Consider the following 57,671-nt stretch of genomic DNA (forward strand, 5'->3'; position numbering starts at 1 on the left):
ATGCCCTGCTACTCAGCCTACTTGCCTATAATGTGGGTGTGGGGCGATTGCTTGGATATGGTAAGCACCCAAAGAGTAAGCTACTGTGAAAGATAGAGGCTGGAGATAGAAACTTCTATTGGGAGTATGTTTCGTTTTGCCGATATAAGGGTAAAGTTTTGAATGGGTTAGTCAAACGCCGAAAGGTTGAGTTTGCGTTGTTCTTTATCATCTGACTATATTAAACCAAGAATTATTCCTATGATGTTGTTTCTATTTTGCTGAAAAATTGTAACTTTGTATTACGATTAAATAGGATAAGCAATGAATAAAGAAACAAAAAAGGTACTCTTCGTCTTATTGAATGAGTACACAGATTGGGAAGGTGCTTTTCTCTCTACAGCCCTTCATGTTGGCGTAATACCAGGTAGTGAAATCAAGTACAGAGTGCATACAGTTGCTCCGACATTAGATGCAGTCTGTTCCATTGGTGGATTCAAAACGTTACCTGATTATTCTTTTGAGAATATGCCCAAAGACTATGCAGCCTTAGTCCTTATCGGTGGCAATCGATGGGATTCACCTGAAGCAGAACTTGTTGCGCCATTGGTACAAGAAGCATTGGATAAGGGTAAAATAGTAGGAGCGATATGCAACGGAGCATCGTTTCTGTGTGCTCATGGCTTCTTGAACAACGTAAAACATACGGGTAATGGTCTCGACCAACTTAAACAATGGGGTGGTGAAAGATACACGAACGAAACAGGATATGTGAACGCACAGGCTGTAAGTGATAAAAACATCGTTACAGCAAATATTACTGGTCACTTGGAGTTCACTCGTGAAATGCTCTTACTTCTGAAAGCCAATACCTCGGAAAAGATTGCAGCTTGGTATGACTTTTATAAGAATGGATTTGTAAAATAGTAGTCATACTACTAAATAAAATTGATACGTGGAGTACATCGTCTCCACGCATCAATTTTATAGTTAGCAATCACACATACATCTTATTTTATGGATGCGGTTCTGGCTGAGGTCCTGGATTGGGATGTTCCTCACCAGACTTCTTGTCAGGTGCTGAAACACGTTCGTAGCTCACGCCAGTAAGTGTAAAATACTTCTTTGAAGGGGTGAGATGTACCACAGGTTTCGTAATATGAACCTTTGGGTTGAACTCCGTTTTTCCCTTCTCAACCAATTTACTCTGGAAAGAAGGTGTAAGTGTCCCGATGTCTCCGAAGTCTACAATGTCTCCGTTCTCAACGTGCTTCTTTGCTATCTCAGCTGCAAGTCTGAGAACAGCCTCGACTTCTGCACCTGTGAACGTTGTAGCGTGTGCCACTTCATCACAGAAACTACGATGATCAACTCTCTTTCGTCCTGTAGGATGAGCCTGCACAACGATTTTCCCTTTCAAATTTCCAACTGTTCCTTTACGCTCCTTTAGCGTATAAGCAATGGGTCTGTTCGCCATAGTCATTAGTGTTGCCCCCGATTGTTAAGCCTTTGGAGGCTGGGGCTTTATCCTCCTCAACTTGTTAGTAGATTTATATCACAAAGGTAAGAAAACATTTGACTATCTCCAAGAAAAGCACATACTTTTTTTGACACTTATCAACCCTTTTTCGCAAAGGGGTTCACCTAAATGAGTAAAAACATCTACCTATTATCAGAAAACCGTCTACCTTTTCCGCCAAAAGGGTCTACCTTTTCTTTTAAAAAGGTCTACCTTTTTCGCCGAAAAGGTAGACCCTTTTTGAAGAAACTGACAAACCTCTTCTGTAGATTTGGATATGGTTAATTAATAACCCTAATGAGAATATGCAGTATTTGGCTTTCACCTTGTCCGCCAATTTTCAATTCATCCGCATAGTTGTAGATGATGTCCTCAATCTCTGTCTTCATATCTCTGATAATTTAATGGTTCATACTTTATGCTGTTGCTTTCATTCTTCGGCTTATAAGACCTCGATTGGCATTGACAAGGTTTACAATTTGCTCGTGATATTCCGTATTCTTGTTGCATACCCCACGACTTTGCACCACTTCCAATGTTCGTAATGATACTTCAATGGTTTCTATTCGCTTGCCTTCAATGGTAGCCGAAAGGATAAGGGAGTCCTCCTTGAGGTAATATGCATTTGAAAATACGCAATGGTGCATTGATACACCTTCATCTAAATGCTCCTGCACGCTCTCTAATACGTGGACTTGGATTGTGCCGTCCGTGAAAGCGATACCAAAAAACTTGGATTTGAGTTCCTTGAAACGCTTTTCATCTTCCATTGCTTTTTTTTGCTTCTGTTCTATCTCCTCCCTTTCACGCACTCTGAGAAGTTCCTCGTGTCTGCGGTCGTGTTCGCCTTTAAGGTCTGTTGGGCATAAATATTTTGGATTATGAATATCCTTTCCTAATCTTCTAAGTGTATCTATATAATCACTCCAAAGAGAAATGTCTACTATCTCATAGCCATTACGGACTGCAATCTTGTAGGACTGCCATAGTTCCTCAAAAGTCCTCCTGTTGCCAAGAAAATAAAGCAAATGGTCTGTACGACCTGCCTTTAGCAATGTTTCCACACGGCTGTCTGTAAGCAATGCAGGAATAAGATGGGTAGGCACGATGCCATAGAAATTATCCTTAAAACCATTTCTGCGAAGTATGTCTGTAACCTTGAACTTCGGATATATGGGTGAGTAGGCAATATACTGATAGGCTTCATTATCGTTGCGTATCGCCATAGGACTATAATAGGAAAAGGTATCAACATAGTGTCCCAATACCCTCTGTATGCCAACCACAGTTTTTCGTCCCTGCATATTCCACCAATACTGCCCAATCTCAATTATAGAAGTCTGTGCTTTGTAACCTTTCTCCATACCCACAATAAGTAGGAACATACGTAATACTTGAAACTCTCCACAAGTAGTAAGTATGGTGAAATACTGCTTCTGCTGCAACTTGCGCTCGTATGTTTCCTTGACCTGCAACTTTGCCCTGCAATGAGGGCAAGTGCAAGTTTCTCTTTGTTTGTCCATTACCCAACTATGCCCACAATCCATACAAGTGGTGCGACCTTTTGGCAAGCGGTAGGCGAAGTGGTCTATACACTCACGGAATGCCCACTTGTCTTGTGTCTTGGTTATTGGACGAAGATACTTACTTTGTTCCAAAACTGCCTTCTCAAATTTGTTTCTCGGTTTCATAGGCTTAAAAATCAAATAGTGATGGTTGTACTTGGGTTGCTATGCTCTCGGTCTTTTTAACTCGTGCGTTACGGCTCTGTAACTTGGCAAGTTCCTCACGCTGATATTGCTTAATAGCTTCCTGCCTTGCTTCGGCTTTTTCTTCCTCTGTGAGTTCTACAATGTGATTGACGGCAACTTGGCAGGAAACAGACTTACCTACTTCTATATCGTCCTCATCGTAGTAGTGAATAGCCATAGAGAAGATTTCATCATCATCAAAGCCGTTGCAACCGCTTTTCTGTACTTCATTAAGAATGTAGGTGATGCACTCCTCGATATTCTTGTTTGGCTTCAATAAGTTAGGGGCAAATAATGGGTCTGTCATAGCACGCTGATTAAGATACTCGGCTATTGTCCGTGTGAAATGTTCTGTTCCTTTCATATTGCTTAGTATTTTGGGATTTCTACTATCTGATTGATGCGTCCATATAGGTAGGCTCTTAGGCTTGTTCTGTCGGGTGCGTAATACTCTGTCCATTGTCCGTACTGATTGACAAGGTATTTCTTCAGTACATCAAAGAAGTCAAAGCGATAGCCTTGTAGGGGAACGGCTGTGCGGAAATAGGTGTTTGAGTTTACCGCTTCACATAGCCAATTCTTTTCTTCACGGCTCATACACTCGCCACGATTGAGTTTTGCACGCAGGAGATATACTTTGCTATTACAAAGGCTCTCCAAAGGGGGAACGTCCCATTGTACAAACTTAATTGCCAACACTTGCTCACTTTTTTCAGCCACAGGGTTAATGCGGTAATGAGAGGAGGAGCTATATCCTTTTCTGTTCATCGAAGATGTTGTATTTACTTTTTGCTTATCCATAGCGACATTTTTTTTATGCGTCCAAAGATCGGAGTATGCTGATTCCTTTTTGTAGCAAAAAAGAGGTAGCGGGGCGGGCTTGCACAAGGTTTTGGCGGAAAATACAACCCGTAGGTGTGGAGATTTTCCAGACAAACCAAGCGGCACAGACCTTTTGAAAGCCACAAGCCCCGTACTACCTTTGCGGATAAAAAGGGAACAGCATCCGTCTCCTTGTCATCGCATATCGTGGAGCATTGGAAAAGAAGCGAAAGTGCAACGCTCGTAGTGGGAAATAGAAAAGGTGGCTATCTCAATATGCGAGATAACCACCTGATGAAATAACATGAAAGGTTTTACAGAGCTGTGCTTCTCAAAGCACGCATAGCAGGATGGCACAGAGAATTGCCAGCCAGAAGAGAATGCTCAGCAGCGTAATTGTCACTTTTAGAATTACCCTGACTATAAAGCGTAGTATCAGAAAACCTGCAATGACAGAAACGGCAGTTACGACTTGCGGCGTTACTATCTTCGAGATAAGCCAAATGGCACCGATAACGACGGAAAGCAGGATAGCGAGTTCGATGAAGCGTGTCCAACCGAAGCAGCGAACTTGCTTGGGAGAAGTCGGCTGCTGCTTGATATTATCGGTTTTGTTCGATGCGTCTGCCTTGATGAAGGCAGGTGTGTGAACGTCTTGATTCATGATGATTGTATTCATATCGGAGCTTTTAATAGTTCAAGAGCAGTTACAAGATACTCTTCCACACAAAGCCAAGTGTTTGTAAAACTATTGGTGTGTGGGGAAGAATAGTTATCTTGGCTCTTGACACTACAAAAGCTTCCGATGGTATTACATCAAGTCATGTTCTCACTATCGACAGTTGGCAGACCATTAACCTCGATGATCAGAACGATTGTCCCTGTCAGTTCGGTGTAGAGTTTCTCATAATCTGGACTTGTACCAAAATCGTCCGTCAGTTCATACTTATCGAAAACGCTTTGTACAGCCTTATTCTTCAGAAGCATTGGTGTTAGTCTTTCAGGAAGAGGAGAAGGGAGTTCTTTCTCGAACTCATTCTCTAAGACAGATACAAGCGTGTCATACTTGGAAAAGTGCAAACCCTGGTATAAGACTTCACTTGCCATTGTCTCAGCTTCGGGATGCGAGAAGCCCTGTGCCACTGCATCACAATAGGTAGTAAGGGATTCATCTGCTCTTGCCGTTATGAATGGGTTGTCACTCATCATTTCTGGGAAATGCTCACTGAGGTAGTTCTCTAACTTCAAACGGAAGTAGGAAAGCTCTTTCTTTGTTGTTGTCATAATCTTCTTGGTTTAGGATTGTACATTATTTTGAGTTGATGCCCATAGCAACTTTGAACTTGTCTAACTTGCCAGCCAACTGTTCCATATCGTGTTCTATTTTCTTATTGGTAATACGGGCATAGATTTGTGTGGTTTTAATGTTGGTATGTCCCAGCATCTTAGAAACTGATTCCATTGAAACACCTTTACTCAATGACATTGTTGCAAATGTGTGGCGAGCCATGTGAAAGGTTAGGTCCTTTTTAATGCCACAAATATCTGCAATTTCCTTCAGATATGAATTAGTTCGCTGATTAGTTAGCATTGGGAAGAGTTTACCATCACGATAGGTCTTGACACTATACTTTTCAATGATAGTCTTCGGAATATCCAACAAGAGAACATTAGTTGCTACGCTTGTTTTCTGACGCTTCGTCATTATCCATTGTTTGTCGTCGAGGGTAACAATGTTATCGGGAGTAAGGTTGGCCACATCAATGTAAGCCAAGCCTGTGAAGCATGAGAATACGAATAAGTCGCGAACAAGTTCCAAACGCTGGATGCCCAGATCCTTATTGGCTATCTTCAAAATTTCTTCATCTGTCAAGAAACCACGATTGACAGGTTCAAGGTGAAATCGGTGATTGAGGAATGGATCGTGATGTATTACGCCCATCTTTCTTCCTAAAATCGTAATAGTCTTAAAAGTCTTCATAGTCTTAGTGGCTGTATTCGGATTTTGCCCAACCACTGTGCGAAGATAAATATCGAAGTCGTGTATGATAATATAGGTAAGTTCTGATAAGCGTATATCTGAACGCTTGTACTTGTCCTGCAAGAAGGTTGTGAAATGGCGTTTGCAGACATTATATTTCTGCCAGGTGGCTGCACTTACAGATATACCCACTTGCTTAGCAATATCTTTGTTATGTTTATCGAAGAGTGTCATCATCGTTTCTACCTCTTCTTTCTTGCCGAGATACTCCGACTTGATACGTTCCAAAGAAATGGCATCTGTCATTTCCAACTTTTTGAAGATAGTCTGCAATCCGCTTTGGATGTTATCCAACTCGAGATTGGTAGAAAGGACCTCTGTAGTCCTTCCCTTCAGTCGTTCTTTTTCACTATCCCATTGCGACTGCTGAACGGCAATGCCTGTTGAGCCAATGGAAAGTCGTTCGTTGTTGAGATAGATTCTCAACATCACGGGTGTTTTACCCTCCTTGTTCACATAGTTGCTTCTTAAATAGAAGACTGCTCTGAAAATGGTTTTCATTTGCGCTGCTGTTGTTTAATTGTAGCCATGGCAAGGAAAGTTGTAGCCAAAATCCAATAATTGTAGCCAGCTTCTAATAGAATTGTAGCCAAAAAATTGAATTATTAGCAGGATAAACTTCTGTAACCACGCTGCAAAGTTCGACATATTTATTTGAATAGCAGCAATTTGCGTGTACTCTATGCGTACTCTGTACGAACTCTTGGCTACAATTTTTATTTTGCCTCAAAAAGTGTAGCCAGATTGTAGCCATTGTAGAGTATTTAGGGAGTATTTACCCCCTCTGTACGTACTCTGAGAAGAAGAATGTATATAAAAGAAAAGTATCATAACTACTTGTAGCTATGATACTTACGTTTTTGTTAGGATTTCTCTGTTGGTCTGTTCAGAGTACCTAAAGCGGAGAGAGAGGGATTCGAACCCCCGATACCCTTTAGAGGTATACACGCTTTCCAGGCGTGCCTCTTCAACCACTCGAGCATCTTTCCTATTCTCCTCACATATAGAAAAGCATCCACATATGAAATATATGTGTACAAAATTACTCCTTTCGTTTGATAAATTCACATAAAGGAGTTACTATTTAATATTCTTTAAGATGGCAATATCCATTATATTGGAATCTTATCACCATCTCCAAAAACAGATTCCTGAGTTTCAAGTATTATGTTCGATAATAGAATCTTACACCCTAATACCAAAGATACGCTCTACATTGGCATTCGTCTGACGTGCTATTTCTTCTTCATCAACGCCATAACTCATTGCTAATGTATGCATTACCTCTATAATAAATGAACTTTCGTTCCGTTTACCACGATATGGTACTGGTGCCATGTAAGGGCTATCGGTCTCTAAAACAATACGATCCAAAGGAACAGCAGCAGGCAAATCTTCCCTCAAATGACTACTCTTAAAGGTTGAAACGCCCCCTATACCCAATGCAAAATGCTCAAAACGAAGGAAGGCTTCAGCCTCTTTTTGATTACCAGTAAAGCAATGAAAGACACCACCTGGTAATTCTTTTTCATACAATCGCATGATATGCAACATCTCATTCTGTGCTTTCCTACAATGTATCATCAAGGGTAGTTGCGTCTCAACACTCCATTTGACAGCTTCCTCAAAAGCAGCAAGTTGCTCTTGTTCATACTCACGTGACCAATAGAAATCAAGCCCAACCTCCCCTATGGCAATGAATGTTTCGCCAGGTAAAGCTGTACCATCAGCCTGCTTCTTAATAGATTCTTTCAATCGAGCATACATCTTTTCAAGTACTATCTGCCAATCTTGACGTACCTCTTCTGGCTGTAATCCAATCATTGGATAGCACACATCAGGATATTGTCGACATACAGCTAAAGTCGTATCTACAGACTTTAAGTCTATTGCTGGTAGGAATATCTTCCCCACTCCAGCCTGCCGTGCTCGCAAAATAACCTCTGGTAAATCCTCAGAGAAATCTTCAACATCTAAATGAGCATGTGTATCTATTATCATTATAATCAACTAGTTATCGTTTACGATGCAACATTCTTTGTGCATAAGTGACCAATTCTTGCTTACGAGCATCACTCACATTCACAGCAGCAAGATACTTATTTGCTTCTTCAAAATAGTAATTAATTCGATCAATAGCCATCTTGTCAACACCTATCTTATTATAGAGTTTGGTCACAGCTTCAACCTTTTCATCCCGCACGAAATGCTCACATGTAATCCATTTCTCCAATTCTTTACGTTGGCGAACATTAGCTTTGTTGAAGGCATTAATTAGCATGTATGTCTTCTTGTTAGACGTTATATCCCCCCCAATCTTCTTACCGAATACCTTTGGATCACCATACACATCAAGGTAATCATCTTGTAATTGAAAGGCCAAACCAACCTGTTCTCCAAACTTATAAAGGTTCTCTGCATCCTCTTGTGGGGCGTCTGCTAAGATAGCACCAATCTTCATTGCACATGCCAGAAGAACACTTGTCTTCAGGCGAATCATCTCTATATACTCCTCTTCCTTGACGTCATTTCGTGTCTCAAACTCCATATCATACTGCTGACCTTCGCCTATTTCTAAAGCAGTAGTAGTAAATAGTTTCAACACTTCACGCAGGTGTTTATCATTACACTTAGCCATCCGCTCAAAGGCTAGAACAAGCATGGAATCGCCCGAAAGAACGGCAGTATTCGCATCCCAACGCACATGTACAGTTTGCTGTCCACGCCTAAGTGGAGCATCATCCATCAAATCATCATGTAATAAGGTATAATTGTGATACGTCTCAAGGGCGCATGCTGGTGAGAGAATCGACTCTGGATCATCCTTAAAGAGATTGTAAGAAAGAAGCATTAATATCGGTCGGATTCGTTTCCCACCCAGTGACAATACATATTTAATAGGCTCATATAAGCTCCAAGGTTTACGATTATATGAGATGTTATTTATATAATCATTTACTTTAAATAGGATTTCATCAGCAGTAAACATATAGGATTGTTTTAAGTTGGTTGATTACAAATATTAATTCACTTTATAGGTAAACTTCAATGGATATTGACGCTTTCTAGATGAAAGACATGTTTATCATGAAAGTTTAAAGACAACAGGAATCTCCACTAAAGACTGGCATTTTCTACCCTTCTGTATGCCTGGTTTCCATTTCCCCATGGTCTTCAAGACTCTCAAAACCTCTGCATTTAGCACAGGATAACGCCCACTCTTAATCGTAACATCATTCACAGAACCATCAACATTGATGATGAAAGTAATGTTTACAGTACCTTGCAGTTCTTGACTCTTCGCATCTGCAGGATATTGTAAAGTCTTTGTAAGCCATTTCATAAACTCAACCCAGCCACCAGGAGGTGTTGGAGTATCCGAGAGAATACGCTTACTAACCTTATCATCATAACGTTCCACCTCCACTTGTGATGGATCATCTGTCATCTTCTCCGTCACTTTTTTGGCATCTTCCTGCACCTTGGGTGGATCTGGCAAGGTGGTGACCATTGGCATAACGATAGGAACATCACTCACTTGCGGGGCGGCAGTTTTCTTGTCATTTGAGTTCATGCTACCTGCGTCGTGAGGTGTCACCTTATTAGGGACATCCCTACGTTTAAGATTCAAAAGATCCTCAATTGTAGGTTTCTTATCGTCCTTTGTCTTTGCTAAGTCTTGCTGGTCAATGGCAGGCAACATATCCATATCGTGAAGAGTCACATTCTTAAAGGCTTTCACGTTAGTATCATCATCGCTTGAAGGATTGGCATTGTATTCCATAGCAACAAAGAAGATAGAGAGGGCAATGATGATTCCCAAAAGGAAACCAACCCATCGCTTATTCTCTAAATCTGCTTTTTTTGACTTCTTAATCTCCACTGTTAGATACTAAAACTATAGCTATTGCCGTTATATGAAATACTGCTCTATCCCCGAGAAGCCTACCTTCTACTATTTAAGCAGTTCCAAAGACAAAAGTAATAAGATATTCGGAAAAAGCTGTAACTTTGCCCGATAAATTAATTTAGATTAAATGAAAAAGTTTGTTTTAACGCTCATCTCAACCCTTTTCACTTGTATGTTATGGGCTCAAGAGAGCCAAACTGAATACAATTTCTTACGTCTTCCTGTTAGTGCACATGCTGCTGCTTTAGGTGGAGATAATATTACAATTATTGAAGATGACCCTGCTTTGATGTTCTCTAACCCTGCTCTTGCATCATCGGTAAGCGATAAGACGATAGGTTTGAGTTATATGAATTACATGAGTGGTGCCAATTACATGGGTGCTTCTTACACAAAGGCTTTGGGTGAGAAAGGGACAATTGCAGGAGGAGTCCAGTACATGAACTATGGAAAGATGAAGGAGTATGACCAGAACAACACACAGATAGGAACCTTTAATGCTAGTGAGATTGCAATAGAGGGGATATTTTCTTACGAATTAGCACATAATCTCGTGGGAGGTATAACAGCGAAGTTTATCAACTCATATATAGGTAATTACAGCTCCATGGCAGTAGGTGTTGACCTCGGTCTCAACTGGTTTGAACCTGATTACCAATGGTCTGTTTCGGTGGTAGCAAAGAACTTGGGCGGTCAGATTAAGGCTTACGAAGAAAACTACGGGAAGATGCCTATGGATGTACAAGTTGGTGTGAGTAAAACCTTTGCAGCCTTACCTGTACGACTATCTGCAACTCTCGTTGACTTAACTCATTATGATTACCGCTTTATCAATCACTTGAATCTTGGCGCAGACATCCTCTTGTCAGACAATATATGGGTCGGTGGTGGTTACAACTTCCGCCGAGCTGACGAGATGACCATCGGTACCAACGAGGATTCCAGTGCACATGGAGCAGGCTTTAGTGTGGGTGGTGGCATTAATCTCGAACGCTTCAAACTAAACTTAGCCTATGGTAAGTATCATGCAGCTAGCAGCTCCGTCTTAGTCAATCTTGCCTATTCATTTTAAGTAATAATTGTTTAATTAGATACAGATAACCTCATTTATCTTTGTAATTTCACATGATTTGAGTGATTGGAAACGATTTCTAGAATTTATCAAACATCCTCCAACTAACATTATAAACGCCTAGGAGCAGCTATCGAACAAATCTTTTCAAATTGAATATCCTTTCGCATAGACTTAAACAGGCACTCTTCTCTATTTAAAGAGAGCCTTTCTTTGGAATAAGAAGAGCCTCTCTTTACATTAAAGAAACGCCCTTCTCAAATGGAAGTAGACATTCCTTTCAACTCAATATATGAAATGAACACAATGACAAATAATCTATTTCGAACCATAAACATATTACTTTTTTTATTAACTTTGCACTCACTGCGCAAGAAAGCAGTACTAAATAGATAAAACAAAACACGGATTCAGAATGAAAAAGATAACTATCGCCATTGATGGATACTCCTCATGTGGTAAGAGTACAATGGCTAAAGACCTTGCAAAGAAGATTGGTTACATCTATGTAGATACTGGTGCAATGTACCGATCCGTTACGTTCTATGCTTTACGTAATCATCTATTCAATGCGGACGGCTCGATAAAAGAAGAGGAACTAAAGGCACAGATGGATAAAATTAAAATTAGTTTCCAGTTGAATAAAGCAACAGGACGACCTGACACCTATCTCAATGGAGAGAATATTGAGACCGAAATCCGAACAATGGAAGTATCTTCACATGTCAGCATTATCGCTGCCCTCCCCTTCGTTCGTACTGCTCTCGTGGAGCAACAACAGCAAATGGGCGCAGAGAAGGGTATCGTTATGGACGGAAGAGACATCGGGACTGTGGTCTTCCCACATGCAGAACTAAAAGTATTCGTCACAGCTTCAGCAGAAGTTCGTGCCCAACGACGCTACGACGAACTGAAGGGTAAAGGCATGGATGCTAACTTCAATGAGATTCTAAAGAATGTACAAGAACGCGATTATATCGATACCCATCGTGAGACGTCACCGCTCCGTAAGGCGGATGATGCTATCGAATTAGATAACAGCAACTTAACAATTACAGAACAACAGCAATGGCTTTACGATCAATATTGTAAAGTGGCTCAATCGTAAAAGGATTTCATCTACCCCAAAAGAGAGAACAAATCAAGCAATAGAAAGGCTAAGGTAACATTAATATTTATAGGTCAACTCTATTTTACGAATCACCTAAGAGAAAAAAAGCTATTCGCTTGTAATTCTCAAAAAATAGTCGTATTTTTGCAGAAAAGAATTATTAATAGTTGACTTCACGCTATTTTTTAAATGAAAAAAATCATCTTATCTCTCATAGCAGTAGCTATGATTATGGCAATGACAGGATGTGGTTCTAGCAAGGGCTTCACCTATGTGGAGAACATTGACTCAACCAGTCTTGCCGCTTCACGTGGTCTCTTTGATGCACGAATTATGCCTAAAGACGAATTAACCATCACAGTCAATACAACTAATCCAGAGGCTGCTGCACCCTTCAATCTGCAAGGTGGTGACAAAGGATCTACGGCTTTCAAGGGCTATCTAGTTGATAACACGGGATTCATTAACTTCCCTATTATCGGTAAGATACACGTTGTTGGCTTAACAAAAACAGAATGTGAGGACTTGATAAAGAGTAAGATTCAACCTTACCTTGCACGCACCGAGAACCCTGTTGTGACGGTTCGCATGAGTAGTTATCACATTACTGTCATGGGTGAAGTAGGTCGTCCTAGCGTGATACCAGTATCGACTGAGAAGATTAGTGTTCTAGAAGCTATTGCGCAGGCAGGCGATTTAGGTGTATATGGTAAGCGTAATAATATTCTGTTGATACGTGAGGATGCAAGAGGAGAAAAGCATGCAGTACGTCTGAATTTGAATGATGCTAACATCATCAACTCACCTTATTATTATCTACAACAGAATGACGTGTTGTACGTTCAACCAAACTCTGTGAAGGCAAAGACCTCTGGTGTGGGTAGTTCCACTACCATTTGGTTCTCCTTTATAGGTATTGTTACATCAGTAGCATCACTATTGGTTAACATTTTAAGAAAGTAAGATTCTATCTTTAAATGGGGACTTATATCCTCATTAAAGAGGCAAATATTAAAAATGAGAACATTCTTTGACATCCATATCTTGCCTAGCCTAGAACAGAGCTAGATGATAGGAAGCGGGTGTAAGGGTGTTCTCATTTGTTATAAAAAGGAAAGGGTTAAGGTAAAATGTGTGGTATTGTAGGATATATTGGGACAAAGCGTGAGGCTTACCCCATACTGATTAAAGGCTTGAAACGCCTTGAATATAGAGGATATGACAGCGCAGGCGTGGCACTGATAGACGATAATGGCAACTTAGATGTCTATAAAACAAAAGGAAAAGTGGCTGACTTAGAGGAGTATTGTACTGATAAGAACGTCACTGGCAACATTGGTATTGCTCACACACGTTGGGCAACTCATGGTGAGCCATCATCTATAAATGCGCATCCACACTATTCGCAGTCAAAGAATCTGGCAATTATTCATAATGGTATTATCGAGAATTATGCAGAAATAAAGCATAATTTGATAGAGAAAGGAATACAATTTCAGTCGGATACAGACACTGAAGTGTTGGTTCAACTGATTGATTATATACAGACAAAGAAGGACATTAGTCTCCTAGAGGCAGTACAGTTGGCTTTACATCAAGTAATTGGTGCATACGCCATAGCCCTCTTGGATAAGCGTAACCCTGATACCATCATTGCTGCAAGAAAGCAGAGTCCACTTGTAGTAGGCATTGGTGATGGTGAATTCTTCCTCGGCTCGGATGCTAGTCCGATAATCGAATATACTGATAAAGTTGTCTACCTTGATGATGGAAACATTGCAGTAATGAAGTTAGGAGAGGAGTTGAAGGTCGTAAATATCCTCAATGAAGAGCTATCTCCAGAGGTTCGTACGGTTGATATCAACCTTGGACAGATTGAGAAGGGAGGCTACGACCACTTCATGCTCAAGGAGATCTTTGAACAACCAGAGTGTTTGACAAACTGCATGAGAGGTAGAATTAACGTGGAGCACGACAATGTTACCTTGAGTGCAATGATTGATTACCGCAGCAAACTACTCAATGCTAAGCGCATCATTATCGTTGCTTGCGGTACAAGTTGGCATGCTGGACTTATCGGTAAACAGATGATTGAAACCTTCTGTAGGATTCCTGTAGAGGTTGAATATGCTAGTGAGTTCCGCTATCGTAACCCGGTTGTAAGTGATAGCGACGTTGTCATAGCCATTTCACAGAGTGGAGAAACAGCCGATACACTTGCAGCTGTAGAGTTAGCAAAGTCTAGAGGTGCTTTTATCTATGGCATTTGTAATGCCATCGGGTCTAGTATCCCGCGTGCAACTGATACAGGAACTTACATCCACGTAGGCCCTGAAATCGGTGTTGCTTCTACAAAGGCTTTCACTGGACAGGTCACTGTCTTAACGATGTTTGCACTAGCTTTAGCAAATGCCAAAGGTACTATTAAACACGAAGAATACGTGCGTACGGTTAAAGAATTGGCAGAAATTCCTAATATGATAAGGGATGTGTTGAAGGTAAATAACCAAATTGCAGATATGGCACGCACCTTCACTTATGCACGAAACTTCCTCTACTTGGGACGTGGATTTAGTTACCCAGTAGCTTTGGAAGGTGCATTAAAATTAAAGGAGATTTCTTACATTCATGCAGAAGGCTATCCCGCAGCAGAGATGAAACATGGTCCTATTGCCTTGATAGATTCTGATATGCCTGTAGTAGCTATCGCAACGCAGAACGGGATGTACGAGAAAGTACGTAGCAACATACAAGAGATAAAAGCAAGACAAGGTCGGGTTATAGCCTTAGTAACTAAAGGTGACACGACGATCTCTCATATCGCAGATGCCGTAATAGAGCTTCCTGATTGCATGGAATGTCTAGAACCATTGGTTGCAACAATCCCATTACAGCTTTTGGCATACCATATTGCAGTTTGCAAAGGCAAGGATGTTGATCAACCACGTAATCTGGCTAAGTCTGTTACAGTAGAGTAATAGTCTCAGAAATCACCATCATCTAGGATACTCAACAGGGTATTCAAAATGACGGGGAATGCTTATAAGCTGGTAACGAAAACGCAAACAAGATTAGTAAACATCGGTAATTGTAAAAGACAGACAATACATCTTATAAATGGAAAAGAACATTCATGAAGATTGCGGAGTAGCAATGATTAGGTTGCTAAAGCCGTTAGAGTATTATCAGGAGAAGTATGGAACCTGGATGTACGGGTTAAATAAACTCTATCTTATGATGGAGAAGCAGCATAATCGTGGTCAGGAAGGGGCTGGATTATCTGCTGTGAAACTCTCATCCGAGCCTGGTAACGAGTATATGTTCCGTGAGCGAGCAGAGGGAAAGAATGCTGTTACAGAGATATTTGCTGATGTACACAAGCATTATAAAGGCTTATCACAGGAGCAATTGTCTGATGTTTCTTTTGCAAAAACTAGTCTTCCCTTTGCGGGAGAGCTTTATATGGGCCACCTCCGGTACTCAACTACTGGCAAGAGTGGTCTTTCTTATGTCCATCCCTTCCTACGTCGCAACAACTGGAAGGCAAAGAATCTATGTATGTGTGGCAACTTCAATATGACAAATATTGAGGATATATTTGAGAAACTGACTGACCAAGGGCAATGCCCACGCATCTATAGCGATACTTACCTTCTATTAGAACTCATGGGACACAGGCTTGATCGTGAAGTTGAACGCAACTTTGTGAAGGCACAGGAACTTGGACTTACGAAACGAGACATCACTGAGTATATTGAAGATAACATACAAATAAGTAATGTCCTCAAGACTACCATGGAGCATTTCGATGGTGGTTACGTTATTTGCGGACAAACAGGTTCAGGCGAGATGTTCTCTATTCGAGATCCATGGGCTATACGTCCTGCATTCTATTATAAGAACGATGAGATCGTAGTAGTTGCTAGTGAACGCCCCGTCTTACAGACAACCTTCGACCTAGAATGTGAAGACATACAAGAGTTGAAACCGGGTCAAGCCTTAATAGTTAACAAACGGGGAGAAGCAAGCCTACAGCAGATACTTGAGCCAAAGACTTATTCGGCCTGTTCGTTTGAGCGTATTTACTTCTCTCGTGGATCGGATAGAGACATCTATAAAGAGCGTGAGAAACTAGGTCAACAATTGACAGAACGCGTCCTAGAAGCAGTCAATTATGATACAACTCACACGGTTTTATCATTTATTCCTAACACTGCAGAAGTAGCGTTCTATGGGTTAACTCATGGCTTTAAAGGATGGATTGACAAACGAAAAGTTGAGCAAATAACAGCCTTAGGGAGCAACCCTTCAGAAGAAGATATACATCAGATTCTAAAGCAAGGAATACGTGCTGAGAAGGTAGCATGGAAGGATATCAAGCTAAGAACATTTATCACTGAGGGGAATTCACGCAATGACCTCGCCTCTCATGTCTATGATATAACATATGAGAGTATCGAACCCTACAAAGACAACTTAGTAATCATAGACGATTCTATTGTTCGAGGGACAACTCTCAAGGAAAGCATTCTTCACATCTTAGATCGTCTACATCCAAAGAAGATCGTCATTGTTTCCAGTGCACCACAGATACGCTTTCCCGACTATTACGGCATTGACATGCCACGTCCAGAAGAGTTCTGTGTCTTCCGTGCAACCATTGAGTTAATACGTGAACGGAATATGGAGAATCTTCTACATGATGTTTATGAAGCCTGTAAGAAAGAGGTTGCCAAACCTAAAGGAGAACATCTCAATAATTCAGTAAAGGCCATTTATAAGCCTTTCACCATAGAAGAAATCAATCAAAAGATTGTAGAGATACTTCGACCGCAGGGCATGACAACACCAGTCGAACTTGTTTTCCAAAGCATTGAAGGTCTACATAATGCTATTCCGAACCATCCTGGTGACTGGTATTTTACGGGTGACTACCCTACTCCAGGTGGTATGAGACTGGTCAACCAGAACTTCATCAATTATTATGAACATGAACACCTCAAGCATAACATGAGCTAATCTCTATAGATAAGGACGTACGGCTTGTGCGCTCAAGACATTTCTCTTGAATTAACCGCACAAACCATACGTCCTTTTTCCAGTGTTAGAACATTAACAAGAAATACATAAAAACAATCAACTCAACAATACTAAGTAATAATGAGGAACGTAACTTTAGTCCTGAGTGACGGAACAAAATTCCATGGCAAGTCGTTTGGATACGATGCACCAGTTGCTGGTGAGGTAGTATTCAACACGGCCATGATGGGTTATCCAGAGAGCCTTACAGACCCTTCCTATGCTGGTCAACTTCTGACCATGACCTTTCCTTTAGTAGGAAACTATGGTGTACCTCCATTCTCTATAGAGGCAAATGGCATCCCAACATTCATGGAGAGCGACAAGATTTATGCGTCTGCTATCATCGTATCAGACTACACAGAACAGTATTCCCATTGGAATGCTGTAGAGAGCCTAGGCGATTGGTTGAAGCGTGAACATGTACCTGGTATCACCAACATTGATACTCGTGAGTTAACCAAAGTACTGCGTGAACATGGCGTGATGATGGGTAAGATTCTCTTTGACGATGAGCCTGATAACATCCCAGAAGCTAATTATGAAGGTGTTAACTTCGTTGATCTCGTTTCCACAAAAGAGATTATTCGATACAATGAAGGCGCAGGCAAGAAGGTTATACTTGTAGACTGCGGTGTGAAAGCAAACATCATTCGTTCACTTATTAATAGAGGAGTAGAGGTTATCCGAGTACCTTGGAACTATGACTACACATCGATGGATTATGATGGACTCTTCCTAGCGAATGGACCTGGAGACCCCGATATGTGCGTCGATGCCGTTAATGTAATTCGCAAACAGATGAGCATGAGTAAGAAGCCTATCTGCGGTATTTGCATGGGTAACCAACTATTATCAAAGGCAGCGGGAGCAACTATCTATAAGTTGAAATATGGTCATCGTGGACACAATCAACCAGTACGCATGGTTGGTACTAATAAGTGTTATATCACTTCCCAGAACCATGGTTACGCCGTAGATGCGTCTACTCTTGGTAAAGACTGGAAAGAACTTTTCGTCAACATGAATGATGGTAGCAATGAAGGTATCTGTCATGTTGAGAATCCATGGTTTACTTCTCAGTTCCATCCAGAGGCTTGCTCTGGTCCTGTTGATACATACTTTATGTTTGACAAATTCGTAGAAACACTAAGATAATGAAAGACGATTCAATTAAAAAAGTACTGCTTCTCGGATCAGGAGCATTGAAGATAGGTGAGGCAGGAGAGTTCGATTACTCTGGTTCACAAGCATTAAAAGCATTACGAGAAGAAGGTGTTTCTACCGTTCTCATCAATCCGAATATCGCTACAGTGCAAACTTCTGAGGGTGTAGCAGACCAGATCTATTTCCTTCCAGTACAACCATATTTCGTAGAGAGAGTGATTGAGAAGGAGCGTCCTGATGGCATTCTCTTGTCGTTCGGTGGACAAACTGCATTGAACTGTGGTGTAGAATTAGAGCGAACAGGCGTACTAAAGAAATATAATGTACGAGTTCTTGGTACCCCCGTTGCGGCTATCATGAATACAGAAGATCGTGAACTCTTTGTTGAAAGACTTGATGAAATCGATGTAAAGACCATCAAGAGTGAGGCTTGTGAGGATATTGTTCAGGCACGTAAAGCGGCTAAGACGCTTGGTTATCCAGTCATTGTGCGTGCAGCCTATGCACTCGGCGGACTTGGCAGTGGCTTTGCTGACAATGAAGAAGAGCTAAACACTCTATGTGAGAAAGCCTTTTCTTTCTCTCCTCAAGTACTCGTTGAGAAGAGTCTCAAGGGCTGGAAAGAAATCGAATATGAGGTTGTTCGTGACCAATATGACAACTGTATCACAGTTTGTAACATGGAGAATTTCGACCCACTAGGTATCCACACGGGTGAATCTATCGTAATTGCTCCATCACAGACATTGACCAATAGCGAATATCACAAGCTCCGCGCATTATCAATAAAGATTGTTCGTCACATCGGTATCATCGGTGAGTGTAACGTACAATACGCCTTCGACCCACAGAGTGAGGATTATCGTGTGATTGAGGTAAATGCTCGTTTGTCTCGTTCGTCAGCTCTTGCAAGTAAGGCAACAGGCTATCCTTTGGCTTTCGTGGCGGCTAAATTAGGTATGGGCTATGGTCTCTTTGAATTGAAAAACTCTGTTACAAAGACAACATCAGCCTTCTTTGAGCCTGCACTCGACTATGTTGTCTGCAAGATACCACGCTGGGATTTGAGCAAATTCCGTGGTGTCGATAAGGAGTTAGGGTCAAGTATGAAGTCCGTAGGAGAGGTTATGGCGATTGGACGTAACTTCGAGGAAGCAATTCAGAAGGGCTTACGAATGATAGGACAAGGCATGCACGGCTTTGTTGAAAACAAGGAGTTGCAGATTGAAGACATAGATGCTGCATTGCGCGAACCAACAGACAAGCGTGTATTCATCATCTCAAAGGCTATGCACAAGGGCTATACTGTTGATCAAATACACGACTTGACAAAGATTGACAAGTGGTTCTTGAATAAGTTAAAGCATATCATTGACATTGACGAAGAGCTGAAACGCAAGAATATCAATACGCTTGATAAAGAGTTATTGCGTGAGGCTAAGGTCTACGGATTCACTGACTTCCAGATAGCACGTGCTGTCAATCTAGAGGAGGAATGCCCTAATATGCACAAAGCAATGATGCTTGTGAGAAGATTGCGTAAGGGTTTTGGCATCCTTCCTGTCGTCAAGCAGATAGACACACTAGCTGCCGAATATCCTGCACAAACCAATTACTTATATGTAACCTACGCTGGTGTTGGTTCTGACATCACGTTCTCCAACGATCGAAAGTCAGTAGTTGTACTAGGTTCCGGAGCCTATCGTATCGGTAGTTCTGTCGAGTTTGATTGGTGCGGTGTACAGGCATTGAACACCATTAGAAGACAAGGGTATCGATCTATCATGATCAATTATAACCCTGAGACAGTATCGACTGACTATGACATGTGTGACCGTCTTTACTTTGACGAATTGACCTTCGAACGTGTCATGGACATCATTGATGCCGAGACTCCTCATGGTGTAATCGTATCAACAGGAGGTCAGATTCCGAACAACTTAGCCATGTATCTCGATGAAGAGAACGTACCAATTCTAGGTACAGCAGCTAAGGACATCGATAACGCAGAAGACCGTGCTAAGTTCTCGTCTATGCTTACCGAGAACGGAATTAACCAACCAGAATGGAGCGCACTAACGAGTATGGAGGATATAGACAGGTTCGTTGACCGTGTCGGATTCCCTGTTCTTGTCCGCCCATCTTACGTTCTTTCGGGTGCAGCCATGAATGTTTGTTCTAATAAGGATGAGTTAACTCGATTCCTCCAGTTGGCTGCTAACGTTAGTGAAGACCACCCTGTAGTAGTTAGTAAGTTTATCGAGAACGCAAAGGAGATCGAGATGGACGCTGTTGCGAAGGATGGAGAAATCATGGCATATGCCATCTCTGAGCACATAGAGTTTGCTGGTGTACACTCTGGAGACGCAACTATTCAGTTCCCACCACAGAAGCTTTACGTCGAAACAGTGCGTCGAATCAAACGCATTAGCCGCCAGATTGCAAAGAAGCTACACATCAATGGACCATTCAACATTCAGTATATGGCACGCGACAATGACATCCTTGTCATCGAATGTAACCTTCGCGCGAGTCGCTCATTCCCATTTGTTAGTAAGGTTCTAAAGCTCAACTTCATCGATCTAGCTACTAAGATCATGCTCGGAGTACCTGTTGAAAAGCCTAACAAGAACCTCTTTGACCTTGATTATGTGGGCATTAAGGCTTCTCAATTCTCGTTCAATCGATTGCAGAAAGCTGACCCTGTACTTGGTGTAGACATGAGTTCAACAGGTGAAGTGGGCTGTCTCGGTGATGATTCTGCCACTGCTTTACTGAAGAGTATGCTATCTGTCGGACAGAGAATACCGAAGAAGACCATCCTTCTCTCTACTGGAGGTGCAAAGCAGAAAGCCGAGATGTTGGATGCAGCAAAGACCTTGAAGCAACACGGCTATGAGCTTTTTGCAACCGTAGGAACGTCTAAGTACCTTACAGAGAATGGTATTGAGAACACACTTGTGTATATGCCATCTGACAAGGAACATTCTCCTCAGGCCTTGGACTTGCTACATGAGAAGAAAATTGACATGGTTGTTAATATGCCAAAGGACTTGACTCCACGCGAGCTAACCAATGGGTATAAGATTAGACGTGCCGCCATCGATCTCAACATACCATTGATTACGAACAGCCGATTGGCAAGTGCGTTCATCAATGCCTTCTGTAATGTCTCGCTTGACGACATCGACATCAAGGCATGGGGTGAGTATTAGAATCAATCATAATGAGATTACAATCCATGATGCTGTTACCAGTCGCCTTTCTGACGCTGGTAATAGCTACAACTCTTACGTCCTGCACCTCGTGCTCATCGCGTGGTGTGGGACATTATGATACTACACTCGTTGATACCATGGTAGCTGTTAACCTCGACAGCACCAAGGGTGACAATGGTTCTTATGTATCAGCATGGGTCTACTTAAACGATTCTTCGCTAGCAACAATACAAAGTGCTCCGAACAAAAAATCGCAGATTACAAGCTCTAACCACATGTTTATCCGTGTGAGAAAGGTTGGACGTCTAGGGTTGGAAGCCTGTATGATTCTTGGAGATGGCGAACAGTTCGCTGGGAATAGTTTTGATAGTTCTAATTATGTAAGGGTCTATGCGCAGGGAGATGAGGTCGGACGATTCACTTACAAACCAGGTGTTAGTAAGCAAACAGACTCTGCTTTCGTTCAAAATCCCGTCGCTTTCGTTGATTGTTTACGCAAGTATCGCTCATTAAAGATTGAGGCAAGCACCTTTACCAGTGGTTCTTTGGTTTATTCCTTCGATGCTATTGAGGCTTTAAAGGGCAAGAAGTAGTTAATAAAAGAGGACAGGATGCAAGATTAGAACTCCACCTCTTAGTTTAGAAAAATATCTAACACTATTCAAGAAGGGAGTTTCTTCACATCGAAGAGACGCCCTTCTCATAATGAAGGAACGCCCTCTTCAAATGAAGGAGGGCGTTCCTTTCGTTTCACAAATTATATTGTTAGCTTAGAAACAAATTGTTCGTTGATTGTCTTTAAGTATTCTTTTGAGATTTAAATCATTGAGTTTGATTTAAAAGGAAGCCCCTTTACACCCCTTCCTCTTCGGACAGCTCTTCTTCAGTCTTTGGTTTCTCTGCTTTCTCCTGATCGCTACCTGTATCTAACTCAGTGGCATTTGTGATACGAATATGGCACGACTTATCAATAGAAAAGTTCATTGGTACATATTCATCACTATTAGGATCAGGAGAACCAACGCTCACACCAAAGCGTAAAACATCGCCTTCTACATGGTCAAACATAAATCCGACAAGCGAACCATGCTCTCCGTAATCATTGTTTGTGAACTCTTTAAAGTCGTTCTTTGTGAATGTTCTATCATAGAAAGTGGTACCATCAGGACGCTTGATAGTCAGTTGCACCTTATTGTCATAATACTTCCTTCCATCTTCATCCTCCGACAACTCAAGGTCTTTATCAGCATATCGACGGATTGTAATGGTATATATTCCCCCTACCCACTCGACCTTCTTTTCATATTTAAAGTCGGACAAGCTCTTTGGACCAGTTGGTACTTTCGGACGCGGAGCAATCTTAGTTATGATGTTATTCGACTTTTTTTCCTTCTTACATGCAGCCACACTACAGAGGGCGAGGGCTACAATCAGAATGGTAATTAGGTTCTTTGCCATAATAAATGTGTAATTAGATAGTACAAAAGTACACAATTTCTTTGAATGTAGCAAGTGTTCCCTTTCAAAGTTCATACAATGAGGGAAAGCCCTCCTAAGGACTTCCTAAAGGAAAGCTTATACCTAATTATTTATTATTGAGGTACAAAAAGGCGGACAGATGAGGATATCCGTCCGCCTTGACAATATATATTTTCCCCTCATATAAACCAGCTTTTAGTAAGAACTTCTTCCCTCTTAGAAAGACTGGAAAGAGTCTGCTGTTAGGGTAAAGAGGGTTTTTACAACTTCTTCAACACAACTTGAAGACTATTGAAATCGTATGCCTTATCGAGAGCAGATAACACATCCGACCACTGAGAAGCAGGAACTCGATATTGCTTATATACCTTTTCGAAAGTAATTAATAGTTTACCATCCTCGACAGAAGCCTTAGAAGTAAAGGAAATAGCACTATTATCTACATTAGAATTGAGTTTCTGCAAGCTTTCCGGAGATACTTCATAGCCGCTAGGAATGGCTAGGCGCACCGTAACAGAGTAAGTTCTAGGATAAGGATAGATGATATCTACATTGCGCTGACGCTCTGCTCCCTCTATATGAGCTTGTTGTCCGACTAGCTGACCGACGGAGATTACAAGGTTGCGACCAGCTTTCTTGACCAAACCATCCATCTGGTAATCCACAAGATAAGTAAAGGGTTTATTCTTCTCACCGCATGAGAGCACCTTAGTGTCATTCACTTTCACTGCTGCATGGTCGTGATATGCCTTTATCTCATCGCTGAAGTTATCTGCAATAGACTTCTTGTCTTGCTCTGCGCGTTCTGCTGCTCGCTGGTCAGCAACGCTTGCTCCCTTGTCATAAAGCTGTGCAAACTTTGTCACACCATAGTCAGCTCCCCATGCTTGAGCCATCTGCTCGGCTGAAGTATAGTCCATGATGTTACCTTCCTTATCGCATCCTGTGGTGGCATCTTGGCGTTTGATGTTGAGTAAGATACCATCCACAGTAGCATCAACATCTACCTTCTCTGTGTTATCCTTCGCCTGGCTGCCAGGGATAGTCACGTTTCTAAAAGGTCCATTTTGGAACTTCTTCTTCGCATCAGTAGCCACAGCTTCTCGGTTCTGATAGATAGATGGAATGGTGTTAGCCGTTGTGCCATATCGAGTACTTACTGGGAAGTAACACTGACCATTACTCAACATGAAGCCATAGGTTACGTTCCAGATGTTCGCCAACTGCCCAATAGGTTCGGTCATACAATCAGTTACCAACACACGTGAGTATGGTACTTTGAGCTTATCAAGTAGGAATGAGAATACAGAACCAAAGTTCCTATATGAGAAGTAAGGATTATTATGCACCAAGGTATTCAACATGGCGAAGTTGTAGACATAGTTTGCTCTCTCTGTTGGATCGCTGATTTTCTTCGCTTCATCAATCACTTTGTTGAACATCTTATAGAATGACCACTTGCTAGTAGTCACATCCCAAAGTGTCCAAGCGTCCTCTTGAATGACCTTCGCATCGGGGTTTGCCTGCAAACCTTTGACCTTCATACTCTTTGGAATATACTCCAATGCTACCTTCGCATTGATGAATAACATTGTATAAGGGGTCTGCGCCAATGGATTATAAGCATAGTCAGGCATGGTCTTATCGATGTTTTTCTCACGAACATCTAGAACAATATCATCTTTATCAGCACCTTGCTTGAAGTCTGGAGCACCATTCATTGTGCGGTACTGAGTGCATAAGTCCTTATCAATAGAGCAATGAATTTGATAGTCAAGGATGGGATATTGACTACCAAAGAAGAATGTTATTGGATCAATATTCTCCTCTCTTAACTTGTCATAGTTATAGTAGAAGTAGTCAATCATATCGCCTACTTGCAGATTAGGAACAGCAAGTTTTGCATATTTCTCTTCTCCTTTCTTACCTTCGTTATTGTCTTGATAATCCTTTTCTTCCACTTCCTTAATGGTACCATTGGGCTTAATAACACGCACACCGAGCACTGTTCGGCGGTCATTACGCCATAGTCCATTATTGAGAGAATAGTCGTATGTGCGGAACTCAAACGTGGAGAACTTATCCAAAGCAGCCTTATCATTAATCTTAACAAGGTTTCGGATGAGGTGAGTACCCGTACATTGCTTCACATTACCAAGGCTAAGAGCACTGAAGCGGTTGCTATAGTCGACTCCAACCTCTTCATATCTCGCCAAGACAACAGCCGACTCTTTATTATACTTTGTCGGTACTGTGCGGTTGTTGAATTGTGGTAAATCCTTCTTCCAGACCTCCGCTTTCACTTCACGTGCAAACTTTTGATAGTCCTCATCATTGAATGCCATCATAGGAAGAGTTATGATGGTGAGGAGGAGCAATGTGATTAGCTTTTTCATAACTATATGTATTGAAAATAATTAATAGCAATTAGGATGAACAGAGAAAGGGCTATTTCCGTTTCAAGACAACTTGCTCGTTACAAGCATCCGTCCACTTCCTTAGCGCATCATTCCATTGTGGTATGTTCTTTAAAGGGATTCGTCTGTGGTTAATTTGCATCTTCTGATGGAAAGTAATGACGTTTCCGTTTTGTACAAATCGGCATGTGAGCGTACCCTCTGGAGTATTGAAAGTAGCTGAAGAAGGTAAGTAATCAACACGATAACCAGCTGGAATGGTTAGCACAGCCTGCCTAACAACGTTGCAGCGAACAGGCAAATAATAGTCGTGTGTGCGCTGAACAGTATCAATGCGGGCATCGAAAAGATTGTTGTGAGGGTTCATCTCGATATATAACTCGCCATCAGCCTGTTGCACCGCAGGCTTATTAACCACCTTACCAGTAAACTTTCCCCATTCGTGGCGAGGGTCGTCATCCACCCACTTCACGTCAGATACCATCATATTATGCGCATCTGAGTTAAGGTTGTTAGCAAGTAAATCATCGTTATGTTTGCTCCCGACATTGTCAGAAACCGACATAAACCATTCCTTCATATCGCCTCGTGTCATATAGGTAGCCGTTCCCACAAGAGCATCTCCTTGTAGTTGATAATTGTAAGAGAGGCTATCAATCGATTCATCAGGCTTCCTGACGGGTACAATCTCAAGTCTTGGGCGGTCGCCATTGGCTATCATTGCCTGTGAACCTTGTATTCCTTGCGGTGTATAAGTGTATGGGATGTGCTTGCAAGTAGCATCAACAAAGTAAGTCTTACCTTTATATAAGAGCGTACAAATCACGTGGTCAGCCCCAGCGAGAGTAGGAACATCACTCATCTTAAAGGGTATCTCCTCCGTTCCTATATCTGTCCAACGAGCATCGAAACCCTGTGCTTTAAGTAAGGTAGTGAGCAGTAACGCCATACCCTTACAATCACCATAACGCTTACGGAGCACCTCGGCAGGTGTATCTGGGCGATGCCCGGCTATTCCGGCTTCGTAGGCTATGTATCTAATGTTGTCCTGCACCCATCGATAAGTGTTGCTTATGCGGTCTTCGGGAGTCTTACTTGTCTTGTTAATCTCGGCTAAGAGTGACTGAAGATTAGGTATATTACAATCCACGTCAGCCATTTTCATTGACCAGCTGTACAATGCGTTGACATCAGCAAAGGGACCGATGATCAAAAGATAAGGATAGACACTTGAAGAAGGAGGCATTTGCGCATCCTCTTTCATGCGATTGCAGTTGGTCATAGTATAGCGGTAAACCTCATCCGTAGGCGTTGACTCATGTGCAACCTGTATGTTATAGCCCTCAAAGTTCATTTCTTTAAGCCGATAGCCAGCCAACTTCTTAGGAATAGTGATGGTCAGTGTCTTGTGCTGAATGAAGTATTCTTCGAGCAAATAAACACGTGTGAAATACTTAATATCCTTAAAGGTACGCTCGAAGGAAGCACTGCATGTTTTGCCTTTCTTACTTATCTCACCTTGCACGGTGCATGCCTTCGTATCGTCATAGAACACATTTTCAGGAGTGACATTCGTATATTGCTTCTGACCATGCCCCGAGATATTATCCAAAGAGATAAATTCTCCATAGAAGACCGTGGTTTGCGGCATTACTTTCGTCACTGAATTAGACAGATAAGTGACTTTCTCTGTGTTCTTTACAATAGGTTTATCACCATCAAAAGTCAATGTGTATTGTTCGTCACATTGCGAGATAAGAATCTTATCGTCCCATTGTTGTGCCTGAGCATAAGCCGTACAGCACGTGAAAAGAAGTACTGTAACCAGCGAACGGATTGTTTTTAAATAGCTTACCATCTGAAGTTTAAATAGATAGAAATCGTTATATTGCCTGTCGGTAATGACTTGAAAATGTGGAATAAAGCCCACATGCAAAGATAGACAATTATTCTGAATGAGGCATAAAAGTCTTATGTTTTTTTAATAACATCGATGAATTATATGGTTGTTACCTACTTTCTTTTTAACTTTGTAGCATGACTAAGAACCCAAGCAATAATTATCAACAATGAAGAATACCTATCTCTTCCATTTCACGAGACGCCCTTCTCCCCTGTACGTAACGGCTTCGTTGATGTCAATAGGGGCTCTCCTTCCAGCTAATGCACAACAAGTAAAGTCGCAGCCCAATATTATCTTCTTTATGGTTGACGATATGGGATGGCAGGATACGTCCCTTCCTTTTGCCGATTCGATTACTGCTAATAATCGAAAGTACGACACCCCGAACATGGAAAGACTTGCTGCAGAGGGGATGATGTTCACAGATGCGTACGCAACACCTATCAGTTCGCCCTCAAGATGTAGCTTGATGACTGGTATGAATATGGCACGGCATCGGGTAACGAATTGGACTTTGCATCGCGACCAGATGACAGATGGGAAGCGAGAGGGGGTCACACTACCTGATTGGAATTACAATGGTATTGCACAGAGTGGTAATGTGGGGCATACAGCAAAGGCGATTTCCTTTGTACAACTACTAAAGAATGCAGGCTATCACACCATACACTGTGGGAAAGCACACTGGGGTGCGATTGATACTCCAGGTGAGAATCCCTGCCACTTTGGCTTCAATACAAACATAACTGGTACTGCTGCTGGAGGCTTAGCAACCTATCTAAGTGAGCGTAACTATGGCTTTACTAAGGATGGAAAGCCCACATCTCCCTTCGCAATACCTGGCTTGGAACGTTATTGGGGGACTGGCATCTTTGCGACTGAAGCCCTTACACGGGAGGCGATAGTGGCTTTGGAGAAGGCGAAAAAGTATGACCAGCCGTTCTATCTATATATGTCTCATTATGCCGTACACGTTCCCATCGACCGAGATATGCGTTTCTATCCCACCTATCGTGCACGTGGACTATCAGAGAAGGAGGCTGCCTACGCCTCGTTGATTGCTGGAATGGATAAAAGTTTGGGCGACCTCATGGACTGGGTGGCGCAGGCTGGACTCAAGCGAGAGACGATTATCATCTTTATGAGTGATAACGGGGGACTCGCCTCATCGTCCTATTGGAGAGACGGGGAGCTTTACACACAGAATGCACCACTCAAGAGCGGTAAAGGGTCACTATATGAAGGAGGGATAAGAGTGCCTTTCATTGTGAAATGGAACCACGTTGTAAAGCCCAACTCACGTTCGCATACGCCGATAATCATCGAGGACCTTTACCCTACCCTGCTCTCTATGGCGGGAATCAAGCACTATCGTGTGCCACAGACTATTGATGGGAAAGATATTACACCGATACTTCGTGGTAGGCAACAGGGCTTTGAGAAACGTCAACTGGTGTGGAACTACCCTAATATATGGGATGGTGAAGGACTGGGCATCAGCCTCAACTGCGCTATTCGTGAGGGAAAGTGGAAACTAATCTATTCGTATCTTACAGGGAATAAAGAGCTTTATGACCTCTCAACCGACCTCTCCGAAAAGCATGACTTAGCCCTTTCACATCCTCAACTCGTTGCTCGTCTCTACCGCCATCTCACCTCCCGTTTGCGTAAGATGAAGGCACAGCAACCGATTGTTAAGTTATAAATCAAGTGTATGCAATTAGGAGTTACGCCAATGCGAGCAATGAGCTTTCACGAGAACTATCATTCCGTCGCACTTTGACTAGCACCGATGAAGGCTATTGGTGTAACGCTTTATCGTAATCAATACTATTCAGTACGAGGCGAGGACGCCTATTGTTGAAACGTGGAGAGAGGACATTCCGTTCTGCCTTGTACTCTTTAGTACTTATTCCAGCCAAATACAACAATAGATGTGGTAGGTCGTCAGTCATGAACTTATTATGCCTTGCCTTCATAATCTCTATGAATATCTTGTGATGCCTCTGCCTATATGCAGGCGAGCACCATATCCAGAAGGGTATTTCAAACTCCTCATGATACTTCTTAACATCAATGTTCTCTACCTCAGTGAGCCTACCAGCCATATCCACATCCTTGCCATAACAATCCTCTCCATGGTCGGATAGATAGACAACAACAGCCTCCTTATTGCGGAATCGTTCGACTATCTTACTCAAAACAAAGTCGTTATAAAGCGTCGCATTATCATAGTCTGCAATCGTCTGTTTCGCATGATCTGACAGGTCCGAACGTGTGTAATCCTTTATACTAAACCTCTTCATACCGCTTTTACAACGTGCTGAGTACTGGAAGTGCTGTCCTAGTAGATGAAAGATGATTAATTGTGGCTTCCCTTTATTGATACGCTCATCGTAATCGTTTAATAGCTCATCGTCATAGTCGTGGATACTAGTATTCCTGTAATCAAACATCTGCTTGTTGAGTTGTGGATGATTTAAGAAGAAGCCACCGACGAGGTTATTCGTCCAATCAGGCGTATAGTTGATTCCATAAGGGAATTGGTTGGACAGGAAGCTAACATGATAGCCTGCTTTCTTGAAGGCTACAGGAAAGAGAGGACAGTTACTCCAATCCTCTTTCTCACCCACTGATTGCAATGAGAAGATCTGCTTGAATACCCTACTGGTTAGATTCCATGGCGAAACGACATCGGTGAATACTGCCAAAGAGTCATTACCTTCCATGAGAGCAAGCTGACGGGGCGTTGTGGGCAAACGATAACCATATAACTGCGAATGGTGTCGGTTCGCACTTTCGCCTATAATGAGAACAATAGTAGGAGACGTAAAGTTACATGAATCAACCGCCAGTCTTTCATTAGCCACGATGACGCCTTCCACTTGATTCGCTATCAAGTGATTGAAATAAAGTCCGTAAATAACACGTTCAACAGGATGATAAAGATGGGCAAAACCATTATTTACAGCTATTTCAAGCCCCGACAGATTCCTAACAGTGTATAGTTGTACCTTATCATAGACGCTTAAACAAGTCCCGACAACAAGTGTGAGCAATAAAGCAGAGGCGATAAGGGGTTGCTTAAGATAAGCAGTTGGGAAGCTCATCCTCCTTATCGCCATAACAGCATGGCTAAGGGCAAGAAGGAAGATGACTGTCGCCAGCGAAAACAGAAGTTCTGGTTGAAGATATTGAGAGAAGAACTCGGAGGCTTCCCTACCAGTTGTCTCCTGCGCTAAAAGGAGCATCGTCGGTGTAAGCGGCGTATTGAAAAGGCTTTTACAACAGGCATCTATTATCGCAATCACATAAATGAGACTACTCAATATAACCTCCAACCCTTGGCGTAATATACGTGGACAAAGGCTCAATAAAAGGCAAACAAAATACACATCAGCTATCAACTCTATGTAACCAAAGATGTTCCGATGGCTCACATTCATAATAGCACCCACCAACAGCATAAACACAAAGAAAAGGGAACACGCTTCTATTGGCTTAACCAGATGGGCTATAAAGGTACGCTTCATATTAATTCTAACGATTAGCAACACATATTCCTTATCATCAGTCCCACACAATAGGGACTTAAACAAGATTCGCAACAAAGGTACAAAATAGCATCCGTATTCTCAAATAATCTCATGGTCGCACCATGAAACTTATTATATGTCATCCAATCACGACAACATACACAGCTTACAGCGTGCAACGTCTTATCAATGGCACGCTAACACCCGTTCCATCTCATGCCTGCATATAGCATAAACAACGTTCCCTCCTATGGAACATGAATGTTCCGCCTGTGGAATGTTAATGTTCCGGCTTTGGAACATGAATGTTCCCGTGCTGGAACGTTGATGTTCCCATACGGGTACGTTGACGCTCCCGCACGGGAATGAACTATCACATATATACCTAAGTGGATTTCCCTAATATGCCTAGACTCTTATTTGTTATATTAACTGAAGGGATAGATGCACTTTGGGGAGTCTAACGGTATCTCTTCTTTACTTCTTGAAAGGCGGGTTATTCACCAACGTGACCAGTGCGTTTGAGGACACCCCATGTCTGCAACTCGCCCTTGATTGCTTTAAGATAACTCTTGAAGAGGACGTAATACATAATCCAACGATAGAAGAAACGTTGCGGGATAACCCATAGGAGTACCCATAACCGCTCGCCTTCAAAGATGTAAGCCATGATAGACACACTTGCATCAATGACAAGGAAGATGAGATAATAGAAGAATATCTGCAAGGCATTGCCAGTGAAGAGACCAATGAGCATCAGTACATCTGCCAATGGTGAGAAGGTTGGGATGATATACTGGAAGATAAGCATATTAGGCATAGCCCATAGTCCGAAGCCCTTCTTCGATGGAGAGAAGAGTGAGGAGCGATGTTTCCAAAAGGCTTGCATCACTCCAAAGCACCAACGGATACGTTGCTTCACAAACTGGCGGAGCGTCTCTGGGGCTTCTGTCATTGCCACAGCATAGTTCTCGTTCTCAATGATGTAACCATGTTCGTTGATACTCATCGTCAGGTCGCAGTCTTCTGCTAAGGTGTCAGTGGTAAATCCTCCCACCTCTTCAATCACCTCTTTACGGAATGCGCCGATAGCACCAGGCACAACGGTAATGGCATTGATGTTAGAGTAAGCCATGCGATCAAAGTTCTGACTGCTGGTGTATTCAATAGCTTGCCAGTAGGTGAGCATATTCCTTTGGTTACCCACCTTCACGTTTCCTGCCACTGCACCAATGCGTTTATCCTTGTCGGCAATGAAGTGCTTCATCAGTCTACTTACGGCATCCTGCTTCAGCTGAGTGTCGGCATCAATACAAACCACATACTCTGAGCGACAAGCAGCGATACCATAGTTCAGTGCCGAAGCCTTACCACCATTCTTCTTAGCAAGTACAGTAACCTTATCATCGGTATCGAAAGCCTCACGCACACGCTCGAGGGTATGGTCTTTACTACCATCATCGACGAAGTAGATATGTAGGTTAGGATAGTCTTGTTGCTTGAGTGTAGTGATGGTGCGCACGATATTCACCTCTTCATTATAACCCGGTACGATGATAGAAACAGCTGGTGCCGTAGCAGCATCAATCGGTGCATAGTTGCGTCGGTTCTCTGCTCGTTTCTCTCTGAACGTCAACACGTACATGAATACGAGGCGCATCATACCCAAGACAAGGAAGACAAGGAAGAGAGCCGTGAGGAAGTCGGATACATGATAAATCATCTCTGCCAGCCAAAGGTTGGTTTGCATGGCATAGTAAGCCTTTCCCTTATTGATAGCAGGCATCAGGGTTTGCTTATTCATCCCTAAGTATTGTTCAATAGAGATGAACTGATAACCTTCATGTTGTAGGGTCTCAATGATACGAGGGAGGGCTTCAATCGTAGGTTTACGTGTGTCACCACCCGCATCATGGAGCAAGATGATATGTCCGTCTTCATGGTGCACACCATCAATGACACGTTGGTAAATCTGGTCAGCCGTTACGTTCTGTTGCCAGTCATTAGGGTCGATAGACTCACCCACAAAGAGGTAGTTGCGTCGACTTGCCACTATCATTGGCCATATCTCCTCATGGTCTGTCGGGTCGGCATCGGCATTGTATGGAGCACGGAACAGGATTGTACTATGTCCTGTGACGCTCTCTATCAACATTCGTGTCAACTTCAACTCAGCATAAGAGCGGTTGTCGGAGTTCTCTATCATGTTATGGTGGGTGAAGGTATGGTTGCCGATAGTGTGCCCGGCGTCATATACTTGCTTCACCAAAGGCAGGTTCTTCTCCATCTGCAGTCCCACCATGAAGAACGCAGCAGGGACATTATATTTCTTCAGCGTACTCAACACGGTAGGTGTCCAGCGGCTGTCTGGTCCGTCATCGAAGGTGATAACGAGTTGTTTATCCTTACATTTACCAAGTCGTTGGATGGTATATGTTGACGGAAGGGCGTGATAATACTCCTCAGAGATAAGGCGGTTATCCTTATCTATTGTCACTGATATATTTCCAGGGTGCGGCTCCGTTGTTACTTCCAGCACTTCTCCAGATCCAACGAAATTAACATCATCGGTGCCGTTAAGCTGCATCAGCTTCTTAACAGACATCCTTGCCACATTCTCCCACGACATATCCTTACCATAGAAGCGCCATATACGTTTGTCTTCAGTGCCCAAACGCCACAGACCATAGCCTGCGAGATGATATTCTGCACCAAAGCGCATGATATTAAAGGTGGTCGCTGCATCAGTAAAGAACACCTGATGAATCTTTCCATCATCAGTGTTTTGATACGAGAAGTTAACGTTGTAGGTGTCATCATCGAACTTTACCTTTGCTCCTGCATCCAGTGCGGTAGCCATTGTCTGGTCGAATGACACCGTCGAAGCAGTCTCCCCATTAGGCCAGTCATATCCGTAAGTTGCCATACCGAGTACTATCTTGTCATTCGGGACGTTCTTTGCCGCCCAGTCGGTAGCTTTCTCCACCCAACGTTGCGAACTGACAGCTCCTGGCTGGCTCCCCATATTATGTTCATCGTACGCCATGAGGAAGAGATAGTCATTATACTTTGCCAGTTCCTGCATGTTATAATCCTCGTTGAAAGGTGCAACAGCCTGTGTTACATAGAGTCCATTTGCATGGAAAACACGTGCGAAGTCTTTGACTAACTCAACGAGGAGGTCGTTGTCTTGTATGTCGAGTTCCTCTAAGTCAAGGTTGATACCTGCGAAACCATAATGTTTACATTTCTTGACCATCTCATTGATGAGTGCTGTACGCTTCTTTCCATCACGCATGATACGTCCGATACCTTCTGGATGGAAGTTGGAGTTGTAGTTATTCGTGAGCATTGGAAGGATAGGGATACCAGCCTTACGCATCAAGCGTAGCGCCTGCTTGTCAAGCCTATATTCCACCTTGTCGGTCTTAGGATTGATAAAGAACCACTCAGGCAACACCATGTTCAGGTGTTGTATATTGTTCTTCAGAGAGATGTAAGCGTGCTTATCCCAGTTAACATACCATGCCGAGCGCACACCAATCCGTGGGTCGTCCCACTCCCGAAAGTATTTCTGCGTCAGACTGTCCGCCTTCCCCACAAAACGTTGCTTCTTGATGGTAGCTTTCGCATAGTTATTATGCATCTTCTTCTCCTTGAAGAAGTCACGAAACGACTTATAGAGTGTTGCCGTCTTGTTGTCCTTGGTATAAGGAGATGAGGCTGACACCGCATTTCGATAGTCGTGATGGAAAGGCATCTGCGGGCTACCCTCCAAGGCAAACATTGCTAAGAAAACGATTCCAAAGAGTGAGAGAATCGTAAGGACTACACGTAGGGTCCACTTAAAATAACTCCAACGCTGACGGGAGTCTGTCTGAAATACTTGCTTGCTCATTGTCTTGTCTGTTATCTAAAAGCAATAAAGGCATATTGGCTCTTATAATTTGCTGAACTTAGGGGGAGTCTCCTTATTTAGTCTTACTCCAATAAGCACTCAACTTCTCCAATGTCCTAAACACAAGACAAAGTTACAATAAAAATGAATTACCACATCAATTATCAGTTACAAAACGTGTATATATTCGTTAAAATAAGCAGAGAGGGTATAAATAAATCGGCAAAGAACTACGGAAACCATCTCATAGGTTGTGATTAGCTTTAAAATTAGTATCTTTGCATTATCAAATACAACCTATTCTCCGGACGGGATCAGTACGGAGAGGTTGTGATTAGCTTTAAAATTAGTATCTTTGCATTATCAAATACAACCGTTGGGGGTAATGATATCATGGTGAAGCTGTTGTGATTAGCTTTAAAATTAGTATCTTTGCATTATCAAATACAACATGAGAACAATTTTCTAATGCTTTTGTAGGTTGTGATTAGCTTTAAAATTAGTATCTTTGCATTATCAAATACAACCTACATCTACGAATACACCAAACAACTTTTGTTGTGATTAGCTTTAAAATTAGTATCTTTGCATTATCAAATACAACACCGGTTTGAAAAAGATTGCTAGCAGTTTGTTGTGATTAGCTTTAAAATTAGTATCTTTGCATTATCAAATACAACAATCAAAGTAACTTTGCAATGACTTATAGGTTGTGATTAGCTTTAAAATTAGTATCTTTGCATTATCAAATACAACTTACGATGATTTGCCTGCGCTTAAAGTTGAGTTGTGATTAGCTTTAAAATTAGTATCTTTGCATTATCAAATACAACAACAGCTTCGAAAAGCCTTCCAATAATAGGGTTGTGATTAGCTTTAAAATTAGTATCTTTGCATTATCAAATACAACCAGATGGGAGCAACCCCTTATACAGGTTTGGTTGTGATTAGCTTTAAAATTAGTATCTTTGCATTATCAAATACAACGATAATTAATGATGGTTTCCAAGCTGGTGGTTGTGATTAGCTTTAAAATTAGTATCTTTGCATTATCAAATACAACCTGCAATAGATTTAACCCACACTCTATCGTGTTGTGATTAGCTTTAAAATTAGTATCTTTGCATTATCAAATACAACAGAAGCCTTTTATGTAACACAAAGAGACCTGTTGTGATTAGCTTTAAAATTAGTATCTTTGCATTATCAAATACAACGTCTTTGCTCATCTTGTAGCCCTCGTCCCGTTGTGATTAGCTTTAAAATTAGTATCTTTGCATTATCAAATACAACGCGATGTCTGCAAGAAGTTTCTGAATATCTGTTGTGATTAGCTTTAAAATTAGTATCTTTGCATTATCAAATACAACCCAAGAGCGGTGTTGAAAGGGGCATAAATAGTTGTGATTAGCTTTAAAATTAGTATCTTTGCATTATCAAATACAACTGATTGTGCTTGCTCCTGTTGCTCCTTGTTGTTGTGATTAGCTTTAAAATTAGTATCTTTGCATTATCAAATACAACAGAACGCATTAAAAGACCGTCCAAGAGCAGTTGTGATTAGCTTTAAAATTAGTATCTTTGCATTATCAAATACAACACCATCGCTATAATGGGCAATCAGTGCCTCGTTGTGATTAGCTTTAAAATTAGTATCTTTGCATTATCAAATACAACACAAGTAGAATAAAACATTGATTATAAGCAATATACTCTCTACTTACGAAAAAGAAAAATGCAAGAAAGATTAAAGTTTCACTTTTAAAAGTGGAACTTTAATCTTTTTAGAAAAGCTCTAGCTGTACTCCTGGTACATTGGGCTTATGTGGTTTCTTACCATAAAAGAGCTTAATCCCTTCAAACTGCTTATCAGTTACACCCATAATCCCCACCTTTCCATACTCTGGAATAATGGTTGAGACTCTTTTAATGTGAACCTCCATGTTTTCCTTACTACCACAATGGCGTATGTAAATAGAGAATTGAAACATTGTAAATCCGTCTTTTAGCAAGTTCTGACGAAAAAGTGCAGCAGCCTTTCTCTCCTTCTTTGTATCTGTGGGTAAGTCAAAAAATACCATTAACCACATACTCCTATATTGACTAAATCTATAAAATTCCACCAATTGACTTTATAATTCAGGATAAACCATTCTTCTTTGTTCCCCACTAAAACACTTATAAAGAGAGGCTGTCGTCTGTTGTGTAGCTATCATTAACGGACTCTTTTTCCCTCCAATAGTAGTATCAAGAACGGGGATAGATAGAAGCCGAATCTTTATTTCTTTTGTCAATTCACTATAATCATTAGTCAAACACATTATATCCAACACCAACCCATCAACATAAGGACGATAAGGTTCCATTACGTCATCTGCCAAACAATAAGCATTATATCGATTGTGATGATGAATTCCCAATGTTGGGAGTAATCCACTTGCTACTAAAGAACGAGCCACAACAGCACGTAATATTGCATATCCATAATTTAATAAGTTGTTAGGTGGTTCCCCATCCCGACCTCTTACAAAATCTGAAATATCAGTGAAGATATTTTTCCAATAGTAAGCAGCTGCTCGAGCCTCAAGGTTATCGGGATCACCACTTCTAACTTTATCTGCCCAGGCATACATACATCCCACATCAGCATTAGTATATATACTTAAAATCTTTGCTTGATTACTTATTTTTTGTTTTATAGTTTGTTGCCATAACTGTTTCTTTAGTGGTAACGATGCGTCTACCTGCATACGAAAGCGTTCATTCTGTGTTGTGTTACCACATAAAGGTAACAAAAGTCCAATGGGCATATTCTTACTATCACAAGTGATTACAGCAGAATTGTTCTCTATCAAGGCTTCTAATGCAGACGATGTAATCGTAATTCGTTTATTATCAAGCAGTACAACTCCAATATCTTCTATTGGAATTGTACGCTCACTTTGTTGCTTGAAACTATCAGATAGGTTATCACAACTTTCCACTTCTGGCAAACGAATTACCAATTGTGAATTCTTTAAACTCAAATAAGCAGGATTGCTGAAACATAATGTCTTCTTTATCATAAGCCATCTAATTAATCGTATTCACCTACTGCGACTATCTTACCAATAGAATTGATACGTACTTTGACAATATCTTCTAAACCTTTTAAGGACTTTATCCGCTTGAACGTAGAGTTCTTCAACCTTAAATCATCATTCAACATAGTCTCTAAGTGATGCCTAAACCAATAATCTCTACCTGAAGCCTTCGATAACTTCTGAACTCTGTATAGATTCGGACTAATAATATCATAATTAGCTTCATCCAATAAATCTACTTCAGAAGGAATAAAATCTGTAGCTTCATTTGGGAAGACAAAGTATTCATTTTGCTTCATTGTAAATACAAAGTGCCATCCTTTATCGCAATTATACCTCTTATCGATAACAGGAACTCCTTGTGATTTACGTTCGGCAGCTTCAAAGAATGATACTGGATTATCTTGCAAATTACCTTTGTCATCTTTATAAAAGGCAATATGGTGGTTATTACTTGTTTGAACATAATCACCGAATACTGGTCTTCCATCACTTCCAATAATTGGCTTACCAGCCTTATCCTTTAATGTATGTAACGGAATTACACTTAAGACGCCCTCAATACTAACTCGTTTCAAAGTTATTTGTTTTGCTTCATCCATATAAATAGGATTCTCATCCAAGTTGCTGAAAGCTTTTTGGGCATCTCCATTAAACTCTGCCAACCGAGCTTTCAGTTTTTCCCTTATACCTTTATCGATCACTTTGTCGATTTTAAGGTCAGGTGTAATCCGTTTACGAATAGGATGATACATTCCCCACTCTATTATTTTAACCAAGACCGGAACTAACTTCGTCTGCTCAATATCTAGGTAAATCGGGTTTTTATCTATTGAATTTCTCCCTGTAAAAGCTTTCTTAGCATCACCATTATAAGCATTGAGACGTTTCAGTAATGCTGCACGAATAGCAGGGCTACATACCCTATTTATTGTTGCTTCGTCTAATGCTGCTCCGACTTTCACCATCCTTACTAATGGACGTTTCTTTGTCCCATAGTATGTAGCGTTATGCAATTCTCCACGTGGTGTAAGCTGTTCCTTTTTTATGATTCCATGCTTCGTCTTAATTTTATTGACGTTCTGTGTCATCACTTTTTTCTTCGCCTTAATAGATACCAAGATCGATTTTAGATGCCTTTTAGCTTCTGCACGGAATTCATTGATAGGCAAAGGAGCATTAAAGCGAAGCTTACCTTCTTCACGATGCAGTTCCTTTACCTCTATACCATAGATACTACCACTCTTATCACTGCGTGCATTGAGGTTGTTCAGATACTGAATATAAGATGGCTTCGTAAAAGCTATTGTCAATGCATCCATCGCATGATGGCGATGATCATTGCGTTTCGTCCAGTCTTTTATACGCTTAACTTTCCGACCATCTCTATCTTCTATCACATCAGCTAAACCTAACTTCAGATACTTCTCAAAGTTAAGTTCTTTCATAACATCCACCAACTGCCAATCTTCGCGCAATCGATTGGTCACAGATCCCGTTGTTGGAGTAACGATCTTAACCAACTCACTTAATATTTCATACGCCTTTTTTGCAATATACTGAGTATTTCGCAGGTCACGATCAATAAAGCCAGAAGGTATATCCGCTTCCGTTTTCAGCAAATTATTATACTTCTTATTACTAATAGCCCCATCCTCTAGAAGGCGAAGAAGTTTCGTCTTATAAGCCTTAACACCCTGTTCTCCATACCTTTCAAGTATAAAATCAAAGGCCGTCTTATTACTTTTAGCTATATTTACATCACGTGCTTCAAGTGTTTTGTTCGACAGTGAATCATCAAACAACCGAGCTTTCGGAATAATATGCTCAATATCAAAATCTTTTGAGAAGAGCTTATCTTTAGGAATGTAGGTATCTGAATAGAGTGTCTTAAAGCCGTTCGGTTTAAGCTCTTCATATAACTTATATTTTATGATGTCATTCCTACTGATATACGAAAGTGCAAATTCCTTCTCTAGTATTTCACGAATACGTTTATTCTCTGCATTACCTTGATTAATACTTCGTGTCATATTCTCTCGCTCTGCAGCTCCAATCTTCAGATCACGAGCTAATTCTATCCTTATTTCATCGGGCTTCCCATATTCTTCAATAACTGCATTGATGACATTAACCATCTGATTGAGGATCTTCTCAACAACAGGGTTATGTAAACTATTCTTTGGCAATAGTTCTAACTTCTCTTTATACACCTTTTGATTTAATTCTTCCTTTGTAAGCGACCGACGCGAATGTTTATATCCAGCCTCCTCACATGCTTGACTATAATCTTTCCCAGCCTGTAAATGTGGAAAAATATTACGCATTGCTTTCACACTGAGGTTTCCGTAGCTATCTTCAAAAACGACATCGGCAAGCACAGCAGCATATTCTTTTGGAAAACCAAATGCTATTTCCAACTTTCTTAATAACGCGTCATTACCTGTTCGAGAGTTATCACCTTCATAAGAATACAACAGATGCCAAAGCCGATACATTGGTTGTCTTTCCAACTCATGCCCCTTCAACGATGAATCAAAGCATAGTATGTCTGTATTGAAGGCTAAGTTCTTGAATATCATCTTAACATAATGGCGAATATCAGAGGCTTTTAGTTTTTTGAAATTACACTCTTCATGCCCTGACATCACGATAATTCGGTTATAACAATCATAGAGAACAGCTTGTGTTCTATTACCTTCTAACTCTTTATAATTCAAATCCCATTGCTTACTCTTCTTGCCCAATACCTTCAGAGCCTCAGTCTTACTGAGTTTCTCCTTAACGCTTAGTTCCTCATATAAAAGGTTTCTCTCTTCCTCATACAATGGACGCTTGCTATTAGTCCCATGGTCTAGAAGTAGAATGTTATTTAGATTTTGCCAAATTCTAAACTCTTGGAACATAGGGGAAGACTTGGGAGCAACCTTTGGTCCTATTGTTATCTCTTTTTCTTTTCCATCAACTGTCACTTTCACCTTACGCTGTTCAAGTTCGCAAACAGCAATGAGATTCTTCTTACTCTTCAATGGCCGTTGATAAAAGATGATAATATCCCTGATTTCTTGCTTCAGTTCTGATGTCAATTCCTTATGGAAAGTTGCTTGCGTTTCCCAAATCTTCTCAAATTCATCTAAGTAATCTTGACGATAGAAAGGTTGATTCTTAATACTGATATGTGGATTTTCTTGCAGAGAAGTCCATAGGTATTGACCAATTGTCTGCTTGCTGAAATAGAGTTCTTTACTTCTATCACTAATAGCACCAAGTAGCCCACTTGTATTAGCAATCTGTCCTTTCAAGTCACTGATAACAAAGGCTAAAACATCTTTATCAACCTGTTGCTTCATCGCTTCAACCCTCCATTTCAAAGGTTGCAGCCTCCTATCTAGACCTTTTGTATCAGCTGAGTAAATACCATATTTACCAAGGAATAGCTTGCTTGTATTGCTCTTTGCCTTACCTTCTAACTGCTGTTTAAACTCGTCAGTAAGTATCTCTGGATAATACTTCTGCTGCTCGTTCCATATCTTCTCGAACTCTTCTATAAGATCAGAACGATAATATTCTGGCGTAAACTTCTTACCTTTATAGAGCAACCGAAGAGAGTATTCGGCAGGTGTCAAGCGTTCTTCATAGAGTTTCTTGGCTATGGTCATACCATCAAAAAGCTTTCCATCTTCTTTATCATTTGCTTTTCGATTACTTTTATAGCCACGTTTCTTATTCAACATAAATAAAACTCGAGCAAACTCATGCAGTGACACTTCCTCTACCGCTGCTTTTGCACGTAGCTTATAAGTTTCAAAAGTAGAAGATTTACCATCTTCACACATCGGTTCAGAACCTATCCAACCTTGTTTCTGTAAACAATCACGAAGATTCTCTCTGCGTAGCTTATATCTTTGAAGGTTTATTCTTGCAGCATGCACCTGCTGTCTATCAGCATTTGTTGTGATAGCTTTCCCCTTTTCAAAGTTCCCTTTTTCATCTACAGTCAATGGGATTACTCTCACACCAAGTCTTACGATAGAAGATTGTTCGTCTTTGTTTTCACTTTCATTCACTAAGGCCCAACCAATACTTGTAGTTCCTAAGTCTAATCCTAGTATTTTCTTCATGTTGAATTGATTATATGATAATTTGTGTAAAGGTACAAAAAAACAACAACAAAGTCAAAATTTCATTAAGAAAATTTGCTTATTATTTTTTTAATACATACCTTTGTAACGAACTAATTTTAAAGTATTCACAATAAGGATTATTCCGTTGTGAGAACATTAGGTTGCCTCGTCCTTCTATACGGGGCATTTTTTATTGTTTAAATATAATCCATCTAGCCACTATCCTAATGTATCATTAGGAACAATCAGTAATACCTATATACGTATAAGCTATGACGGGAATGACCGCTAAAATTAAACTCTTCGCACTTTCATAACCTTTTCCTTATTCGGAAATACTCGTGTCCTATCCACATTATCACCATCTTCTGACACTATAAAAAGTAAGTAAAAACCACTAAAATACCCCCAACTACACAACTCTTAACACTCGACACATATCATAATGAGGAACTTTTAAATAGAGAAAAACGCCTTATAAAGAACCTAACAATAAGACTTCATTCCCTTCAAAGAGCCTGTGAAAGGCTTTAACAATGAGCTATGAATAAGAAATAAGGAATTAATAATCTCTTTCCTGATAGCTAATTTCATTAATTATTCATATCTTTGCAGATGATAAGAGATGCGTATTTGAGAGAGGCAAACGCTACTTTGTCAATGATTCTATCTATCTGAAGAATGAGAAATAATAGTTCTAACCAATTTTCAAGACCTATGAGAAAAATCATTACTACCCTACTCCTCGCACTCTCCATGAGTGCTGTTGCGCAGGATTTCAACCATTACTTTGAGGATGCAACGCTCCGTTTAGATTACATCTTCGCAGGGAATGCCAAAGAGCAGACCATCGCTGTGGACGAACTATCACGTATCCCACATTGGTATGGCAAGCACGAACGACTAGCAGAAGTGCCCGTTGAGGGCAATGGACAGGTCATTGTGCGTGACCATCGTACGCAGAAAGTAATCTATCGAAACTCCTTTTCGACTCTATTCCAGGAGTGGCTCACTTATGATGAGGCACAGGGTAATAGCAAGAAATCGTTTGAGAACGTCTTTCTAGTACCTTATCCCAAAGATACAGCAGATGTAACTATCGAACTAAGGAACAATCGGCGCGAGGTTACTAACCGCATGACGCATATCGTTGTACCACAGGATATTCTCATCCGACACATCGGGGAGCGTAATATCACACCTTACGAGACTTTGCAACAGGCTGCTGATCCATCGCACTGCATACACATTGCATATATTGCGGAGGGTTACACAGAGGCTGAAATGCCTACATTTATAAAGGATTGTCGCATTGCGATGGAGGCTCTCTTCGCTCACGAACCTTTCAAATCGCTGCGTTCTCGATTCAATATTGTGGCTGTCAAGGCTCCATCCGTTGATAGTGGCACATCCGAACCATCAAAGGGTATATGGAAGAACACGGCTCTTCACTCTCATTTCGACACTTTCTACAGTGACAGATACCTCACTACACTCCATCTCAAAGACCTCCATGACTGGCTAGCTGGTACGCCTTACGAACATATCATCGTACTAGTAAACACTGAGAAATATGGTGGTGGCGGTATTCTGAACTCTTACAACCTCTCAATGGCACACCATCCTCTATTCAAACCAGTGGTTGTCCACGAGTTTGGACACTCTTTCGCAGGACTTGGTGATGAGTATGCTTATGCCAAAGAAGAGATTAATATGTATCCAAAGGACGTCGAGCCATGGGAACCGAACCTAACAACTCTGGTCGACTTCCACAATAAGTGGGAAGGAATGATTGATAAGAAGACCCCATTACCGACGCCTGAACCAACCGACTTAGATAAGCCGAACGCACGCAGGGACAAGTGGAAAGTGGGTGCATACGAGCCTGCTGGCTATGCTCAACATGGTGTTTACCGCGCTTACCCAGACTGCCGTATGCGCACAAATGCCCATCCTGAGTTCTGTCCAGCATGCACCCAGGCTATCACTCAACTGATTAAGTTCTATACAGGAGAGTGAAGATTCAAGTCTTCCTGAAGTCTTTTAGTATTCTATCCTGCCCCATCCACGGGGCAGGAATACGTATTGTTGTCTAAAGACGATAGTTTTATTGGAATCAACGAGGGCATCTCTTCGATGGCAAGAGAGCCTCTCTTCCTATTAACGAAACGCCCTTCTCTATTGGAGAAGGGCGTTTCCTTTAATTCAAGGGATTAATACTTTAAGATTCAAAACATAGTTTCCTCTATAAGAAAACACAACTAACTATACTGAAAACAATTATCTAATAAAAACTTGTTAAACTATTACTTCAGATAGAAATAAGCCTTTCTACTCCCCTTCCTAGTCGGCAAGGGAAAAAGATACGGGGCGTCCTCTCTATCTAAAATCTACGTTCTGCGATCTCAAATGTACTACAAGGTAGTCCCTTTTCATTCACAAGATTCGCACGAGTAAACGGCTGCCAACCATAGCGAACACTAACAGGATGGGCTACTACTGACCCACACGACACACGCACCTGATAACCATTCTCTATCGTTGCTTGGGCTTCATGATAAATACCATCGGCACCCGCAAGCTCAAAGCCTATCAATCGGTTGCCCATGAAATGAAGTTCCTTTGTATTTGAGAAAGTCAACAATAAGCCTCCATCAACGGATTCAACTCGCTCTATAACAGGTCCCTCTGACACAATATCATGTCCATAACTATGGTGCAAAACTTGCATGGCGAGCCGCTCACCTACAGGTTTCTTATTGGTGTAATGCACATCAAGTGAATCGCCCAAATCGCTTGTCACCGTCATCCAAGTATGCTCCAACCCTAACGCCATACGCCGTTGTGAATCACGGAAACGCGGCCAGGAACGACGGTTCAGACTAGATAGTTGTACGAAATAAAAGGGCATCTTCTTCTGTTGAAAGAAGTTTCGCCAACTTTTCTCCAACAATGGGAAGAGGCGTTCATGCAGCTCGATGTTATGCGCATTCGACTCTCCTTGATACCACACAATACCTTTCAACGTATAACCCAACAAAGGTGTCATAGCTGTCTCGAACATATAAGCAGGCGCATAAGGGTGCTGTTGCAATGGATTCTTGCTATTGGCAATATTCTGCAAAGCACGTTCTCTTGCCCACTTCATACCGAAATCGCCATGATACCAGTCCCGCAAGATTGCAGAGAAGTCCTTTTCAAGGGTCGAACGGTCAATCCATGACTCTGTGGTAGTGCCTCCTACGGCATTACAAATCACACCTATAGGTACCTGCAGACTGTCTGCTAAACCCTTAGCGAAGTGATATGCGACTGCTGAGAAGCCCGATAACGATTCGACCGAACAGTTACGCCATGGTCCAACTCGCATGAGTTGGTGGCGATTAACCGAGTCGCACACCGCTTCCGACCAGCTCACAGCATTCGTTGGATAGCGTGTTGACATATTAAAGAGATGTATTAAGGGTTGTGAACCAGCCTCCGCAAGGTCTTGCTTACCACTTTGTACGGCGGAGATAGGCAACTCCATATTCGATTGTCCCGAACACAACCACACCTCTCCAACGTATATATCTTTCAACGTCAGCCGCTCTTTACCTGCTGCAACTATTGCTTTGTAAGGACCGCCAGCCTTTCGAGCAGGGAAATTAATGCTCCATGTACCATCGTCTGCAGCTGTTGTGGATTGATTCTGACCATCGAAACTTACCTTAACAACCATCTTTGCATTGGCAGAACCACGAAAGATAATCGGTTCGTTACGCTGCATTACCATCCCATCGCTATATAGTGGCGCAAGAGATAACCCTCCATAATTACCTGTCATAGCCTTATATACAGTCTCAGCGATGATCTCTGCACCTTCAGCATTGGGGTGTAGCGCATCCGCAAAGAGGTCTGGACGATTGTGAAGAGGCGTATAGAGGTCTATTAATGGGAGGTTCTCAGCCATTGCCACTTGCTTGATATGCTGTTGAATGAGGCTATGCCAGTCCCTAGTTCCGCTCTCGAAGCGAGGGTGGCGTTCGAAGATTGACGACATCAAGCACACCCATATCTGTGCTTTAGGGTTCACTTTGCGGAAGGAGTTGACGAGTTCTATATAGTTAGAATTGAACTCTTCAGCATATTCAGACCAATTACGAGGGTCCGTGTCATTGAGTCCTAAATGGATAATAACCCTATCGGCTTTGAAAGCTAACGCTTCTTTGTATTCCTTCTGGTCGATATATGGACGGTGACCATGGCTTAGAAGTGTACTTCCAGAGTGCCCGAAATTACGCACATCGTACTTATCTCCTAACATTCTCTGCAACTGCACGGGGTAACAATCAGCGTCCCTATTGGTCAAACCATACCCCCATGTAACACTATTACCCACACACGCCACCTTGATGCGTCCGTCAGCAAATGCCATCAGAACCATCAGGAACATCATTAATAATAAAGTAAGTCGTTTCATAATAGATTTATCTAAGCAGTCGAGACACCATCTCCACCACCTTATTATATCGTATAAATACGTCGGCGAAATTACTTATTTTCTTACTAACTAGCAAGAGAATGCTTTGCAAAATGGCTTTATCTAGCCTAATTGAGGATTTTCCTTCCTATTTAACCCTTATCTCGTCAACATAAAACTAATGATTATCTTGGATGCAAGAAATAAGTCCTTTATCAAAAGCGACGCCCCGACTCTATTGAGTCAAGGCGTCTTCACAATTCATTAATAGTCCGTGATAAGTACAAAGTTGCCACTTAGTATTGGTTCCTAATAGGGTCATTGTATTGTACTTGAAGCTCTTTTAGCTCCTTCTTCAATCGTTCTGTGAGTTTCTCCGTACCCTTTTGTCCATAGATGTTATGCAGTTGTGAAGGGTCCTTCTTGAGGTCATAAAGCTCCCAAGAGTCTATATCGTTATAGAAATGAATCAGTGTGTAACGCTTCGTCCGAATACCATAATGACGGCAGACAGAGTGCTCTGCGGGGTATTCATAGTAATGGTAATACAGCGATTTACGCCAGTCTGCAGGCTTCTTACCCTGTAACAAAGGCAAGAGCGAACACCCTTGAATATCCGAAGGAACCTTTACACCAGCTGCTTCTAAGAATGTTGGTGCATAGTCAATGTTCTGTACCATCTCATTAACAACGCCTTGTTTCCCACCCGGACAATAGATCAGCAGTGGTGTACGGAACGACTCTTCATACATGAATCTCTTATCAAACCAACCGTGTTCACCCATGTAGAAACCTTGGTCGGAGGTGTAGACTATCATCGTATTATCCAATAGATTCTTCTCACGGAGATACTCAATTACACGTCCAACATTGCGATCTACCGACCGAATCACACGCATATAATCATGCATGTAACGCTGGTACTTCCATTCAGCTAACGCCTTCCCCGATAGCTTATCAGCCTTAAACTTCTGTATAATAGGGTCATAATGGCGATCCCATTGAGCCTTTTGTGAGGGTGTCATACGCTCATAGTTACGACGTCCCCACGCTTCCAACTCCTTGTCAGAGTGTATCTCCTGCTCGTGATCCGCCATCTTATTATCATAGACAATGTCCATATCTTTGATAATACTCATCTTCTGTTTCTGTGCTGCCAGACGCCCTTCATAGTTATCATAGAACGTCTCGGGCAATGGATACTGCACATCATTGAAGAGGTCTAAGTCGCATGTATCAGGGTTCCAAACACGATGAGGAGCCTTGTTGTGCATTAGTAAGCAGAAAGGCTTGGAAGGGTCTCTTTTATTCTCCATCCAGTCTATTGCGAGGTCAGCAATGATGTTCGTCACATATCCCTGACGCTTTAGTGGCTTGCCATTACATAAGAAGTCGGGGTTGTAATAGTCGCCTTGTCCAATGAGAATGTCCCAATAGTTGAAGCCAGTAGGCAGTGATGTGAGGTGCCACTTACCGATCATTGCGGTCTGATACCCTGCACTCTGTAAGAGCTTAGGAAAGGTTTGCTGTCCTCCATCAAACGTCTTGGTGTTATCTGTGAAACCATTTGCATGACTGTGCTTACCCGTTAACATACATGCTCGGGAGGGTCCGCTAAGGGAGTTAGCAACGAAACTCTCTTGGAATTTCACACCATGATTGGCAATCCAATCGATGTTTGGTGTATCAATGAAACGCTTATCGTAGGCACTAATCGTTTGATAGGAATGGTCGTCACTCATGATATAAACGATATTCATGGGCTTCTTCTGTGCCTGAGCAGGTAGGATGGCGCCCAATGCGAGGGTGCCTGTCACGCAGCATAGGATTTTAGTTTGCATAGGTAATAACTGACTTTTAGGTTTTAAAGGAGGGCTATTAGGATCATAATCAATGCGTCTAATCTCCTGTAATCACCCCCATTTAGGTTTGTCAACACAAATGTAATACTTTTGGAGAAGTCCTCCAAAGAAATGAGCAGATTTGTTGTTAAATAGGAAAGGAAGCCTCATCAAAAATCAACAACAGCCTCTGCCCAATTCCATCTACAGCCTCTCCCCCGCCCCCTCTCCGAATGGAACAACCCCACCCAACCTCCCCTAAGGGGAGGAGTGCCTAACGGGTGCCAGTTAGAAAATAGTTTCTTTAATTCAAAAGGGGCGTTTCTTCGATATGAAGAGGGCGTTCTGTTGCATCGAAGAGAGGCTTTCTTCATATCGAAGAAACGCCCTTCTTGTTTGTAAATAAGACTATCTACTCCCCTCTCCATTCGGAGAGGGGGCGGGGGTGAGGCTCTTTCTTACACAAAAAACTCCGCCCCTACATTCGCATGCAAGGGCGGAGTCAGGGTGAAAACACCCTTTTCTATATCATGATTGAATTTAAAGTTGCATTTATCTACGTGTTAACTTCGGATTAACATACACCTCTCCGATTCCACGGAAAGCACCCATAACGGGCTTCGTGTCGGTGAATCGGTTCCAACCATAGGATGAGAAGGTTTGTTCGGAAGCTAACTTCTGTGCCTCACGGAACACTAGATTACCATTGTTATCGAACGTGAGTAGGATGCTTTCCTTCGTTCCGTTGATGGCAGTCTCATGTTCCTTACTGAAGTCATCAGCAACGATTACACTGATAAGGTACTCATATACGCCTGGAACAACCTCTTTCTTGCCAACAATCTTACCATTCATCATCTCAAAGCCTTTGCCTGGTGTGAAGCTAACCTCCCACTTGTATTGATTGTCAACGATGAAGTTTGCCTTGTTCGTACCCGTTGCCTCAATGCGAACAGACGATGTCTTCTCTGCTAAGTCACGACTTGGAAGGCGCATCTTAGCCGTTTGCACATAATCGCCAACCACATCGTTGAGCGAAGCCTGTACCACTTTCAATGAGTCAACAAGCCCTATTGCCTTGGCTGTAACCCACCCTACACGTGGACGCCCCGTCGTATTAGCTTCGACCTTGACGTTTATTTTCCCATTCGTATTGCCTACCTTAATCCAATCAGCCGTCCCACTATACTCAACGGGGACGTTAGAAGTAGCAATCAAAGAGCGTTCAACAGCCTCATCTCCAGCATAGATATCCTCGCCAGTAGGCAACCCGAAGGTCACACCCTCCTGTTGGATATTCAGTGTGATAGAGTCTCCTTGCTCATTCTTAACCACCAATAGCGTGTTACGCGATTGTGCGCTCGTATTCGGTTGAGCCGTCAGTGATAGCTTCTCTGCCGTTTTCGTCACTGTAAGCCAAGCATCAAGTGCATAGGCACGAGCGGGTTCTTTACTCATTACAACCTCATGTGTCTCACCGAGAACACCAAAGTCTGTCTCTGCTTTCACCACCTTCAGCCCTGCAGCATACACTGGTAAATCATTGTCACTACTGCATGCTGCACCCAAGAATACCGATGCGGCAGCTATGAAGATATAGATATATTTGTTCATAATCAGTATCAATTTATTTTCGTCATGTACTCTATTCCTGGCAGAGTAAACGCATAAGTGTAACTGCCATCAGGCTTCATAATAGGCGACAAGTCCTCTCCGTAGGCAACACCAAAGAACGAGTCGACCTTATGCCCAGTGATTTGTCCACTATCATCAGCCGTTGCGCGCTCCATATCTTCATCCCACGTGAAGAGTAAACTACCCTTACCTTCACCAAAGAGTTTACCTTCCTCCTTTGATCCAGGTACTAGAACGATACCTGCGGGATAGGTATATGTAGGGTCAGTAACAGGCTGTCCAGGCAATTCGAGTTTGCCTGTTGCAGGGTCATAAGTCATGAGTATCTCATATTCAACATTACCTATCTGCAACTTACCTTTTAGCGTGTTTGCCACCGTTCCCATGCTTAGTGTGAGTGTTATCTTACGTCTTATGCTTGTCTTCAGACGCCAAGTACCAATCCAGAAGTCTATGTCCTTATGATTCTTCGGCAGGTATTGCACAATGCGCAAATCGCCCTCTGTGAGCGTACGCGACTCTTCGTTCCATGTGAAGTTTTGATATTTCTTACCATTGAAGAACAATGGTTCGCGTAGCGAAATACCTGTTGGTGTGGTGCAATAAGGCATATCCAATGTCTTATCACCTATAGTCATTGTAAAGCGACGAGTCGATCCATCGATGTTGCACTGACCGAGTGAGTCGGTGCCAAGGAAGCAATTGTAGGTATTGACATTCATACCATCTTTAACGGTGATAATGCCCATCATCATCTCTTCCCAACTAGCGTCTTTAGGCAAGCGAGTGAGTACCATCTCGTTTTTCCACTTCCTTCCACGCAAGTAAATACTATCGTTCGTAGCACGAAGAATGCTAAATTCATAGTCACCTTGCACTCCATCGGGGTTGCCCAACCATGGTTCTGCAAGTGGATGAATCACCTTGTTATACTCATTGAAGGATAACATCGGACCTTGATCCTTGACTACCTCGTATCCAGAAGTAGCCTGTTCCTCGGGATCTTGCACGTCGCCCATAGCCGTTACATGCCCATTCTTGAACTTCAACAAGAGCGTATAACCACCATAACTATAGTCCTTTCCAGCATAATAATGCAACATCCAACCACCTTCGGAAGACTCCAATAGCTGGGTATAATCCGATACACTCTTGTCGATACGCTCGGCTGCTGGCTGGTCGAAGAGTGTCTTATCATCATGTAAACACGACTGCATAGACAGTCCCAACACGATGGTTAAGAATAGAAAACATAGTTTTTTCATTTTCTTCTTTCGTTTTATTTCTACGGTCTAAACTCTTTCCTAATAACAAGCTCATGGCTATTTTCAACTTCCAATAGCCTGCCCAAGAGGCGAAGAGCCTAACGGAAATGAGTTAGAACACAATTATTTGTTTTTTGTGATGAGGATTTCTGTATAAGAGAGAGCACGTTCCTCTATTTGAAGAGGGCGTTCCCTTGAAGTGAAGAGGGCGTCTCCTTGAGGTGAAGGGAGGCTTTCTTCCTTTCTTATTCCAGGCTTTCCAAGTTGAGCGTTGCTATCTTCGAACCACGACGAAGGATAGCGTTACGGAGCAAATCAATGTCTGCATCCCATGAATTACGCATATATTCACGCACCATCTTCAGCTTTCTATTGATGATACTCGTACCCTTTGGACCTGCAATCTGCAAGATTTTATTCCATTCCTGAGGTGTACTTGTAACGTAGATAGAGTACAGCTCGGCAATATCCTCTGCTGGATTCTCCATTGAATAAGGTGAGACGAAACCCTGTGAGTAGGCTTGCTTCTCGGGTACTGACGTCCAGTTACCACTGACATAATCGGCACGTGAGATGTCATCAAACGACTCATCGTAAGGTTTCTTTTGGTTCAGAATATGCATAAACTCGTGGTGCATGGTGTGGAAATAGAACCCCGTCATACTGCCGTAGTCCTTTAATAGGTCGTCAGTAAGGGCGTTCACCTTACTTAATGTCACCTTGTAACCACCTTCCGCACTACCTACTACCTCCGTGCGATAGCGTGTGTAGCCAGGAATACCTACTGCAACAATAATGCGCGGAACGTTCTCTTTAACGAAATCCAAGCCCACTGTCTCGGCGTAAGCATCGAACCACATATACTTAGTGATGATAGCTAGCTTGGCAGTCTTTGCTGAATCGGCAGGTACGAAGTTGTAGGCTTTATCGGTTTCTTCCGTCTTCAAGCGGTATTGGAACTCGATGTTATAAGGCATAGTATAGTTCTTATACAGCCATTGATCGAATGTGTTTCGTTTCACCGCAGTGGTTGGAAAGATGGAATCACCGCCCAATTTGTCATCGTTACAAGCCGTGAGAACCATGGTTCCGCAGGCTATTACGATAGCAGCCAATAGAATATTTCTTTTCATAAATAAGTCTCCTTTTATTTATTACGTGGGTTAGGAGTAATGCCAGCAGTTATCACGTCTTGTGGTAACTGGATGGCTAAACGTGGGTCGCCAGCCTTCATCGTATCGGTGACAGCTGTGACATTCGATTGCACATCCACCTTACGTCTGTACATCGTAATGCCATATCGCTTCACATCTTGTAGGCGGAAACCTTCGTGAATGGTCACCAATCGACGCAGTTGCAATATACATTGTAAAAGGGGTTCTTGCGTTGTCTGCTCAATAGTGAACAATGGGTGTAGCTCCTTCTTAGGCGTTGGCTGTGAAGGAGTATAGTAAGCCAACGAATTGTAGAAGTCCTTTATCTGGTCAAGAGTGAGGCTCACTCTATGCTTTGAGAAGACTGCCAATTCGCTATTGATATCGGCTACTGCCTTGTCATATTGCCCTAAGAGAGCATAAGCCTCGGCACGTTCAAGGAGGGTAATATCGGTTGCGAAGACTGCAAACTCACCATAGGGAATACCTATTTCAGCCTGTGTATCGATGACTTTAGCCATGTATGGAATCTTACGCAAGGCGTATTTCGATATACCATTATTATAGGTAACGGTGTAGTTAAGGTCTGTTCCGCTGTTACCCCATGGTCCTGCAGCCTGCAAAGTCTCGTTCTTACTAATCAACTCTCCGTGTGCGTACTTGCTACCAGCAAGTATTGGAATACTGATAACACCCCACTGTGAAGGTGCAGGAAGCAGCATGATGTTGGCATTCTTACTAGCTTTTATGAAGTCATAAGGCTGCACGTTGCCACTAGGACCCAGTCTGTTCCACTCTGCCCAGTTGCGTAGTATGTCCTCAGGGTGGTCTCCTAACACCTTATTCGCATACTCCACCGCCTTGTCGTATTGCTGTGCATAGAGATAGAAACGGGTTGCGAAAGCATAAGCAGCCTGCTTGGTAAAATGGAATTTAGGCTTATCATACTTTGTTCCAACGAGTTTCATGCCTTCCACTAAGTCGTTTTCTATATTCTTGTAAAGCTCTGCCAAGGTGCCACGCTCCATGAGTCTGCCCACGACACGTTCGGGTTGCTTAGGATAAGGCAAGCCCAAGTTGTTCTGCGCAGTGGTCTTGTCATAAGCCTGACAAAATACTGTTGACAACTGGAACATAGCAAAGGCACGACATAACAAAGCCTCGCCCTTCTGCGCATCATAAGCCTCTTTGTCCTTCGCCTTATCAATGTGATCGAGCGTTTCATTGCATGTTGAGATAGCGGCGTAATGCGCTTCCCACAACTGATGAGGCGTCTCGGGATTGCTTACCTCATCAATGTCTTTCCATTGATAAGCCTGCTCTTGAAAACGATCGAAGGCACTCCAAGTGCTGTGCAACTGCTCATCTGTATTGTCAGAGTACATCTCCAAGAGATAAGCAGGGTGTCCTTGTGGATAAGCACTGACGAGTAGTTGGCTCGATTCAGAGGGTGTCTTCAAGTCCATACGACTATCGGGATACTTGTCCAAGAAGTCGTTGCACGATGTAAAGGCAAGTGCAGCGGACGCAAGCGACAGGCACATTATATATTTATTGACGTTCATCTTCATAAGTTTTAAAGTCCAACTTTTACTGTAAGGGTGAATTGCTTTGGCATTGGTGACGCCACACCACCCACGTTATAGAACTCTGGATCCTGCCCATTGAGTCTCTTGTCAGCATAAAGCAAGAAGAGATTAGTGGCTTGGAGTTTGAGAGAAAGGTTCTGAATAACGCTATTCTTGAACCATTGTGCAGGTAGGTTATAACCGAGGGAAATCTCTTTCATGCGAATGAAGTCGCCCTTTGCTATGCGTACATCACTATAATTATAAGCGTTGTAACCCATGCGCACATTCGTATTTGCCATATACTGGCTCTTTGACAATATACCTGGAACATTCGTAACAGCCTCATCGCCAGGTTTCATCCAGCGATTCTTGAAGTCGTTAGTCATAGAGACTAAGTCGTTATAACGGGCACGGAACTTAGGATCGAGGCGTACAACGTTACCGAAAGCATAGGTAACAAAGACGTTAAGAGTGAAGCCTTTATAGGTGAAGAGGTTGCCAAGTGAACCCGTGTGAGGCGGGTCTGTCGGTCCTTCATACTTGAGGAAGTCTGTTTGGGTACGCTCTTGGAAGTTGATATCATCGGTTGTCACCTCTCCTTTCTCATTGCGTACCATAGGCATACCCTCGTCGTTTATGCCCACAAAAGGTATTGAGAACAACGCACGAGCAGGATAGCCGCGCTTAGCGAAGCCGTTTCCACTCACTAAACTCATTACGTTTCCTTGGTTAAAGAGCTTAGTAATCTTGGTCTTAGCATACGAATAGATGAAGTTCGTTGACCATGTGAAATACTTGTTCCTAACGCCTACTAACGATAGACTTAACTCAACACCATTAGAATTCATAGAGGCTACATTGGCAGCACGGATTATCTGTCCGCCTAGTCCGGCAGTAATCATTGGACCAATCTCATCGAAGTTCTTACGTGTATAATAGTCCAGTGTGATACCCAGACGATTATTCCACAATGATGCATCAAAGCCCAAGTTCAACTCGTTCTTCTTCTCGTATGTGAGGTTCGCATTGGCTAACTCGGTGATTTCGAGCTGTGGTTCTTGGTCTTCAGCGAATAGTCTAAAAGGATTAGAAGCCGTTATGATGGCGGTTGAATTGCTGTAAGAAGCATCTGGGGGAGTACCCGTAAGACTATAAGAAGCACGCAAGGTGAGTTTATTCAATGGTGATAACTTATTGAACCAACTCTCTTCATGCACATTCCAAGCGCCCGAAACGTTCCATGTAGGCATCCATCTTGCCTTCGTATCACGTCCCATTTGGTTAGAACCTTCATAGCGTAAAGTTCCGTTGAAGACGTATTTTCCCATATAACTATATGTGGCATTGCTATAGAAAGCAACGCTACGTGAATTGGTTGGAACTATGGTGTAATAGGTGTTACCAGCCTCAACCGCACGCTTAAAGTAGTCATAGACATAGAAAGGAACCATACCCGCATTGTAGCGCAAACCCACTCCTTCAGAGGCATTACGCTGTCTTTCAATGCTCTTAATCTCCATTCCTCCGAACAAGTTCACTATGTGTTTATCAGCGAAAGTGTGGTTATAATTAGCTGTTGCACGCAAGTCGTAATCACTCATTCGGTTGTCTCCTTTATGATAGAGACCGCCGTATGGCAACACTGTCTGCGGTAGTTTATTCGGATTGGATGGGTCTTTGTACAGGTACTTGTTGCCATCTCGGATGATACCATTGCCCATTGCACGATAAGCCAGTGCCTGGTTAGAATCGTCCTTAATATTATGTTCCTGTGTAGATGCCATGTATTTGAATGCACCTAACAATGACAACTCAAGGTCACGGATAGGTTTATACTTCAATTCTAACTGGAATCTCGCATCAAGCGCATGCAAGTCTATGTAGTTATTGTCCAACTCATGGAAGATATTAAATGGTGCGTAGTTTGCCACGTAATACTCGTTTGGATCTAATACACGTGAGGTGTTGCTTGCATAAGAGTAAGGGTTAATATCGAAGTCACGTTTCACTTCACCGCCCACAACGTCTACATCCTGTCCAAGAGTTCCTGGCGCACGCTGCTTGCGATAAGCTGCTCCACCGATAAGGTTCAATGAGAGCTTATCAGTAAGGTGCTGCGTGAGGTTAACGTTGAGCGTATAACGATTCACACTACTCTGCTTGTACCATCCTGGATCAAGTAGTGCGCTAAACGAAGCATAGTAGTTTGAACGCTGCGTACCACCACTGAAGCTCACAGAATGGGTCTGCATGATGTTCGAAGAGAATAATTCTTTGAACCAGTTGGTGTTTCGGAACTCTGCACGTTGTAAGTAACGATTACGTGCTTCGGGCGTATTCTCCAATGCAAACTGCCCCGTTGTACGATCGTAATGATTGATGAGCTCATACATTTTTCCATATACACCATACTCGCTACCATTGAGCACTTCCGAGAGATTCAGCCATCCCTTATCCGCCAATTCACGATAGATACCCATCTGCTCCTTCGAATCTAAGATGTCGAAATTGCTGTAGGATGGCACCAAGCGAGTGGTGAACTCACCCGTATAACTAATGTGTGATTGGCCTTGCTTACCCTTCTTTGTGGTTACAACGATGACACCTGCCATCGCACGCGCACCATAGATAGAGGTGGCGGAACCGTCCTTAAGGATTTGAAAACTCTCTATATCGTCGGCATTCAAACCAGCGATTGCCGAAGAGATAAGCGTCTCGGGGTTACCAGAAGCGAGGTCGTCAGCACCCACATTAGCCGCATCTTCCATGATCACACCATCCACAACCCATAGTGGCTTACTACTTCCATAGATGGACGTTGCGCCACGAATGCGTATCTTAGGTGATGTACCAAAGGTGCCGCTAACGTTCTGCACTGATACACCAGCAGCCTGTCCCTCAAGCGAACGACTGATGTCAGCCACACCATTGAGGCGCGCTTTGTCAGCATCCAACTTATCGGTCGCACCCGTGAAGAGGCGGCGGTCGGTGCGAGTAAGACCAGTCACAACAACTTCATTGAGGGTTGTTGCATTCGATTTCAGTACTACGTGCATGTCAGTGGTAGCCTTCAGCGTCTGCGACACCATACCGATGTACGCCACTGTCACTTGTGGGTTTGCAACGTCAGTAGTCAATGAGAACTTACCATCGACATCGGTGACTGTCGCCATCTTAGCCCCCACAACAGTGATAGTCGCACCGATAACTGGTTCGTTATCATCGGCTGCCACCACCGTACCCGTAATCTTGGTTTGTGAAAAAGCCATGCTGATACAAAGGAAGAGCATGCCTATACACAGGAGTAGCTTTTTGTTCATAAGTGTTTAATTAATGTATGTCTTATATTGTTTTCAACACTGGTAATAGGTCGTTTACCATGCTATTTCCATAAAACCTTGTAGATTAATTCTTCTCTGACAAAGGGTCTTATACAAGACGTTTTGTGGCTTTTAGGCATCAAATAACACTAATCTATAACCTTTAGATGTTGTATTTAATGCTACAAAGGTAGGTTAATTTTCTAATATACAAGGCTTTTTTAGCATTTATTTGTTCCTTACAAGCGTAAAAGCTATGGGCAGTGTACACGAAACGGGATAATAATTTCAGTAAGCTATTACCCATATTCGGC

Annotated in this window: 36 protein-coding genes, 1 tRNA gene, 1 pseudogene and 1 CRISPR repeat array (1 of these 39 only partly in view); of the genes and pseudogenes, 12 read left to right on the plus strand and 26 right to left on the minus strand. The window is 42.2% G+C overall.

What is annotated here, in order from left to right; all coding sequences use genetic code 11:
* Nucleotides 1-215, plus strand: a pseudogene (locus F0475_RS02855) (glycoside hydrolase family protein); it begins 295 nt to the left of the window's first position.
* 88 nt (nucleotides 216-303) lie between these two features.
* Nucleotides 304-906: a type 1 glutamine amidotransferase family protein gene (locus F0475_RS02860; RefSeq protein ID WP_006045095.1), complete on the plus strand. Its 603-nt coding sequence runs from the start codon at nucleotides 304-306 to the stop codon at nucleotides 904-906.
* An 88-nt stretch (nucleotides 907-994) separates the two neighbouring features.
* On the opposite strand, the gene F0475_RS02865 is transcribed toward F0475_RS02860, so the two are convergent.
* From F0475_RS02865 to F0475_RS02915, 11 genes are all read right to left on the minus strand, one after another.
* Nucleotides 995-1,456: an HU family DNA-binding protein gene (locus F0475_RS02865; protein ID WP_004384181.1), complete on the minus strand. Its 462-nt coding sequence runs from the start codon at nucleotides 1,454-1,456 to the stop codon at nucleotides 995-997.
* Nucleotides 1,457-1,914: 458 nt separating this feature from the next.
* On the minus strand, nucleotides 1,915-3,189 hold the full coding sequence (locus F0475_RS02870; protein ID WP_155715283.1) for a PcfJ domain-containing protein: 1,275 nt from the start codon (nucleotides 3,187-3,189) through the stop codon (nucleotides 1,915-1,917).
* A 4-nt stretch (nucleotides 3,190-3,193) separates the two neighbouring features.
* On the minus strand, nucleotides 3,194-3,613 hold the full coding sequence (locus tag F0475_RS02875) for a PcfK-like family protein (RefSeq protein WP_155715284.1): 420 nt from the start codon (nucleotides 3,611-3,613) through the stop codon (nucleotides 3,194-3,196).
* A gap of 5 nt (nucleotides 3,614-3,618) precedes the next feature.
* Nucleotides 3,619-4,050 carry a hypothetical protein gene (locus F0475_RS02880; protein WP_155715285.1) on the minus strand — a complete coding sequence of 144 codons (432 nt, stop codon included), beginning with the start codon at nucleotides 4,048-4,050 and terminating at the stop codon, nucleotides 3,619-3,621.
* A gap of 352 nt (nucleotides 4,051-4,402) precedes the next feature.
* Nucleotides 4,403-4,750 (minus strand): hypothetical protein, encoded by a 348-nt coding sequence (locus tag F0475_RS02885; protein ID WP_155715286.1) that lies wholly within the window; start codon nucleotides 4,748-4,750, stop codon nucleotides 4,403-4,405.
* Nucleotides 4,751-4,887: 137 nt separating this feature from the next.
* A complete protein-coding gene (locus tag F0475_RS02890; protein ID WP_155715287.1) occupies nucleotides 4,888-5,355 on the minus strand; it encodes a DUF1896 domain-containing protein in 468 nt (155 codons plus the stop codon).
* A 25-nt stretch (nucleotides 5,356-5,380) separates the two neighbouring features.
* Nucleotides 5,381-6,613, minus strand: coding sequence for a site-specific integrase (locus F0475_RS02895; RefSeq protein WP_155715288.1), 1,233 nt, complete (start codon nucleotides 6,611-6,613; stop codon nucleotides 5,381-5,383).
* Between the two features lie 400 nt (nucleotides 6,614-7,013).
* Nucleotides 7,014-7,101: transfer RNA gene (locus tag F0475_RS02900), tRNA-Ser, on the minus strand.
* Between the two features lie 196 nt (nucleotides 7,102-7,297).
* Nucleotides 7,298-8,113 carry a TatD family hydrolase gene (locus F0475_RS02905; protein ID WP_155715289.1) on the minus strand — a complete coding sequence of 272 codons (816 nt, stop codon included), beginning with the start codon at nucleotides 8,111-8,113 and terminating at the stop codon, nucleotides 7,298-7,300.
* A gap of 13 nt (nucleotides 8,114-8,126) precedes the next feature.
* Complete coding sequence (locus F0475_RS02910) at nucleotides 8,127-9,101, minus strand: polyprenyl synthetase family protein (RefSeq protein WP_009435060.1); 975 nt, start codon at nucleotides 9,099-9,101, stop codon at nucleotides 8,127-8,129.
* A gap of 96 nt (nucleotides 9,102-9,197) precedes the next feature.
* The gene (locus F0475_RS02915) at nucleotides 9,198-9,995 is read right to left on the minus strand and encodes an energy transducer TonB (RefSeq protein WP_009435071.1); all 798 of its coding nucleotides are present in this window, start codon (nucleotides 9,993-9,995) and stop codon (nucleotides 9,198-9,200) included.
* Between the two features lie 154 nt (nucleotides 9,996-10,149).
* Between F0475_RS02915 and porQ the strand changes: the two genes are divergently transcribed.
* From porQ to F0475_RS02955, 8 genes are all read left to right on the plus strand, one after another.
* Complete coding sequence (porQ, locus tag F0475_RS02920; protein WP_155715290.1) at nucleotides 10,150-11,094, plus strand: type IX secretion system protein PorQ; 945 nt, start codon at nucleotides 10,150-10,152, stop codon at nucleotides 11,092-11,094.
* A 415-nt stretch (nucleotides 11,095-11,509) separates the two neighbouring features.
* Nucleotides 11,510-12,202, plus strand: a complete 693-nt coding sequence (cmk, locus tag F0475_RS02925) for a (d)CMP kinase (RefSeq protein WP_155715291.1) — start codon at nucleotides 11,510-11,512, stop codon at nucleotides 12,200-12,202.
* Nucleotides 12,203-12,394: 192 nt separating this feature from the next.
* On the plus strand, nucleotides 12,395-13,168 hold the full coding sequence (locus F0475_RS02930) for a polysaccharide biosynthesis/export family protein (RefSeq protein ID WP_155715292.1): 774 nt from the start codon (nucleotides 12,395-12,397) through the stop codon (nucleotides 13,166-13,168).
* A gap of 167 nt (nucleotides 13,169-13,335) precedes the next feature.
* Nucleotides 13,336-15,183, plus strand: a complete 1,848-nt coding sequence (glmS, locus tag F0475_RS02935) for a glutamine--fructose-6-phosphate transaminase (isomerizing) (protein ID WP_155715293.1) — start codon at nucleotides 13,336-13,338, stop codon at nucleotides 15,181-15,183.
* Nucleotides 15,184-15,322: 139 nt separating this feature from the next.
* On the plus strand, nucleotides 15,323-17,224 hold the full coding sequence (locus F0475_RS02940; RefSeq protein ID WP_155715294.1) for an amidophosphoribosyltransferase: 1,902 nt from the start codon (nucleotides 15,323-15,325) through the stop codon (nucleotides 17,222-17,224).
* 141 nt (nucleotides 17,225-17,365) lie between these two features.
* Nucleotides 17,366-18,442 carry a glutamine-hydrolyzing carbamoyl-phosphate synthase small subunit gene (carA, locus tag F0475_RS02945; protein ID WP_155715295.1) on the plus strand — a complete coding sequence of 359 codons (1,077 nt, stop codon included), beginning with the start codon at nucleotides 17,366-17,368 and terminating at the stop codon, nucleotides 18,440-18,442.
* The gene (gene carB / locus F0475_RS02950) at nucleotides 18,442-21,666 is read left to right on the plus strand and encodes a carbamoyl-phosphate synthase (glutamine-hydrolyzing) large subunit (RefSeq protein ID WP_155715296.1); all 3,225 of its coding nucleotides are present in this window, start codon (nucleotides 18,442-18,444) and stop codon (nucleotides 21,664-21,666) included. The genes carA and carB overlap by 1 nt, the downstream gene beginning before the upstream one ends.
* Before the next feature lie 11 nt (nucleotides 21,667-21,677).
* A complete protein-coding gene (locus F0475_RS02955; RefSeq protein ID WP_155715297.1) occupies nucleotides 21,678-22,262 on the plus strand; it encodes a hypothetical protein in 585 nt (194 codons plus the stop codon).
* A 259-nt stretch (nucleotides 22,263-22,521) separates the two neighbouring features.
* Here F0475_RS02955 and F0475_RS02960 read toward each other — a convergent pair whose 3' ends face one another.
* From F0475_RS02960 to F0475_RS02970, 3 genes are all read right to left on the minus strand, one after another.
* Complete coding sequence (locus F0475_RS02960) at nucleotides 22,522-23,127, minus strand: DUF4738 domain-containing protein (RefSeq protein ID WP_155715298.1); 606 nt, start codon at nucleotides 23,125-23,127, stop codon at nucleotides 22,522-22,524.
* Nucleotides 23,128-23,408: 281 nt separating this feature from the next.
* Entirely contained in the window at nucleotides 23,409-25,544 is a 2,136-nt protein-coding gene (locus F0475_RS02965) for a DUF3857 domain-containing protein (protein ID WP_155715299.1), read from the minus strand.
* 52 nt (nucleotides 25,545-25,596) lie between these two features.
* A complete protein-coding gene (locus F0475_RS02970; RefSeq protein ID WP_199879773.1) occupies nucleotides 25,597-27,423 on the minus strand; it encodes a transglutaminase-like domain-containing protein in 1,827 nt (608 codons plus the stop codon).
* Nucleotides 27,424-27,634: 211 nt separating this feature from the next.
* Between F0475_RS02970 and F0475_RS02975 the strand changes: the two genes are divergently transcribed.
* Entirely contained in the window at nucleotides 27,635-29,173 is a 1,539-nt protein-coding gene (locus F0475_RS02975; protein ID WP_155715300.1) for a sulfatase, read from the plus strand.
* 94 nt (nucleotides 29,174-29,267) lie between these two features.
* Here the strand turns inward: F0475_RS02975 and F0475_RS02980 are convergent, their stop codons facing one another.
* From F0475_RS02980 to cas9, 5 genes are all read right to left on the minus strand, one after another.
* Nucleotides 29,268-31,001, minus strand: coding sequence for a phosphoethanolamine transferase (locus F0475_RS02980; RefSeq protein ID WP_155715301.1), 1,734 nt, complete (start codon nucleotides 30,999-31,001; stop codon nucleotides 29,268-29,270).
* 499 nt (nucleotides 31,002-31,500) lie between these two features.
* A complete protein-coding gene (locus F0475_RS02985; protein ID WP_155715302.1) occupies nucleotides 31,501-34,902 on the minus strand; it encodes a glycosyltransferase in 3,402 nt (1,133 codons plus the stop codon).
* A 250-nt stretch (nucleotides 34,903-35,152) separates the two neighbouring features.
* A CRISPR array of direct repeats spans nucleotides 35,153-36,579; the repeat unit is 47 nt; unit sequence GTTGTGATTAGCTTTAAAATTAGTATCTTTGCATTATCAAATACAAC.
* Between the two features lie 107 nt (nucleotides 36,580-36,686).
* Nucleotides 36,687-36,983 (minus strand): CRISPR-associated endonuclease Cas2, encoded by a 297-nt coding sequence (cas2, locus tag F0475_RS02990; RefSeq protein WP_155715347.1) that lies wholly within the window; start codon nucleotides 36,981-36,983, stop codon nucleotides 36,687-36,689.
* 51 nt (nucleotides 36,984-37,034) lie between these two features.
* Nucleotides 37,035-37,967, minus strand: a complete 933-nt coding sequence (gene cas1, locus F0475_RS02995; protein ID WP_155715303.1) for a type II CRISPR-associated endonuclease Cas1 — start codon at nucleotides 37,965-37,967, stop codon at nucleotides 37,035-37,037.
* Between the two features lie 11 nt (nucleotides 37,968-37,978).
* Complete coding sequence (cas9, locus tag F0475_RS03000) at nucleotides 37,979-42,106, minus strand: type II CRISPR RNA-guided endonuclease Cas9 (protein WP_155715304.1); 4,128 nt, start codon at nucleotides 42,104-42,106, stop codon at nucleotides 37,979-37,981.
* A 720-nt stretch (nucleotides 42,107-42,826) separates the two neighbouring features.
* Between cas9 and F0475_RS03005 the strand changes: the two genes are divergently transcribed.
* Nucleotides 42,827-44,128, plus strand: a complete 1,302-nt coding sequence (locus F0475_RS03005; RefSeq protein ID WP_155715305.1) for a M64 family metallopeptidase — start codon at nucleotides 42,827-42,829, stop codon at nucleotides 44,126-44,128.
* A gap of 364 nt (nucleotides 44,129-44,492) precedes the next feature.
* On the opposite strand, the gene F0475_RS03010 is transcribed toward F0475_RS03005, so the two are convergent.
* The 7 genes from F0475_RS03010 to F0475_RS03040 all read right to left on the minus strand — a co-directional run bounded on the left by F0475_RS03010 (nucleotide 44,493) and on the right by F0475_RS03040 (nucleotide 57,357).
* The gene (locus F0475_RS03010) at nucleotides 44,493-46,571 is read right to left on the minus strand and encodes a GDSL-type esterase/lipase family protein (RefSeq protein WP_155715306.1); all 2,079 of its coding nucleotides are present in this window, start codon (nucleotides 46,569-46,571) and stop codon (nucleotides 44,493-44,495) included.
* A gap of 296 nt (nucleotides 46,572-46,867) precedes the next feature.
* Nucleotides 46,868-48,412 (minus strand): sulfatase family protein, encoded by a 1,545-nt coding sequence (locus F0475_RS03015; protein ID WP_155715307.1) that lies wholly within the window; start codon nucleotides 48,410-48,412, stop codon nucleotides 46,868-46,870.
* A 552-nt stretch (nucleotides 48,413-48,964) separates the two neighbouring features.
* Entirely contained in the window at nucleotides 48,965-50,026 is a 1,062-nt protein-coding gene (locus F0475_RS03020; protein WP_155715308.1) for a BACON domain-containing protein, read from the minus strand.
* A gap of 8 nt (nucleotides 50,027-50,034) precedes the next feature.
* Entirely contained in the window at nucleotides 50,035-51,312 is a 1,278-nt protein-coding gene (locus F0475_RS03025) for a DUF4302 domain-containing protein (protein WP_036895281.1), read from the minus strand.
* Nucleotides 51,313-51,557: 245 nt separating this feature from the next.
* Nucleotides 51,558-52,445 (minus strand): zinc-binding metallopeptidase, encoded by an 888-nt coding sequence (locus F0475_RS03030; protein WP_009435043.1) that lies wholly within the window; start codon nucleotides 52,443-52,445, stop codon nucleotides 51,558-51,560.
* Between the two features lie 14 nt (nucleotides 52,446-52,459).
* Complete coding sequence (locus F0475_RS03035; protein ID WP_009434982.1) at nucleotides 52,460-54,031, minus strand: RagB/SusD family nutrient uptake outer membrane protein; 1,572 nt, start codon at nucleotides 54,029-54,031, stop codon at nucleotides 52,460-52,462.
* Between the two features lie 11 nt (nucleotides 54,032-54,042).
* Nucleotides 54,043-57,357, minus strand: coding sequence for a SusC/RagA family TonB-linked outer membrane protein (locus F0475_RS03040; RefSeq protein WP_199879774.1), 3,315 nt, complete (start codon nucleotides 57,355-57,357; stop codon nucleotides 54,043-54,045).
* Nucleotides 57,358-57,671 lie beyond the last annotated feature (314 nt).

It is taken from the genome of Prevotella vespertina (assembly GCF_009728485.1).
In the GTDB taxonomy this organism is placed as follows: Bacteria; Bacteroidota; Bacteroidia; order Bacteroidales; family Bacteroidaceae; genus Prevotella; species Prevotella vespertina.

What these genes read in the sequence shown, in the direction of transcription:
- F0475_RS03005 (WP_155715305.1), top strand. Translation starts at nt 42,827, where the DNA reads ATGAGAAAAATCATTACTACCCTACTCCTCGCACTCTCCATGAGTGCT.
- F0475_RS02860 (WP_006045095.1), top strand. Translation starts at nt 304, where the DNA reads ATGAATAAAGAAACAAAAAAGGTACTCTTCGTCTTATTGAATGAGTAC.
- F0475_RS02955 (WP_155715297.1), top strand. Translation starts at nt 21,678, where the DNA reads ATGAGATTACAATCCATGATGCTGTTACCAGTCGCCTTTCTGACGCTG.
- carB (WP_155715296.1), top strand. Translation starts at nt 18,442, where the DNA reads ATGAAAGACGATTCAATTAAAAAAGTACTGCTTCTCGGATCAGGAGCA.
- F0475_RS02980 (WP_155715301.1), bottom strand. Translation starts at nt 31,001, where the DNA reads ATGAAGCGTACCTTTATAGCCCATCTGGTTAAGCCAATAGAAGCGTGT.
- cas1 (WP_155715303.1), bottom strand. Translation starts at nt 37,967, where the DNA reads ATGATAAAGAAGACATTATGTTTCAGCAATCCTGCTTATTTGAGTTTA.
- F0475_RS02875 (WP_155715284.1), bottom strand. Translation starts at nt 3,613, where the DNA reads ATGAAAGGAACAGAACATTTCACACGGACAATAGCCGAGTATCTTAAT.
- F0475_RS02930 (WP_155715292.1), top strand. Translation starts at nt 12,395, where the DNA reads ATGAAAAAAATCATCTTATCTCTCATAGCAGTAGCTATGATTATGGCA.
- F0475_RS02985 (WP_155715302.1), bottom strand. Translation starts at nt 34,902, where the DNA reads ATGAGCAAGCAAGTATTTCAGACAGACTCCCGTCAGCGTTGGAGTTAT.
- carA (WP_155715295.1), top strand. Translation starts at nt 17,366, where the DNA reads ATGAGGAACGTAACTTTAGTCCTGAGTGACGGAACAAAATTCCATGGC.
- cas9 (WP_155715304.1), bottom strand. Translation starts at nt 42,106, where the DNA reads ATGAAGAAAATACTAGGATTAGACTTAGGAACTACAAGTATTGGTTGG.
- F0475_RS03015 (WP_155715307.1), bottom strand. Translation starts at nt 48,412, where the DNA reads ATGCAAACTAAAATCCTATGCTGCGTGACAGGCACCCTCGCATTGGGC.
- cas2 (WP_155715347.1), bottom strand. Translation starts at nt 36,983, where the DNA reads ATGGTATTTTTTGACTTACCCACAGATACAAAGAAGGAGAGAAAGGCT.
- F0475_RS02885 (WP_155715286.1), bottom strand. Translation starts at nt 4,750, where the DNA reads ATGAATACAATCATCATGAATCAAGACGTTCACACACCTGCCTTCATC.
- F0475_RS02940 (WP_155715294.1), top strand. Translation starts at nt 15,323, where the DNA reads ATGGAAAAGAACATTCATGAAGATTGCGGAGTAGCAATGATTAGGTTG.
- F0475_RS02905 (WP_155715289.1), bottom strand. Translation starts at nt 8,113, where the DNA reads ATGATAATAGATACACATGCTCATTTAGATGTTGAAGATTTCTCTGAG.
- F0475_RS02960 (WP_155715298.1), bottom strand. Translation starts at nt 23,127, where the DNA reads ATGGCAAAGAACCTAATTACCATTCTGATTGTAGCCCTCGCCCTCTGT.
- F0475_RS02870 (WP_155715283.1), bottom strand. Translation starts at nt 3,189, where the DNA reads ATGAAACCGAGAAACAAATTTGAGAAGGCAGTTTTGGAACAAAGTAAG.
- F0475_RS02970 (WP_199879773.1), bottom strand. Translation starts at nt 27,423, where the DNA reads ATGGTAAGCTATTTAAAAACAATCCGTTCGCTGGTTACAGTACTTCTT.
- F0475_RS02965 (WP_155715299.1), bottom strand. Translation starts at nt 25,544, where the DNA reads ATGAAAAAGCTAATCACATTGCTCCTCCTCACCATCATAACTCTTCCT.
- F0475_RS03030 (WP_009435043.1), bottom strand. Translation starts at nt 52,445, where the DNA reads ATGAAAAGAAATATTCTATTGGCTGCTATCGTAATAGCCTGCGGAACC.
- F0475_RS02975 (WP_155715300.1), top strand. Translation starts at nt 27,635, where the DNA reads ATGAAGAATACCTATCTCTTCCATTTCACGAGACGCCCTTCTCCCCTG.
- F0475_RS02910 (WP_009435060.1), bottom strand. Translation starts at nt 9,101, where the DNA reads ATGTTTACTGCTGATGAAATCCTATTTAAAGTAAATGATTATATAAAT.
- F0475_RS03040 (WP_199879774.1), bottom strand. Translation starts at nt 57,357, where the DNA reads ATGAACAAAAAGCTACTCCTGTGTATAGGCATGCTCTTCCTTTGTATC.
- F0475_RS03010 (WP_155715306.1), bottom strand. Translation starts at nt 46,571, where the DNA reads ATGAAACGACTTACTTTATTATTAATGATGTTCCTGATGGTTCTGATG.
- porQ (WP_155715290.1), top strand. Translation starts at nt 10,150, where the DNA reads ATGAAAAAGTTTGTTTTAACGCTCATCTCAACCCTTTTCACTTGTATG.
- F0475_RS02865 (WP_004384181.1), bottom strand. Translation starts at nt 1,456, where the DNA reads ATGGCGAACAGACCCATTGCTTATACGCTAAAGGAGCGTAAAGGAACA.
- glmS (WP_155715293.1), top strand. Translation starts at nt 13,336, where the DNA reads ATGTGTGGTATTGTAGGATATATTGGGACAAAGCGTGAGGCTTACCCC.
- F0475_RS03020 (WP_155715308.1), bottom strand. Translation starts at nt 50,026, where the DNA reads ATGAACAAATATATCTATATCTTCATAGCTGCCGCATCGGTATTCTTG.
- F0475_RS03035 (WP_009434982.1), bottom strand. Translation starts at nt 54,031, where the DNA reads ATGAACGTCAATAAATATATAATGTGCCTGTCGCTTGCGTCCGCTGCA.
- F0475_RS03025 (WP_036895281.1), bottom strand. Translation starts at nt 51,312, where the DNA reads ATGAAAAAACTATGTTTTCTATTCTTAACCATCGTGTTGGGACTGTCT.
- cmk (WP_155715291.1), top strand. Translation starts at nt 11,510, where the DNA reads ATGAAAAAGATAACTATCGCCATTGATGGATACTCCTCATGTGGTAAG.
- F0475_RS02895 (WP_155715288.1), bottom strand. Translation starts at nt 6,613, where the DNA reads ATGAAAACCATTTTCAGAGCAGTCTTCTATTTAAGAAGCAACTATGTG.
- F0475_RS02880 (WP_155715285.1), bottom strand. Translation starts at nt 4,050, where the DNA reads ATGGATAAGCAAAAAGTAAATACAACATCTTCGATGAACAGAAAAGGA.
- F0475_RS02890 (WP_155715287.1), bottom strand. Translation starts at nt 5,355, where the DNA reads ATGACAACAACAAAGAAAGAGCTTTCCTACTTCCGTTTGAAGTTAGAG.